Origin of the sequence: Kingella denitrificans ATCC 33394, from assembly GCF_000190695.1 — a bacterium.
In the GTDB taxonomy this organism is placed as follows: domain Bacteria; phylum Pseudomonadota; class Gammaproteobacteria; order Burkholderiales; family Neisseriaceae; genus Kingella_A; species Kingella_A denitrificans.
Genome location: NZ_GL870929.1, coordinates 709,976 through 767,646 on the forward strand (window position 1 = coordinate 709,976; position 57,671 = coordinate 767,646).

At 52.3% G+C, this 57,671-nt stretch carries 53 protein-coding genes (1 of these 53 cut by a window edge); 42 read left to right on the top strand and 11 right to left on the bottom strand.

Annotation, left to right across the window (positions count from 1 at the left end; genetic code table 11):
* Positions 1-160 precede the first annotated feature (160 nt).
* The 6 genes from gltX to HMPREF9098_RS03570 all read right to left on the bottom strand — a co-directional run bounded on the left by gltX (position 161) and on the right by HMPREF9098_RS03570 (position 6,232).
* On the bottom strand, positions 161-1,561 hold the full coding sequence (gene gltX / locus HMPREF9098_RS03545; protein WP_003782101.1) for a glutamate--tRNA ligase: 1,401 nt from the start codon (positions 1,559-1,561) through the stop codon (positions 161-163).
* Positions 1,562-1,718: 157 nt separating this feature from the next.
* Positions 1,719-2,357 (bottom strand): hypothetical protein, encoded by a 639-nt coding sequence (locus tag HMPREF9098_RS03550; protein WP_003782103.1) that lies wholly within the window; start codon positions 2,355-2,357, stop codon positions 1,719-1,721.
* A gap of 610 nt (positions 2,358-2,967) precedes the next feature.
* Positions 2,968-3,345 carry a hypothetical protein gene (locus HMPREF9098_RS03555; RefSeq protein ID WP_003782106.1) on the bottom strand — a complete coding sequence of 126 codons (378 nt, stop codon included), beginning with the start codon at positions 3,343-3,345 and terminating at the stop codon, positions 2,968-2,970.
* Between the two features lie 87 nt (positions 3,346-3,432).
* Positions 3,433-3,984, bottom strand: coding sequence for an SMI1/KNR4 family protein (locus tag HMPREF9098_RS03560; RefSeq protein ID WP_003782107.1), 552 nt, complete (start codon positions 3,982-3,984; stop codon positions 3,433-3,435).
* A gap of 256 nt (positions 3,985-4,240) precedes the next feature.
* A complete protein-coding gene (gene tgt / locus HMPREF9098_RS03565) occupies positions 4,241-5,356 on the bottom strand; it encodes a tRNA guanosine(34) transglycosylase Tgt (protein ID WP_003782108.1) in 1,116 nt (371 codons plus the stop codon).
* A gap of 129 nt (positions 5,357-5,485) precedes the next feature.
* Positions 5,486-6,232: a CPBP family intramembrane glutamic endopeptidase gene (locus HMPREF9098_RS03570; protein WP_003782109.1), complete on the bottom strand. Its 747-nt coding sequence runs from the start codon at positions 6,230-6,232 to the stop codon at positions 5,486-5,488.
* A 240-nt stretch (positions 6,233-6,472) separates the two neighbouring features.
* On the opposite strand from HMPREF9098_RS03570, the gene metG reads away from it, so the two are divergent.
* Complete coding sequence (gene metG, locus HMPREF9098_RS03575; RefSeq protein ID WP_003782110.1) at positions 6,473-8,527, top strand: methionine--tRNA ligase; 2,055 nt, start codon at positions 6,473-6,475, stop codon at positions 8,525-8,527.
* A gap of 178 nt (positions 8,528-8,705) precedes the next feature.
* Here metG and lgt read toward each other — a convergent pair whose 3' ends face one another.
* Positions 8,706-9,566, bottom strand: a complete 861-nt coding sequence (gene lgt / locus HMPREF9098_RS03580) for a prolipoprotein diacylglyceryl transferase (protein ID WP_040564671.1) — start codon at positions 9,564-9,566, stop codon at positions 8,706-8,708.
* A gap of 245 nt (positions 9,567-9,811) precedes the next feature.
* Between lgt and mgtE the strand changes: the two genes are divergently transcribed.
* The 29 genes from mgtE (at position 9,812) to HMPREF9098_RS11670 (ending at position 36,100) form a co-directional block, all read left to right on the top strand.
* The gene (gene mgtE / locus HMPREF9098_RS03585; RefSeq protein ID WP_003782115.1) at positions 9,812-11,239 is read left to right on the top strand and encodes a magnesium transporter; all 1,428 of its coding nucleotides are present in this window, start codon (positions 9,812-9,814) and stop codon (positions 11,237-11,239) included.
* 117 nt (positions 11,240-11,356) lie between these two features.
* Positions 11,357-12,250, top strand: coding sequence for a 50S ribosomal protein L11 methyltransferase (gene prmA / locus HMPREF9098_RS03590; protein WP_040564673.1), 894 nt, complete (start codon positions 11,357-11,359; stop codon positions 12,248-12,250).
* 29 nt (positions 12,251-12,279) lie between these two features.
* Positions 12,280-12,999: a zinc ribbon domain-containing protein gene (locus HMPREF9098_RS03595; RefSeq protein WP_003782118.1), complete on the top strand. Its 720-nt coding sequence runs from the start codon at positions 12,280-12,282 to the stop codon at positions 12,997-12,999.
* 84 nt (positions 13,000-13,083) lie between these two features.
* A complete protein-coding gene (argA, locus tag HMPREF9098_RS03600) occupies positions 13,084-14,397 on the top strand; it encodes an amino-acid N-acetyltransferase (protein ID WP_003782120.1) in 1,314 nt (437 codons plus the stop codon).
* A 36-nt stretch (positions 14,398-14,433) separates the two neighbouring features.
* Positions 14,434-18,147 carry an exodeoxyribonuclease V subunit beta gene (gene recB / locus HMPREF9098_RS03605; protein ID WP_003782121.1) on the top strand — a complete coding sequence of 1,238 codons (3,714 nt, stop codon included), beginning with the start codon at positions 14,434-14,436 and terminating at the stop codon, positions 18,145-18,147.
* Positions 18,144-19,109, top strand: coding sequence for a glycosyltransferase family 52 (locus HMPREF9098_RS03610; protein ID WP_003782123.1), 966 nt, complete (start codon positions 18,144-18,146; stop codon positions 19,107-19,109). The genes recB and HMPREF9098_RS03610 overlap by 4 nt, the downstream gene beginning before the upstream one ends.
* Positions 19,106-20,086: a glycosyltransferase family 2 protein gene (locus HMPREF9098_RS03615; protein ID WP_003782125.1), complete on the top strand. Its 981-nt coding sequence runs from the start codon at positions 19,106-19,108 to the stop codon at positions 20,084-20,086. The genes HMPREF9098_RS03610 and HMPREF9098_RS03615 overlap by 4 nt, the downstream gene beginning before the upstream one ends.
* A gap of 29 nt (positions 20,087-20,115) precedes the next feature.
* On the top strand, positions 20,116-20,664 hold the full coding sequence (gene orn / locus HMPREF9098_RS03620) for an oligoribonuclease (RefSeq protein ID WP_003782126.1): 549 nt from the start codon (positions 20,116-20,118) through the stop codon (positions 20,662-20,664).
* A gap of 369 nt (positions 20,665-21,033) precedes the next feature.
* On the top strand, positions 21,034-21,840 hold the full coding sequence (locus tag HMPREF9098_RS03625; RefSeq protein WP_003782128.1) for a lytic transglycosylase domain-containing protein: 807 nt from the start codon (positions 21,034-21,036) through the stop codon (positions 21,838-21,840).
* A 144-nt stretch (positions 21,841-21,984) separates the two neighbouring features.
* Entirely contained in the window at positions 21,985-22,305 is a 321-nt protein-coding gene (locus HMPREF9098_RS11145) for a TrbC/VirB2 family protein (RefSeq protein ID WP_147285396.1), read from the top strand.
* A 20-nt stretch (positions 22,306-22,325) separates the two neighbouring features.
* The gene (locus HMPREF9098_RS03635) at positions 22,326-22,754 is read left to right on the top strand and encodes a VirB3 family type IV secretion system protein (RefSeq protein ID WP_032133811.1); all 429 of its coding nucleotides are present in this window, start codon (positions 22,326-22,328) and stop codon (positions 22,752-22,754) included.
* Positions 22,666-25,221 (top strand): VirB4 family type IV secretion/conjugal transfer ATPase, encoded by a 2,556-nt coding sequence (locus HMPREF9098_RS03640; RefSeq protein WP_003782131.1) that lies wholly within the window; start codon positions 22,666-22,668, stop codon positions 25,219-25,221. Before HMPREF9098_RS03635 ends, HMPREF9098_RS03640 begins: the two co-directional genes overlap by 89 nt.
* 101 nt (positions 25,222-25,322) lie before the next feature.
* Positions 25,323-25,961, top strand: a complete 639-nt coding sequence (locus tag HMPREF9098_RS03645) for a TrbJ/VirB5 family protein (protein ID WP_003782132.1) — start codon at positions 25,323-25,325, stop codon at positions 25,959-25,961.
* 59 nt (positions 25,962-26,020) lie between these two features.
* Positions 26,021-26,983, top strand: coding sequence for a TrbL/VirB6 family protein (locus tag HMPREF9098_RS03650; RefSeq protein ID WP_040564680.1), 963 nt, complete (start codon positions 26,021-26,023; stop codon positions 26,981-26,983).
* Positions 26,984-27,029: 46 nt separating this feature from the next.
* A complete protein-coding gene (locus tag HMPREF9098_RS03655; RefSeq protein WP_040564681.1) occupies positions 27,030-27,494 on the top strand; it encodes a hypothetical protein in 465 nt (154 codons plus the stop codon).
* Positions 27,495-27,588: 94 nt separating this feature from the next.
* Positions 27,589-27,723, top strand: coding sequence for a lipoprotein (locus HMPREF9098_RS12435; RefSeq protein ID WP_003782137.1), 135 nt, complete (start codon positions 27,589-27,591; stop codon positions 27,721-27,723).
* Positions 27,713-28,456 (top strand): VirB8 family type IV secretion system protein, encoded by a 744-nt coding sequence (locus HMPREF9098_RS03660; protein WP_003782138.1) that lies wholly within the window; start codon positions 27,713-27,715, stop codon positions 28,454-28,456. Before HMPREF9098_RS12435 ends, HMPREF9098_RS03660 begins: the two co-directional genes overlap by 11 nt.
* A 12-nt stretch (positions 28,457-28,468) precedes the next feature.
* Complete coding sequence (locus HMPREF9098_RS03665; protein ID WP_003782140.1) at positions 28,469-29,308, top strand: TrbG/VirB9 family P-type conjugative transfer protein; 840 nt, start codon at positions 28,469-28,471, stop codon at positions 29,306-29,308.
* Positions 29,305-30,579: a type IV secretion system protein VirB10 gene (gene virB10, locus HMPREF9098_RS03670; RefSeq protein ID WP_003782141.1), complete on the top strand. Its 1,275-nt coding sequence runs from the start codon at positions 29,305-29,307 to the stop codon at positions 30,577-30,579. The genes HMPREF9098_RS03665 and virB10 overlap by 4 nt, the downstream gene beginning before the upstream one ends.
* A gap of 85 nt (positions 30,580-30,664) precedes the next feature.
* The gene (locus HMPREF9098_RS03675) at positions 30,665-31,759 is read left to right on the top strand and encodes an ATPase, T2SS/T4P/T4SS family (RefSeq protein WP_003782142.1); all 1,095 of its coding nucleotides are present in this window, start codon (positions 30,665-30,667) and stop codon (positions 31,757-31,759) included.
* 158 nt (positions 31,760-31,917) lie between these two features.
* Entirely contained in the window at positions 31,918-32,382 is a 465-nt protein-coding gene (locus HMPREF9098_RS03680) for a hypothetical protein (RefSeq protein WP_040564685.1), read from the top strand.
* 54 nt (positions 32,383-32,436) lie between these two features.
* On the top strand, positions 32,437-32,763 hold the full coding sequence (locus HMPREF9098_RS11930) for a hypothetical protein (protein ID WP_003782144.1): 327 nt from the start codon (positions 32,437-32,439) through the stop codon (positions 32,761-32,763).
* 14 nt (positions 32,764-32,777) lie between these two features.
* The gene (locus tag HMPREF9098_RS03690) at positions 32,778-33,446 is read left to right on the top strand and encodes a DUF2786 domain-containing protein (protein WP_040564232.1); all 669 of its coding nucleotides are present in this window, start codon (positions 32,778-32,780) and stop codon (positions 33,444-33,446) included.
* 126 nt (positions 33,447-33,572) lie between these two features.
* A complete protein-coding gene (locus tag HMPREF9098_RS11660; RefSeq protein ID WP_003782146.1) occupies positions 33,573-33,770 on the top strand; it encodes a hypothetical protein in 198 nt (65 codons plus the stop codon).
* Between the two features lie 10 nt (positions 33,771-33,780).
* Positions 33,781-34,272, top strand: a complete 492-nt coding sequence (locus tag HMPREF9098_RS03700) for a hypothetical protein (protein WP_003782147.1) — start codon at positions 33,781-33,783, stop codon at positions 34,270-34,272.
* A 2-nt stretch (positions 34,273-34,274) separates the two neighbouring features.
* Positions 34,275-34,439: a hypothetical protein gene (locus tag HMPREF9098_RS11665; protein ID WP_003782148.1), complete on the top strand. Its 165-nt coding sequence runs from the start codon at positions 34,275-34,277 to the stop codon at positions 34,437-34,439.
* Between the two features lie 130 nt (positions 34,440-34,569).
* Complete coding sequence (locus HMPREF9098_RS03705; protein ID WP_040564234.1) at positions 34,570-35,343, top strand: hypothetical protein; 774 nt, start codon at positions 34,570-34,572, stop codon at positions 35,341-35,343.
* Positions 35,340-35,705, top strand: coding sequence for a hypothetical protein (locus HMPREF9098_RS03710; RefSeq protein ID WP_040564235.1), 366 nt, complete (start codon positions 35,340-35,342; stop codon positions 35,703-35,705). Before HMPREF9098_RS03705 ends, HMPREF9098_RS03710 begins: the two co-directional genes overlap by 4 nt.
* Positions 35,706-35,836: 131 nt before the next feature.
* Complete coding sequence (locus HMPREF9098_RS11670; RefSeq protein ID WP_003782153.1) at positions 35,837-36,100, top strand: hypothetical protein; 264 nt, start codon at positions 35,837-35,839, stop codon at positions 36,098-36,100.
* Here HMPREF9098_RS11670 and HMPREF9098_RS03715 read toward each other — a convergent pair.
* Positions 36,057-36,398 carry a hypothetical protein gene (locus HMPREF9098_RS03715; RefSeq protein ID WP_003782154.1) on the bottom strand — a complete coding sequence of 114 codons (342 nt, stop codon included), beginning with the start codon at positions 36,396-36,398 and terminating at the stop codon, positions 36,057-36,059. The genes HMPREF9098_RS11670 and HMPREF9098_RS03715 overlap by 44 nt on opposite strands.
* Positions 36,399-36,442: 44 nt before the next feature.
* Between HMPREF9098_RS03715 and HMPREF9098_RS03720 the strand changes: the two genes are divergently transcribed.
* From HMPREF9098_RS03720 to HMPREF9098_RS03750, 7 genes are all read left to right on the top strand, one after another.
* Positions 36,443-36,856, top strand: coding sequence for a single-stranded DNA-binding protein (locus tag HMPREF9098_RS03720; RefSeq protein WP_003782158.1), 414 nt, complete (start codon positions 36,443-36,445; stop codon positions 36,854-36,856).
* Between the two features lie 94 nt (positions 36,857-36,950).
* Entirely contained in the window at positions 36,951-38,990 is a 2,040-nt protein-coding gene (locus tag HMPREF9098_RS03725; RefSeq protein ID WP_003782160.1) for a type IV secretory system conjugative DNA transfer family protein, read from the top strand.
* A 19-nt stretch (positions 38,991-39,009) separates the two neighbouring features.
* Positions 39,010-44,574, top strand: coding sequence for a MuF-C-terminal domain-containing protein (locus HMPREF9098_RS11150; RefSeq protein ID WP_003782161.1), 5,565 nt, complete (start codon positions 39,010-39,012; stop codon positions 44,572-44,574).
* 98 nt (positions 44,575-44,672) lie between these two features.
* Positions 44,673-45,791 (top strand): relaxase/mobilization nuclease domain-containing protein, encoded by a 1,119-nt coding sequence (locus tag HMPREF9098_RS03735; protein ID WP_003782162.1) that lies wholly within the window; start codon positions 44,673-44,675, stop codon positions 45,789-45,791.
* Between the two features lie 2 nt (positions 45,792-45,793).
* Positions 45,794-46,687 (top strand): recombination-associated protein RdgC, encoded by an 894-nt coding sequence (locus HMPREF9098_RS03740; RefSeq protein WP_040564236.1) that lies wholly within the window; start codon positions 45,794-45,796, stop codon positions 46,685-46,687.
* A 71-nt stretch (positions 46,688-46,758) separates the two neighbouring features.
* Positions 46,759-47,289: a plasmid mobilization relaxosome protein MobC gene (mobC, locus tag HMPREF9098_RS03745; protein ID WP_003782167.1), complete on the top strand. Its 531-nt coding sequence runs from the start codon at positions 46,759-46,761 to the stop codon at positions 47,287-47,289.
* Between the two features lie 502 nt (positions 47,290-47,791).
* Positions 47,792-48,169, top strand: coding sequence for a hypothetical protein (locus tag HMPREF9098_RS03750; protein WP_003782168.1), 378 nt, complete (start codon positions 47,792-47,794; stop codon positions 48,167-48,169).
* A 215-nt stretch (positions 48,170-48,384) separates the two neighbouring features.
* Here the strand turns inward: HMPREF9098_RS03750 and HMPREF9098_RS03755 are convergent, their stop codons facing one another.
* The gene (locus tag HMPREF9098_RS03755; protein ID WP_003782170.1) at positions 48,385-49,116 is read right to left on the bottom strand and encodes a hypothetical protein; all 732 of its coding nucleotides are present in this window, start codon (positions 49,114-49,116) and stop codon (positions 48,385-48,387) included.
* A 779-nt stretch (positions 49,117-49,895) separates the two neighbouring features.
* On the opposite strand from HMPREF9098_RS03755, the gene HMPREF9098_RS03765 reads away from it, so the two are divergent.
* The 4 genes from HMPREF9098_RS03765 to HMPREF9098_RS03780 all read left to right on the top strand — a co-directional run bounded on the left by HMPREF9098_RS03765 (position 49,896) and on the right by HMPREF9098_RS03780 (position 55,486).
* Positions 49,896-51,011: a DNA cytosine methyltransferase gene (locus tag HMPREF9098_RS03765; RefSeq protein ID WP_003782172.1), complete on the top strand. Its 1,116-nt coding sequence runs from the start codon at positions 49,896-49,898 to the stop codon at positions 51,009-51,011.
* A 5-nt stretch (positions 51,012-51,016) separates the two neighbouring features.
* Positions 51,017-52,768, top strand: a complete 1,752-nt coding sequence (locus tag HMPREF9098_RS03770) for an ATP-binding protein (protein ID WP_003782174.1) — start codon at positions 51,017-51,019, stop codon at positions 52,766-52,768.
* Between the two features lie 655 nt (positions 52,769-53,423).
* Positions 53,424-54,167 (top strand): DUF5131 family protein, encoded by a 744-nt coding sequence (locus HMPREF9098_RS03775; RefSeq protein WP_040564238.1) that lies wholly within the window; start codon positions 53,424-53,426, stop codon positions 54,165-54,167.
* A 38-nt stretch (positions 54,168-54,205) separates the two neighbouring features.
* Positions 54,206-55,486 (top strand): three-Cys-motif partner protein TcmP, encoded by a 1,281-nt coding sequence (locus HMPREF9098_RS03780; protein ID WP_040564239.1) that lies wholly within the window; start codon positions 54,206-54,208, stop codon positions 55,484-55,486.
* A 579-nt stretch (positions 55,487-56,065) separates the two neighbouring features.
* Here HMPREF9098_RS03780 and HMPREF9098_RS03785 read toward each other — a convergent pair.
* Both HMPREF9098_RS03785 and HMPREF9098_RS03790 read right to left on the bottom strand, forming a co-directional pair.
* On the bottom strand, positions 56,066-56,878 hold the full coding sequence (locus tag HMPREF9098_RS03785) for a phage replication initiator YdaU family protein (protein WP_003782186.1): 813 nt from the start codon (positions 56,876-56,878) through the stop codon (positions 56,066-56,068).
* A gap of 11 nt (positions 56,879-56,889) precedes the next feature.
* Entirely contained in the window at positions 56,890-57,111 is a 222-nt protein-coding gene (locus tag HMPREF9098_RS03790; protein ID WP_003782188.1) for a Cro/CI family transcriptional regulator, read from the bottom strand.
* 109 nt (positions 57,112-57,220) lie between these two features.
* Here HMPREF9098_RS03790 and HMPREF9098_RS03795 point away from each other — a divergent pair, with 109 nt between their 5' ends.
* On the top strand, positions 57,221-57,671 hold the 5' portion of the coding sequence (locus tag HMPREF9098_RS03795; RefSeq protein WP_003782190.1) for a helix-turn-helix domain-containing protein. The gene runs 203 nt beyond the window's last position; 451 of the gene's 654 nt are visible here — the first part of the coding sequence; the start codon lies at positions 57,221-57,223; its stop codon lies beyond the right edge, outside the window.

Below are 57,671 nucleotides of genomic sequence, written 5' to 3' on the forward strand. Positions count from 1 at the left end.
AGGGAAATAGCCGAAAACCTGTGTTTGGGTTCTGGCTGTCAGCGAAAAGGTGAAGAGAGGTATTTTGCAAAGGTCTCAGCCTGCACCCCATTTCCCAGAGTGCAGGCTGCTTTCCAATATACAGAGCCACTCCCAAAAAGCAGCCTGCACGTCCTATTTGTCATTGCGCCAAGCGTTTCAACACTTCTTCTTTGCCCATCAAAGCCAGCACGGCATCCACGCTGGGCGTTTTGGCGGTGCCGCACACCGCCAGCCGCAACGGCATACCCAGTTTGCCCATTTTGATGCCTTCGGCTTCGCAGAACGGGGCGAACAGGGCGTGGATGTTTTCCGCCGTCCAGTCCTGTTCGGGCAGCTCGGCCAATTTGGCGGCAAAACGCTGCATCCGCGCGGGGGCTTCTGCATCCCAATGTTTGGCGACGTCGGCTTCCGGCGGCACGGCTTTGCGGTAGAAATAGGCGCATTCAGCGGCCAGCGCGTTCAAATCGTGGGCGCGGTCTTTCACCAATGCCAGCACGTCTTCCAGTTGCAGGCTGCCTGAAACGGCAATACCTTGTTTTTCCAGGCGCGGCAGCACCAGTTTGGCCAGTTCGGCGTTGTCGGCGGCTTTGATGTGTTCGGCGTTAATCCACATCAGTTTTTTGCCGTCCATACGGCTGGGGCTGGCGGAAACGTGTTCCAAATCAAACCATTGCACAAACTGCGGCATGGTGAAAAATTCGTCGTCGCCGTGCGCCCAGCCCAAGCGGGCGAGGTAGTTCAGCAGGGCTTCGGGCAGGATACCCATGTCTTCGTATTCGGTAACCGCCACGGTGTCGCCGCTGCGTTTGGAGATTTTTTTGCCTTGCTCGTTCAGAATCATCGGCAGGTGGGCGTATTCGGGCAGAGTGGCGTCGAGGGCTTTTAAGATGTTGATTTGTTTGGGTGTATTGTTTACGTGGTCGTCGCCGCGAATCACGTGGGTGATGCCCATGTCCATGTCGTCCACCACCACGCAGAAGTTGTAGGTAGGCGTGCCGTCGGCGCGGGCGATGATGAGGTCGTCCAGCGCGGCGTTGGGAATGCTGATTTCGCCTTTCACCAAATCGTTCCAGCGGGTAACGCCGTCAATCGGCATTTTGAAGCGGACGACGGGTTCTACGCCGTCGGGGATTGGGGGCAGCGTTTTGCCGGTTTCCGGCCGCCAGCGGCGGTCGTATGTGGCCGTGCCTTCGCGCTCGGCTTTTTCGCGCATTTCTTCCAATTCTTCTTTGCTGCAATAGCAGTGGTAGGCGTGGCCTTCGTCCAGCAGTTGTTGGATGAGGGCTTTGTAGCGCGGGAAGTTTTTGGATTGGTACACGATGTTGTCGCGGTTGTCGGCGTGGAGGCCGACCCAGTCCATGCCCTGCAAGATGATGTCCACGGATTCTTGGGTGGAGCGTTCCAAATCGGTGTCTTCGATGCGCAGCAAAAATTCGCCACCGTGGTGCTTAGCAAACGCCCAGGAATACAGCGCGGTGCGCACGCCGCCGATGTGCAGGTAGCCCGTGGGGCTGGGGGCGAAACGGGTTTTAACGGTCATGATGTTGTCCTTTTATGCGGAAATGGAAAGGTGCAGGCTGCTTTTTGCCCCACCGAATCAAAGCGCGTATTTTAGCCAACATTGCCGCAAACGTCAGCCATTATCCTTGTGCGGCGGATGGGGCGTGTTTGGGGTGCAGGCTGCTTTTGGCGGCCGGTTATTTGCTCCGTCTGACCGGGCTTTCAATCCTGCGCAGGCTACTGTTCTGTATTTCCACGCTTTCCGTATTAGGCACCAATGGCTTGGTATCGCAACCACCGGCCACCCATTTTCGGTAAGACGGAGTTTGCACATAGCTGTTCACGCAAACCAGGAGTTTGTTGTCCGGCAGAAAATGTAGTTCGAGGTCGCTCGGGTCATACTGATAATGCGGCAGCACAAATTTGGCACGGTAATAACGCCCGCTGCTTTCATCTCTCCATTCAACCCGTATTAGGTAATCTTTGCTCCATCCTCTCGGAATATCGCGGTATATATGGTTGCTATTGCTATCTTTGATCCATGTCGGCACACGTTCGCCTTCTTTTGCCCGCAAGTAAAAATGATTCCCGTCGTTATCCGTATCATCCCTCACGCCTACAGTATAGGCGTTTGAGGTATGGTTGGACGCATAAACCGAAACACGTTTGGCAGTATGCCCCAATGTCTGGTTACGTTCGCGCTGCCATCTGGCCTTATTGTGGCTATCTTCAATACCCCAGATAGCGCCTAAAGTAAGGCTGGCACAACCTGTGAGCATGAGAACCGATGCCAACAAAAGGCTGCGGCGTGCAGTGGTGCGGATGATGTCTGTCATGATGATTTCCCTTCATAATGGACTGGAATGTGCAGGCTGCTTTTTACCGGCAACCAATTGGACAGCTTCTGTTGCAACTTGCGGAAAAAGCAGCCATCTTAAAGATAGCCTTGCCCAATGACAATAGGAACGAATCCAGCAAATGTTTAAAATAGGGAGGGATTAGATATTGAATACACTATGTAAATTAGCGTCTCGTTGAAATAATAGGCCAATCATCAGATTGAAAGAATGGAGTAGCAGATAGGGCAGGACTTGAACCTACATCATAACCGTGCAAACGCACACTTAACCGTTAGCCTAGCCGCAAGCGGCATTCCCTTGGAAACTGCTATCTGCTACTTGCGCGCATTCTAAATCCAATTTATTGGGGCCGCAAGATGATTAAAATGCAATCAAATTCTGGTGCATCGATTCTCGCCCGCACCATCCGTTTTTCCCGGCAAGGCATAGAAAACCGCAAAAAGGCACCAAACACACCAGCAAACGGCCTGAAATTTATCATTTTTACAATCAAAACATAGAAAAATCGTTATATTGCTTTGCCTTGTTCAATGTGCAGGCTGCTTTTGGCACGTTCAAAGCAGCCTGCACTTTTGCAATGCCACACTCAAAAACAGAGTGCCTTGCCGTTGATTGCCTTGTCCGTATCGTTGTAATGCGCCGTCCAGCGGATATTTTTGCCCTCTGCCTGCGGAATCAGCACCGCTTCCTGCCCGAAGCGCGGCGTACGCAGCAGAATCCAGCCGTCGCGGCTCACGGCCTGCACACCCGGATAGACCTGCCGAACGGTTTGCAGGCTGCTTTTGATGCCGCCGTCGGCCAATTCGGCAGCCAACTGCGCCTGCAACGGGGCAATCCTTTGGATTTCCTGCTTCATTTCGGCGGTGTGGCGGTAGTCGGAATATTGCGCGGACAGCAGGAACAGCGCGGCAACGGCGGTGATTGCGCCGAGGCAGAAGGCGGCGAAGGTTTGTTTGGAGAGCATGGCGGCATTCCGATGGTTGGGTGTTGAATGACGGCGTTGGTGTTTGCAGGCAGCCTGCACTGCCGGAAGGCTACCTGAAAGCGGGTTCTATTCCTCTTCGTCCTGATCTAAATCTAACTGATACAGCAGACTGGCAAAATCTTTGGCGAAATCTTGTACTTCGTCAGCATTTTCATGATCCCAAAGCACAACTGGGTAGTCATGATTTTCGGTGTTTCTATTTGTATCGAAACAGAGATAGCCCCAGTCGCTCCAATGGGCAAAGGGAAGGTAGCCCTTATCCAGCAAACATGGTTGTGTGTTCTCAGAAAAAACCACTTCGGCAAGACTTTCCTGCCAAGTATGAATAGGATGTTCGAAAAACGACGCCTCCGAAATCAGCAATTCATAAAAATGTTTGTGTTTTAAAAATGTTTGGTAACTTTGGGGAAGGGGATGTCCAATCCTATCTTCCCATTGGGCAATTTCATCATCACTCACTTTACTGGCAACGGGCAGCCAAAAAAACCAGTCTTCATCTTCACACACCTGATCCGATCTCATTTCAGAAGCAATGTTTCTAGGCAATGCATTTATCTGCCAACGAATGATTTTGTCTAAATGCTTATCAATAATGGCTGGTATGGTTGGTTTAATCATGTGGATAACACCAAATTACTTGTCAGCAATCGTTGCCTTGTTTACGCCACAGGTTGGGAATGAAGCCTGTACGGCCTCAAACGGCATACCGCTGTTTAAACTGCGGTACAACTTCACCGTGTGATAGAACTTAACCAAGCGGCACAGTTACTGTTGCCAACGTTTGGGCGGTCAAACGACTGTTTCTCATGCCACATCGCCATCATGGCGTTTGGCCTGCTTAATAAGTTCAAACAGTTTGCAGGCAGCCTGCACCCTAATCCGTCCCCCTCGCCCTGTTTTCATGAAACCGCGCCTGCCAGTCGGCGAATTTTCCTTGTTCGATGGCTTCGCGCATTTCCGCCATGATGACTTGATAAAAATGCAGGTTGTGGATGGTGCACAGTTGCGCGCCGAGGATTTCGCCGACTTTGTCCAGATGATGCAGGTAGCTGCGGCTGAAATGTTGGCAGGCGTAGCAGGTGCAGGATTCGTCCAGCGGGCGTTTGTCGTGGCGGTGTTTGGCATTGCGGATTTTGAGGTCGCCGAAGCGGGTGAACAGCCAGCCGTTGCGGGCATTGCGGGTGGGCATGACGCAGTCGAACATGTCCACGCCGTGCGCCACGCCGTACACCAAATCTTCGGGTGTGCCGACGCCCATCAGGTAATGCGGTTTGCGTTCAGGCAGCATGGGGGCAAGCGCGCGGAGCATGCGGTACATTTCGGGCTTGGGTTCGCCCACGGAAAGGCCGCCGATGGCGATGCCTTTGAAGCCGATGTCTTCCAGCCCGCGCAGGCTTTCTTCGCGCAAATCTTCGTACATCGCGCCTTGGATGATGCCGAACAGGGCGTTCGGGTTGTGCAGGTCTTCAAAGGCTTTTTTGCTGCGTTCGGCCCAGCGCAGGCTCATTTGCAGGGATTTTTTGGCCTGTTCGTGCGTGGCTTCGCCGGGCGTGCATTCGTCGAGCTGCATCACAATATCGGAATTGAGCACGGTTTGGATTTTCATGGAGATTTCGGGCGAAAGGAAGAGTTTGTCGCCGTTAATCGGGCTTTTGAAGGTGCAGCCGTCTTCGGTGAGTTTGCGCATATTGGACAGCGAAAACACTTGGAAGCCGCCGGAATCGGTGAGGATGGGTTTGTTCCAGCCGATGAAGTCATGCAGGCCGCCGAATTGTTCGATGACTTCGAGGCCGGGGCGCAGCCAGAGGTGATAGGTGTTGCCGAGGATGATTTGGGCGTTGATGTCGTGCAGGTTTTGCGGGGTCATGGCTTTGACCGAGCCGTAGGTGCCGACGGGCATGAATACGGGGGTTTCGATGCTGCCGTGGTTGAGTTCGAGCGTGCCGCGGCGGGCGTAGCCGTCTTTTTTGTGCAGGGTGAAGTTGAGCATTGTGTCTGTGTCTTTCCAAACAGGTTTCAGGCTGCCTGCAAGGATGGGGCAGCCTGAAAGGTTGAATCATAAGAGGGAATTATAACGGATTTGCAGTGTGCAGGCTGCTTTTGGGCGGCGCGGCTGCCTTTAGGTCACATAAACCAGCAGTGCAGGCAGAAATATGCCGAAATTCCACAGCGCGTGCAGCCATATCGACACCCACAGCGAGCCGCCGATGGTGCGCCCGCGCATAAAAATCCAGCCCAGCAGCGAACGTGCGACCAAAACAGTCAAACCGAATTCAAAATGCACCAATGCAAAACCGACATTGGTTACCCAGCCTGCCAGCTTGGGGTTTCGAGTGCTGTCTAGCAGGGCAGGATACAGAATGCCACGAAACACGATTTCCTCGGAAATCGGAGCCAAAACCACCGCGCCGAAAAAGCTGATCCAGCCGTATTCATTTAATTCTAAAAGCGAATCGTCATCTACGGGCAGCCATTCTATTAGGTTGGTTCGAATCCAACAAAACACCAGAAAAATCAACGTCCATTTAACGGCAAATTTCCAGTTGATATTGCTCCAACCAAACAGCCCCAAATACGAAACCAACGTTTCTTCGGTTTGCGTTTCGCGGCGTTTTTTCTGCACTTTGTCAATCAAAAACAATGTGCTGACCACTATGGAGAGTTGCACCAGCCAATATCCGGCAAGCGAACCCTCCGGCAGGTTTTCGCTACCCATAATACCGCGGGCAATGACAAATATCAGCGCAAAAAGCACTATCGTCAGAAATATCATGCCGACAAACACAAACAGCAAGCCCCACGCCTCACGCTGGGTAAACAGGGGCGGCATATAGCCGTCATCGGATTCGAAATCGTATTGGGACATCGTCGGCAGCCTGCAACAATAATACGCCCGATTATACATGAGAGTCTCGGTACAAAGCGGAAAACAGACGGTGATTTTGCCGCAGCAAAAAGCAGCCTGCACGGGAAATACACAGTGTGCAGGCTGCTTTCCATATATCGGAAGCGCGGTTAATCCGCTATAATCCAACCATTTTGGACAACACGCAGGCCGCCGCCCGAAGTGCAGGCTGCTTTTCATATTCAAATAAGGACTTGATTGATGACCCAACGCAAAATCCTCGTCACCTCCGCCCTGCCCTATGCCAACGGCAGCATCCACCTGGGGCACATGGTGGAACACATCCAAACCGACATCTGGGTGCGCTTCCAAAAACTGCGCGGCCACGAATGCTACTACTGCTGCGCCGACGACACGCACGGCACGCCCATCATGCTCGCCGCCGAAAAACAAGGCATCACGCCCGAAGAGATGATTGAGAAAACCCACGCCGAACACTTGGCCGACTTCACCGGCTTCGGCATCGGCTACGACAATTATTACTCCACCCATTCACCTGAAAACAAAAAATTTTCCGAGCAGATTTACCTGGCCCTGAAAGCCAACGGCAAAATCGTCGGCAAAACCATCAACCAGCTGTTCGACCCCGAAAAGCAAATGTTCCTGCCCGACCGCTTCGTGAAAGGCGAATGCCCCAAATGCCACGCGCAAGACCAATACGGCGACAACTGCGAAGTCTGCGGCACCACTTATTCGCCCACCGAGCTGATTAACCCGTATTCCGCCGTGTCCGGCGCCACGCCCGTGATGAAGCAAACCGAACATTTCTTCTTCAAACTAAGCGACTGCGCCGATTATCTGAAACAATGGACGGCCGGAGAAACCAATGGCCGCGCCCATTTGCAGCCCGAAGCCCTGAACAAAATGAACGAATGGCTCAAAGACGGCGAACTGTCCGACTGGGACATCAGCCGCGACGCGCCCTATTTCGGCTTCCAAATCCCCGACGAACCCGACAAATATTTCTATGTGTGGCTGGACGCGCCCGTGGGCTACATGGCAAGTTTCCAAAACCTGTGCGACAAAATCGGCTTGGATTTCAACGAATTTTTCGGCAAAGACAGCACCGCCGAAATGTACCACTTCATCGGCAAAGACATCCTGTATTTCCACGCCCTGTTCTGGACGGCCATGCTGGAATATTCGGGACACCGCGCCCCGACCGGTATTTTCGCGCACGGCTTTCTGACGGTGGACGGCCAGAAAATGTCCAAATCGCGCGGCACGTTCATCACCGCCAAATCTTATTTGGAACAAGGCCTGAACCCCGAATGGATGCGCTATTACATCGCCGCCAAGCTCAACAGCAAAATTGAAGACATCGATTTGAATCTGCAAGATTTTATCGCCCGCGTCAACAGCGATTTGGTCGGCAAATACATCAACATCGCCAGCCGTGCCAGCGGCTTCATCCACAAAAAATTTGCAGGCAGCCTGCACGCCGTTTCGGGCAGCGCGCTGATTGCACGGCTGACCGAAAAATCCGACAGCATCGCCGCCGATTACGAAAACCGCGAATACGCCAAAGCCCTGCGCGAAATCATGGCGCTGGCGGACATCGTGAACGAATATGTGGATGCCAACAAACCTTGGGAACTGGCCAAGCAAGAGGGCATGGAAGCGCGCCTGCACGAAGTGTGCAGCGAACTCATCAACGCCTTCAAAATCCTGACGGCCTACCTCGCACCCGTGTTGCCGAACGTGGCCGCGCAGGCTGCCGAGTTCCTGAACATGCCGCAACTGGACTGGTCGCACACCGCTTCCACGCTGCCGGCCAACCACGTCATCCACCAATATCAACATCTGATGCAACGAATTGAGGAAAAACAAGTGAACGATTTGATTGAAGCCAACAAACAATCCATCCAAGCGGCGGCCGAAAAACAGCCTGCACCTGCCGCCGCGGGCTACGAACCCGTTGCGCCGCAATGCAGCTTTGACGATTTTGTGAAAGTGGATATGCGCGTGGCGAAAGTGCTGAACTGCCAAGCCGTTGAAGGCAGCACCAAGCTTTTGAAATTCGATTTGGATTTCGGCTTCGAGCAACGCGTGATTTTCTCCGGCATCTCCGCCAGCTACCCGAATCCTGCCGAACTGAACGGCACAATGGTCATCGCCATTGCCAACTTCGCGCCGCGTAAAATGGCCAAATTCGGCGTGTCCGAAGGCATGATTCTGAGCGCGGCGGACGGCAAAGGCCAACTGAAACTGCTGACCGTGCACGAAGGCGCTAAACCGGGCGACAAAGTGGGTTGATATTGTCGATAAAAAGCAGCCTGCACTCTGAATCTTGGAGTGCAGGCTGCTTTTTATAGTGGATTAAAATAAAAATGAGACAAGGCGGCGAGCCGCAAGGCGTACAAATAGTACGTCAAGGCGAGCCAACGCCGTATCATTGCAATTTTAATCCACTATATTGCCCATTTAATCTGTTCTATGCCTTTGCCGCATGGCGGTTGCGTCTGCCGAAATAGACAAAGCCGATAACGCCCAAAACAATCATCGGCACGCTGAGCCACTGCCCGCGCGACAATCCCATAAACAAATCCAAGTGCGCATCGGGCTGGCGCGCATATTCGGCAATGAAGCGGAACAGGCCGTAGCCGCCCAAAAACACCATGGACACCTGCCCTTCGGGGCGCGGTTTGGCGGAGAACCACCACACGATGAAAAAGAGCGTCATGCCTTCAAGCGCGAATTGGTAAAGCTGCGACGGGTGGCGCGGCAATGCGCCGTATTGCAGCAGCCATTCGGCGTATTGCGGATTGGCGTGCGCCAGTGCGGTATCGGCGCTTTTGGCCTGCGGGAAGCCCATCGCCCAGAAATGGGCAGGGTCGGTAATCCGCCCCCACAGTTCGCCGTTAATGAAATTACCGATGCGACCGGATGCCAGCCCTGTCGGCACGAGCGGGGCAATGAAATCCATCACCTGCCAAAAGCGCAGGCCGCGTTTCTTGGCAAACAGGAACATGGCGAACAACACGCCCAAAAAGCCGCCGTGAAACGACATGCCGCCTTCCCACACTTTGAACATATCCAGCGGGTTGGCCAAATAGGCACTGAAATTGTAAAACAGGATATAACCGATGCGGCCGCCCAGAATCACGCCCAGCACGCCCCAAGTCAGCAAATCGTCCAGCATTTCGTTGGTGAACGGAGTGCCGCCTTTTTTGATGCGGCGGCGGCCGAGCCAGATAAATAGGATGAAGCCGACAATATAGCTCAGGGCATACCAGCGGATGGCAACGGGGCCGAAGGAAAATACGTTGGGGTTGAATTGTGGATGAATCAGCATAATGGCAGTCGGAAAATCGTCAATCAATCATTGGAAGGCGGCATTATAGCGTATTCGCAAAGTGCAGGCTGCTTTTCTGCCACCGAAAGGCGCATATCGTGTACAATACGCGCGTTTTTCACTACGCGCCCTCCCGTGGGCCCTGAATTTTATGGACGACCTTCCCAGTTGGTTCATCACACATCCCGCACCACACATCTAAACCCTGCCTGAATGCACCTCCTGCATAGGCAGGCGGAGTATTTATGGAACATCAACAACCGCTAGAAGAAGCCAAACGCACCAGCCTGCACATTGAGCAGATTCACAAACTCTCCACGCAGCTGCTGCCGTTTTACCACCTCATCACCCCCGAAAATACGCTGGAAGAGCCGCGAATCAACGCGCAACTGCAAATGCTGGTCGGCATCCTGCACGAACTGCACCCGGCAGACGTGGCCACCGTATTGGAAAACCTGCCGCCCAAAGAACGTGTTTTGGTGTGGAAACTCGCCATTCCCGAAGAAGACGGCGACGTATTGCTGGAAGTGTCCGATGCCGTGCGCGAAAGCCTTATCGAAAGCATGGACACGCAGGAACTCGTGGCGGCCGTGGAAGACATGGACGCGGACGATTTGGCGGATTTGGCGGACGATTTGCCGGCCAACGTGGTCAGCGAAGTGCTGAAAGACCGCGACGAAGAAGAGCGCGCCCAAGTGCAGGCTGCCATGTCGTACGACGACAACCAGGTCGGCGCCGTCATGGACTTTGAAACCGTCAGCATCCGCGCCGACGTCTCCTGTGAAGTCGTGCTGCGCTACCTGCGCCGCTTCGACAGGCTGCCCGACCACACTGACAAAATCTTCGTGGTGGACGAAAACGATGTTTTGCAAGGCGTGCTGCCCATCCGCAAACTGCTGGTTTCCGACCCCGAAGCCGAAGTGGGCAGCCTGATGGCGCGCGACATCGTCACCTTCCATCCGCACGACGATGTCGAAGATGCCGCCGGCGCGTTCGAGCGTTACGACTTGGTAACCGCGCCCGTGGTCGATGAAAACAACAAACTCATCGGCCGGCTGACGGTGGACGAAATGGTGGACGTGATCCGCGAAGAAAGCGAAGCCGACATGCGGAACATGGCCGGTTTGAGCGAAGAAGAAGACCTGTTCGCCCCCGTGTGGGATTCGGTGAAAAACCGCTGGATTTGGTTGGCCGTCAATTTGTTTACCGCCCTCGTGGCCAGCCGCGTCATCGGCGCGTTTGAATCCTCCATTTCCCAAATCGTCGCACTGGCCGCACTCATGCCGATTGTGGCGGGCATCGGCGGCAATTCGGGCAACCAAACCATCACCATGATTGTCCGCGCCATGGCCAATACGCAGATTTCCAAATTGCAGGCTTGGCGGCTGTTACGCAAAGAAATCGGCGTGGCGCTGATTAACGGCATTATCTGGGGCAGCGTGATGGGCGTGATTTCATGGCTGCTGTATCACAACGTCGGTATCGGGCTGGTGATGGTGGCCGCCATGACGCTCAACTTGCTGCTGGCCGCTGTTTTGGGCGTGCTGATTCCCGTGCTGATGGAAAAATTCGGCCGCGACCCCGCCTTGGGCAGTTCCGTGCTGATTACCGCGGTCACCGATTCCGGCGGCTTTCTGATTTTCCTGGGTTTGGCGACACTGTTTTTATTGTAGACATTGTAAATACGCGCCATTTTTGCGACACCTTGCCGCGCCATCGCCCATTTATGCGCCCGATGGTATGAAATAATGTTAGAATGCGGCGGATTAAATTCACTTCCCAACACCATTATGTCGTACCAACAAGCCAACATCCCCCTGCCCGAATCCCTTGCCGAAGCCTATTCGGACGCGCTGATGGAACACGGCGCGCTGTCTAGCGCCATTGAAGACGCGTTTGCCGGCACCGACGACGAGCAGCCGATTTTCGGCGAACCCGATATGCCGCTGCACCAAGTGTGGCAGCAAAGCCGCATCATCGCCCTGTTTGACGACAAAGCCGATGTGCAGGCTGCTTTGGAAGCCGCAGCCAAGGCAACAGGCATCGCCATGCCCGAATACACGGTGGAAATATTGGCGGAACAAGACTGGGTGCGGCTGACACAATCGCAGTTTGACCCGATTCAGATTTCCGAACGCCTGTGGATTACGCCCACATGGCACGAAGCGCCCGACGAAACCGCCATCAACCTGCGGCTCGACCCGGGCCTGGCATTCGGCACGGGCAGCCACCCCACCACGCATTTGTGCCTGCAATGGCTGGACCGGAATCTGCAACGCGGCGAAAGCGTGTTGGACTACGGCTGCGGCTCCGGCATCCTGACCATTGCCGCGCTGAAACTGGGCGCAGGCAGCGGCACGGGCGTGGACATCGACCCGCAGGCCATCAAATCCAGCTGCGACAATGCCGCACAAAACGAAGTGCAGGCTGCTTTTTACCTGCCCGAACAACTGCCCGCAGGACAATACGACGTCGTGGTGGCCAATATTCTGGCCAACCCGTTGCGCATGCTGGGCGAAATGCTGGCCGGCCGCACCAAAACGGGCGGACGCATCGTGCTGTCGGGCATTTTGGCCGAACAAGTAGAAGAAATGAGTGCGATTTACGCACAATGGTTTGAACTGTCGCCCGTGCAACTGGAGCAGGGCTGGGCATGTTTGAGCGGCGTGAGGAAAGCCGTGTAACCGCCGCAGAATCAAAGAGAACGTATCGTATGAGCCAAATCGAAGTCAACTGTCCGGAGTGCCACAAATTGGTCACGCTGGAAACGGAAATGCTGCAACAAAACGACGGGAAAGCCGTTTGTTCGCACTGTTTCCACATTTTCAAGCTGGTGAAGAAAACGCCGAAAAACGCCGCAGGCAAAAAGCAGCCTGCAAACGCAGCCGCCAAAGGCAAAAACGGCAAACCGGCCCAAGAGAGCAAAACCGCCGAACCGAAACTGGCCAAAACCGTGAAAGCCATGAGCGCGCAAACCCGCACGCAACGTCCGTTGAACTACCGCGAACCCAAAGCGGGCGGCGCAAAACCCATGTTTGCCGAAGTCCCGCAAAATCCAAGCCCCACCGTGTTCAACCTGCTGGATAGGGATTCGGTCAATGCGCAACTGCCGCAGATTTCGCTGCAACCCGGACTGGGCACCGCTTCGGCACGCACCGCCATGAACCACGACGCACAAAAAAACAACATCACCATCCACACCGACAGCCTGGTCTTCACGCTGGTGGGCGACAATAACACCGGCGCGCCCGCACCTGCCGCCGTATCGCAAGGCACACTGCCCGGCGCAGTTACCCCGGGCGGCGTACCCCCCGCACCCACCCTGCCGCTGGCCGTATCGGCGGAATACGAAATTAACTGGATTGTCGCCTCGCTCGCCGCCATGGCCGTGCTGATTATGCAGTTGTTTTACTGGATGCTGGTCGGCAATTAACCCCGATATCGAGCAAAACGCGGATTTATCCTATGTGGTCAAGCCGCGTTTTTTTATGACCGTCCCCGTGCAGGCTGCTTTTTCATGAACCCTTTCTTCACCCAAGCCTTCCGCGAAGCCGCACCCTATATCCACTACCTGCGCGGCAAAACGCTGGTCATCGGCCTTTCCTCCACCCTGCTCGCGCCCCAAGTGCTGCCCAATCTGGCCGCCGATTTGAACCTGATGGCCGCGCTGGGCATCCGTTTGGTGCTGGTGTACGATGCCGACGCGCAAATCGCCGCATTGTGCCGCCAATCAGGATATGAACCGCAATACCACAACGGCCGCGCCGTGTGCAGCGAAATCCTGTTGCGCCATGCCAAACAAGCCTGCGGAGAGATTCAGTTCGATGTGCAGGCTGCTTTGTCGCTGGGATTCGCGCATTCGCCGCAACGCACGCCGCGCCTGCACATCGGCTCGGGCAACTTCGTGTTCGCACAGCCGATGGGCGTTATCGGCGGCATCGACATGGCATACGCCGGCGTGGTGCGCAAAATGGACGGCGCCGCCATCGAACACGCGCTGGACAATGGCGCCGTGGTGCTGATTCCGCCGCTGGCCGTGTCCGCCGCCGGACAGGTGTACCAACTCTGCATGCAGGAAATCGCGCAGGCGGCCGCCCTGTCCGTGCGTGCCGAAAAACTCGTTTTCCTGATTGACGAAGACGGCATTGTCAATACGGAAGGCGTGCTGTTTTCCGAACTCACCGCCGAAGAAGCGCGCCGCCTGTGCCGCGACGGGCAAATCCCCGCCGCGCAGCAAACCCTGCTCGCCACCGCCATCGACACGGTCGAACAAGGCATATCGCGCGTGCAGATTTTGTCCGGCCGGCAAAACGGCGCACTGCTGGGCGAACTGTTCACCCGCAACGGCGCAGGCACCGCCATCGCCCAAACGCCGTTCGTCCGCATCCGCGCCGCACACACCGACGACATCGCCGATTTGGCCGCGCTCATCGAACCCTTGGCGGAACAAGGCATCCTGCTGCCGCGCAGCCGCGATTATTTCGCCCAACACGTCCACCGTTTTTACCTGCTGGAACACGACCGCCAGATTTACGGCTGCGCCGAACTGAAAACCTTTGACGATGCGCCGTCCGATGCCGAACTGGGCTGCCTTGCCGTATCGCCGAACGCTCGCGACGGCGGCTGCGGCGAACTGCTGCTGGCCCACTTGGTGTGCGAAGCCAAATCGCAAGGCAAAACACGCCTGTTCGCCCTTTCCACTCGCGCGGCGGATTGGTTCACGGAACGCGGCTTCCTGCCCGCCCAAGCCGCCGATTTGCCGCCCCAACGGCAGGCGCAATACCACCAACAGGCACGCCAATCCAAAATCTTCGTGCTGCCGCTGGATTGAAAAAGCAGCCTGCAACCCAAAACACACCCATCCGAAGTGCAGGCTGCTTTCAAACGCCCAAAGCAGCCTGCACCCGCCAACGGAATCCCCGCCATGCCCTCTTCTTTCTCACCGCTCCACATCCCCATTCAAGGCATCAACCTGATTGAAGCCAGCGCAGGCACGGGCAAAACCTGGAACATCGCCGCCCTGTTCGCGCGGCTGGTGCTGCTGGAGCAGATGCCGGTCGATAAAATCCTCGTCGTTACTTTCACCAAAGCCGCCACCGCCGAACTCAAAACACGGCTGCGCGCACGGCTGAACGATGCGCTGCGCGTATTGCAAAAATACGGAGACGGCCAGGACATTGCCGAACTCTGCCAAAAATACGCGCCCGATGCCGCCGCATTTCTGACCGAACTGCTGCAAAAAGCCATGACGAACGAATCGCCCGAACGATTGGTCATCCGCCTCAAAGCCGCCATCAGCCAGTTCGACCACGCCTCCATCTACACCATCCACGGCTTCTGCCAGCGCGTGTTGCAGGATTTCGCCTTTTATTGCCAAGTGCCGTTTTCGCTGGAAATGGACGAAGAACAGCACCGGCAGGATTATGTGGCCGCACAAGACTACTGGCGCGCCACCGTGGCCCACGACGACACATTGGCGCAACTGGTGTACCGCCACCGCCAAACGCCGCAACACCTGGCCGCGCGCGTGCAGTCGTTTTTGGCGCGGCCGTATCTGAAAACGCAGCCGGTCGGGAAAACCGCCGACTTCTTGCGCCAAGCCGAACAGGACTACCGCCGCGCATGGCAACACGCCGCCGCGCAATGGCCGCGAGTGCAGGCTGCTTTTTTGGGCGAAGTGCAGCCCAAACTCAACAAAAAGAGCTACGAGCCGCAAAAATACGCCGATTTCTGCGCCCTTCTGGCACAACACGCCCAAGAAGGCACAGAACCGCCCGCCAGCACCGTCGTCCAACACACCTTCGACTCAAAAGGCGACAACAAATTCCGCGCCGATTACCTGCTCTCCAAAATCGCCAAAGCACAGCAAGCCATGCAAAACCGCGAAACGCTGGCGTTTTTGGAAGACACGCTGGGCGGATTGGCCGAAACTGCACAGGCGGCGGAACAGGCAGAACAGAACGCGCTGATTGGGCTGACGCTCGCACTGCTAGACGACTGGCGCGTTCAGAACGAACGTGGCAAAGAGCAGCAAACCACGCGGCAGTTTGACGACCTGCTGCTGGACGTGTTCCACGCGTTGCAGGAAAACCGCACCCATGCCGCCGCCCTATCGCAGGCGATGGCGCGGCAATGGCGGGTGGCGCTGATTGACGAATTCCAAGACACCGACCCGTTGCAATACGACATTTTCCGCCGTGCCTTCGCCGCCGAATCCGACACGCAAAAAGCAGCCTGCACTCCGGCCTGGTTCATGGTGGGCGACCCGAAACAAGCCATTTACAGCTTCCGCGGCGCAGACATCTTCGCCTATTTGGCCGCCGCTGAAAAAGCGGAACACCGCTACACGCTCACCACCAACCACCGCAGCCACGCACGGCTCATCAACAGCATCGGCGCACTGTTCGCGCGCGACAAACCGTTCGCGCTGGACCACCTGCCCTACGAACCCGTGTCCGCCGGACGCAAAGAAAAACGCCTGCCCGAACACGAACCGTCGGTGCGCCTGCGCTGGCTAAACGATTTGCACGAATGCGGCGACACCGCCGAAGCCGCCGACACCCTGCGCCACCGCGCCGCCGACTGGTGCGCCCGCGAAATCGCCCGTTCGCTGCATTTGTCGGCACAAGGGCAGTTCCATATCGGCAGCCTGCCTTTGGAGGCGGGGCAGATTGCCGTACTCGTCCGCAGCCACAAAGACGGCGGGCTTATGCAGCGCACGCTGAAAAAATACGGCATCCAAAGCGTGCTGATGAGCCGCGAAAACCTGTTCGCGCAGGAAGAAGCCACCGCCGTGTGCGCGCTGCTGGAATTCTGGCTCAAACCGCAGAAAACCGAATTGCTGGTTTATGTGCTTGCAGGCTGCCTGTTCGGTTACACGGCGGCCGACGTGCAGGCGCTGCTGGCCGATGACGCGCAGTTGGCGTATTGGACGGAATCTGCGTTACAGGCGCAGCAGGATTGGCAGCAATGGGGCGTGTATGCCGCCATGCAGCGTTTTTTGCAGCAAAACGGCGTGATAACGCGGTTGTTGGCGCAAGGCAGTGAGCGTATGCTGACCAATATCGGCCAAATCATGGAACTTTTGGCGGCGGAAGACGAACAGGGGCGCAATGAAACGGCGTTGCAGCAATGGCTGGCACAGGAAATCGCCCAAAGCACCCAAAGCGGCGGCGCGGAAAGCAGGCTGCTGCGTTTGGAAAGCGACGAGCATTTGGTCAAAATCGTTACCATGCACGCGGCCAAAGGGTTGCAGTATCCGATTGTGTATTGTCCGTTTGTGTGGGCCGGCGGCAAGGATTCGACAGACGAATGGCAGGTGGTGCAGCGCGGCGGCGAAAACTGGCTGCTGCACAAAACCCAGTTGGAAGACGGAGACAGGGAAAGTATGGCGCAGGCGCAGCTGTCGGAAGATTTGCGGCTGCTGTATGTGGCGCTGACGCGTTCCGAAGAGCAGTTGAATGTGTATATGGCGGCCGGCAGAAACACGCACCGCAGCGATTTTTACTATCTGCTGGATACCCCGCCGCAAGAATCGGATAAGAAAACCGTCTCGCCCTTGGCATACCGCCAATGCTGGCAGGAATTCATTGCGCGGCAGGATGCGCAGAACACCGATTTCGTGCTGACGGACGAACCGCCGCCACCGTTTGCCGCACCCGAACGGACGGCCACCGCCGAACATAGCGGACAGCCGCTATACCGTGCCGTGCACCTGCCGCCGCGCCGCTATGCCGTTACCCGCCACACCAGCTTCACGGCATTGACGCGCAACGTGCCGCGCCAGTCCGACACCGTGGCGGCTGAAGAACTGTTGCAGCCTGCATTGGACAGCGCGGAGCAACGCCTGCTGCCGGCCGCATCGACCGCGCAGGCACAGGAACGTTCGATGGCGAATTTCCCTGCCGGCACGGGTGTGGGCGTTTGCCTGCATTCGCTGCTGGAATATTTTCGCTTCCAGCAGGCAGCCTGCACCCAGTCGGCGCGGACGGAGCGCGTGTTGGCGCAATACAGTATCGATGCCGATATGTGGCTGGACACGGTGAACGATATGCTGGACAAAGTGCGCCAAACGCCGCTGATTGGCGGCAAGGCATTGTGCGACTTCCTGCCCGAGCAGCGTTTGGCGGAACTGGATTTCCTATTTCCGGTTCAGCAGTTTGATTTGGCCGCGCTGCCGCATTGGTTGGCGGAGTCGGGTTTGGACGGGGACATTGTGCAGGCTGCTTCTTCATTGACCGCGCAACAGGTCAGCGGCTTTTTGAACGGCGCCATCGACCTCCTGCTGTGGCACGAACCCGACACCATCGTGGTGGCCGACTACAAATCCAACCGTCTGCCCGATTACGCGCCCGAATCCCTAACCCGCGCCATTGCCGAGCACCATTATTACCTGCAAGCCCTGATTTACGCGATTGCCGCCGCGCGCTATTGCCAAAGCCGAAAGATTGCCGTGCGGCACATTGCCGTGCGCTACCTGTTCCTGCGCGGCATGGACGGCGAAAGCGGCGCAGGCGTGTGGTCGTGGGACATTCCGGTTGAGCGCCTGCAACCCTGGCTGATTCACGGGGACGACGCATGACACTGCCCGATTTGTATATCTGCCTCACGCCGCTGCAAGCCTTGATTGCCGCACAGCTAATCCGTCAAACGCAGCCGCAGCCTTCCGAACTGCTGATGATTTGCTACGCAGGCGCAGACAACGAAAAATTCCGCCATTATTTCCGGCAAACCCAAGCACTGTGCCGCCGCAGCGATTATACCGTCATCGAACACGGCCGCTGGATGCCGCCGCGCCTACGCCGCAATATCGGCAGGCATTACCGCACCGTGCGGCTGGCCAGCGTGGACAACGACGCGGTGCAATATGTCGTCAGCCACCTGCGTTTCGAGCGGCTGGAAACATTTGACGACGGCACGGCCAACCTCTATACCGACAGCATCCTGTACCGCAATCCGCCCATGAGCGCGTTCCGCAAACTGCGCCGCGCCCTACAAGGCATCCGCTACCAAACCGAAGACTTGCGCCGCCTGTCGCAATGCCACTATACGCTGTATCCCGAACGGCCGAACATTGCCGCGCCTACCGTGCCGCTGGCTTTATGGCAGGACAATACGCCCCGCCGCGCCGGTACTGATATAAACGAAGTAAACGAAAGCAGCCTGCACCCCTTCAAAATCCTGCTCGGCCAGCCTCTGTTCGACCGCGCCGAAGACAATATCGCCCTATTTGCCCGTTTGCAGCGGCACGTCCGCGCCGACGCCTATTTCCCGCACCCGCGCGAACATTACACCCTGCCCGATATCGCCTATCTGCACAGCGATTTGATTTTTGAAGACTATCTGGCGCAGCAACTGCAAAAGCAGCCTGCACGCGAATTTCACATTTACCATTTGGGCAGCAGCGCCGCGTTCAACGTCCACGCATTCGACCGCGTCCGCGTCCACGCGCTGCGCCCCGAAGAACCGCTGTTCGCCAACCCGACCTGGACGCAGCTTTACCACATCCAATCGCAACTGAACATTCCCGTTGAAACCGTATGAAACCGCTGATTTCCCTGATTATCCCCTGCTACAACGTGCAAAACTATGTGCAGGCTGCCTTGCAGTCTGTCGCCGACAGCCTGTCGCCCGAACACCGCGGCCAAGTCGAATGGCTGATTGTCGATGACGGCGCCACCGACCAAACGCCCGACATCATCGCCCGATTTGCCGAACACGTGTTGCAGCCGCAGCAAATTCCCCACCGCATCATCCGCCAGAGCAATGCCGGCCTTTCTGCCGCCCGCAACACCGGCCTGGCGCACGCGCAGGGCGAATACGTTTTGTTTTTGGATAGCGACGATATTTTCGTGCAGGCTGCTTTGGACAAAATCCTGGCCGTGTTGGCGCAGCAGCAGCCCGACATCATCGAATTTGACGCGCAAATGTTCGTGCAGCCGTCCGACTTGTTGCCGCAAAACCCCACGCTATACGGGCAATATTTCCGCGACACGGCAGGACAAGACCACCAAAGCAGCCTGCAACGCGCCTTCGAAGAAAACCGCTGGTACGTCTGGTCGCGCTGCTACCGCCGCAGCCTGCTGGAACGCCACCCGTTCATCGTCGGCAAACTGTTTGAAGACATGATGTTCACGCCCTATGTCTATTTGGACGCGCACACCGTGTACCGCCTGCCCGAATTGCTACTGGGCTACCGCCAAAATGCAGGCAGCATCACCGCCAATGTCAATATGCGCCACATCAACGACTTATATTTCGCGCTGGAAACCGCATTTCAGCAAGCCGCCGCGCTGCCGCAACACGCGCCATGCCTCGCCATCTTGCAGCGCAAAACTTGGCGGCTCATCGTGGCCTACTGCGTCAAGCTGTTCCTGAAAACGCGCGACGTGCAATATTTGCGGCAGGTGCAACAGTTCCGCGCACAAACCCGCGCCAAATTCGGCTGCGATTTGGGCTGGCAATGGGGCTATTTCGCCGGCTCGCTGCTGAAACGCCTGCCGAAAAAATTTGGGTTATAATTTTGACTTTTTGCCGATAGGACAATGCAATGCAAGACCAAAACAACCTGTGCTGGCTCGATATGGAAATGACGGGGCTGAACCCGGACAGCGATAAAATCATCGAAATCGCCATGATTATTACCGACAAAGATTTGAACGTATTGGCACAGTCGCCCGTATATGCCATCCACCAAAGCGACGAAATCCTAAACGGCATGGATGCCTGGTGCACCGCCACGCATGCGCGCACGGGGCTGACCGAACGCGTACGCGCCTCCACCCACACCGAAGCCGAAGTGGAAGAAGCGCTGCTGGCATGGATGCAGGAATGGATTCCCGCCAAAACCACGCCCATGTGCGGCAACACCATCCACCAAGACCGCCGCTTCATGGTGCGCTATATGCCGCGTTTGGAAGCGTATTTCCATTACCGCAATCTGGACGTGTCCACACTGAAAGAGCTGGCGCGCCGCTGGAATCCGGCCGTGTATAAAGGCGTGGTGAAAAAAGGTTCGCATCAGGCTTTGGACGATATTTTGGAAAGCATTGAAGAATTGCGCCATTACCGCGCCACGTTTTTGCGTCTGGCGGAATAACGGTTTGCCGGAAAACAAAGTGCAGGCTGCTTTTATATCATTCAAAAGCAGCCTGCACTTTTTGTTGCGTTGAAATAGGCAAAGAAAAAGCCATCCGAAAATATCCGGATGGCTTTAAATATGGCTCCCCGAGCTGGGCTCGAACCAGCGACCTGCGGATTAACAGTCTTTGGCTACAAATATAACTAATTGATAAACAATAGGTTGATGCCTGCACGATACAGCCTAATAAAGCCAAAAACAGCCTAGTACAGGCACAAATCGGACACACATAAAAACCATATTCAAAGCAGTTTTGACAAACTGTTTTCAATATGGCTTTTGGCGTTTGTAAATTCAGTTTTTAACTCAAATGGTGAAGTATCGCAGATGAAACAGACAATGACCCTTTTTTTAATGGCAGCCTTATCGATGCCTACCTATTCTTTTGCCACTCCACAACCCCTTGTCTATACCAGACAAGGGGTTTCTTTTAACCAACTTGCAGCTGAGTGCGGGCGAGATGTTCACCCCGATACCCTGCAAGCTGTTGCTAGGGTGGAGAGCCGGTTTAATCCCTACGCTATCGGCGTGGTGCGCGGGGCCCTGAAAAGGCAGCCTAAAACCTACGAACAGGCTGTTGCCGCCGCCAAAATGCTGCACGCACAGGGACGCAATTTCAGCATGGGCTTGATGCAGGTTAACCGATACAACCTGAAAGCATACGGTTTGGACTACGAAACCGTGTTTCATCCCTGCAAGAACATTCAGGCGGGCGCGGCAATTTTGGCCGATTGTTTCAAACGTGCGGGAGGACGCTCGCAGGAACACCTGCAAAAAGCGTTTAGCTGTTATTACAGCGGTAACTTCCGCACCGGCTTTCGGGCGGACTTCAAAGGCCAGCCTCCGTATGTCGTCAAAATTCTGCACGCGGCGCGGGACAATACGTTAAACCAGCTTTTGGCCTATAACGTGCCTGCCGTAAATCCGAACCACACGGTGTCCGCCCCCTCTAAACCGGCGCCCCCTTCAAAACCCGCACCGGCGAGGGCGGTGTTGGTTTCGGGCAATCCGAAACCGCAAACCGTATCGGTCGGGACGGACAATGATGCACCGTTTCAAGCACAACCTGCTGTCGGACACGCGCCGCAACCCGAACGTAAGCGGGAAACGTGGGATGTATTTGGCGAGTTTTAAAGGAAACACACCCAGCAAGTGGAAATGTAGGGTGTGTTTCTATTTTTTCCGAACGTAGTCACGAAGAGCAGACTGTTTTCGGATATAGCCGTGCCGGTAGATTGTGCTGCCGGTTTTTTTGTTTCTTTTTTTGGAGATTTAATTATGACGTTAGTGATGAATGCCAATACCCGTTCATGGGTAAAAGCGTTTTTGATGTGTGCATTGCTGTTTGGTGCGCAGATGGCGATGGCTGCCGGTGGTTTGGGTTCGATTGAGTCCGGTATGAAAAACTGGTTTACCAGTTTTTACGGCATTGTAGCCATTATTGCAGGTTTCGCCCTGTTGGGGTGTGCCGCAATGGGTATGTTGAATATGAAAAGCTGGGGCGACTTAATTCCCGTAATGGGGTGGATTGTCGTTGCAGCGGCATCTTCGGCATTGGTCAAGGCTCTGTGGGATTGGGGCAAAAGCGCATCATTTTAATGTGAAAGGAAATGGCAATCATGGAGACGAACGAAGTCGATATAAATACCGAATACCTGACCTATGCAGGCATTAACCGTAGTGCGCTGATATTGGGTATGCCGATGATACCGATGGTTCTCATTATCATCTTTTTTGTTACGGCTGCCATGTTTGCCATGCCTGTATTAGAAAACCGGGCATGGGCAATCGTCCTATTGGCATTGCCCTGTCTTTGGTTTTTGCGTGAAGTAACCGCTAAGGATGATCAAGCCTTACGAATTTTAGGTTTGGAACTCTATTGGTTTTTTCAGCAGCGCAATATGAAATTGCACAATAACACTTTTGCCATTTACGCTACCAGATACGGAAGACAACATCATGAATATATCCGAATTATTGCGGCAGACGCTGATAAAGCAGCCCGCACAGCAGAACTATTTGCCCCGTGTCAGTCGCCACGTTGCTGAACACATCGTTCATTTAGAAGAGGGGTATTTTGCTTTCGTACTGCGGCTGGACGGCATCGCGTTTGAAGGCGTGAACGACAACCATCTGGTCAATGCCTTTATCCAACTTAAAACCCTGTTTAACACAGTTGGCAAACAATACGGTAATCGGTTGGGTTTGTGGACGACGCTACAACGCCAACGAATCGAACTTAAACGCCGCTACCGCTTTAAAGAGAATTTTTGCCAGCAGTTTGCCGACCATTATGTGCGGCAGTTTACGGCCAGTGATTACTACGAAAACCTGTTCTATATTTCAGGCTGCCTGAAATACGAAGACTTTGACGACGGTTTGCAGGAAGCCAAAGACTTGGTAGATATCATGGTGAAGTCTTTACAGATGTACGACCCGCATATTTTGGGGACGTACCAGATGGAAGACGATGAAAGTATCCCTGTTTTTTCCAAGCAGCCTGTGCAACCGAACCAAGAATCAGAAAACAACCGTGAATACCTCGATAAAGAAACGGACGATTTTTCAAGTAGTAGGAAACCCGAAAAAAGTTATTCCGCCGATGACGGCGTGGTCTATTCGGAAATCTACCAGTTTTTCGGTACGCTGATTAACGGCGGCTGCCGTGAACATATCCCGCTTACCCCAACCGCCGCCTATATCGCCATTCCCAGTGCCGATTTGTATTTTGGTTCAGATATTCTAGAAATCCGCCATCCGCAAGGACGCAAATTCGCTACGCTGTGGGATTTGAAAGACTTTGGCACAAGCAAGGTCAAGGTATTTGCCAATATCCTGACACTTCCCTGCGAATACACGCTCACACAAAGTTTTGTCTTTACCGACAATGCCGAAATGCAGCACGACATCAACAAAAAAGTCAGCGAATTGGAAGGCGGTTTGGATTTTGCTACAGACCAGCATGACGAATTGCGGTTGGGTAAGGGCGAGCTGGCGGCCGGACGCATGATGTTTGGCGACTATTCCGCTGCTTTGACGGTATACGGTAACAGCCCGAAACGGGCACAGCAAAACGGCACGGAAGTGTTTACTGCCTTTCTGACTTCTGGCGGATACCGCTTCGTGCAGGCACGCGGCAGCATGAAATCCACTTTTTTCAGCCAGTGGCCGGGTTACCGGCAACGGCCGCGCATCATTCCGAAAACCACCACGAATCTGGCCACCGTATTCGGTATGCACACCTATTCGCAGGGTAAAAGCTGGGGCAATCCGATTGGCGACGGTTCACCCGTCATGCCGCTCAAAACCCTGTCCAATACGCTGTTTAACCTCAGCCTGCATTACAGTAAGCTCGACCAAAACAACTTGGGCGAACAAATCGCCGGGCATACGCTGATTATGGGGGCGACTGGTACGGGTAAAACCACGCTGGAAACCGCCATTTTGGCGTTCATGATGCGTTTTGACCCGTATCTGTTCGCACTGGACTTGGACCGTGGTTTGGAAATTTTTATCCGTGCTGTGGGCGGAACGTATTTTACCGTCGCCGAAGGCGAACCAAGCGGACTCAATCCTTTCCAACTGCCCGATACGCCCGCCAACCGCATGTTCCTCTACAAACTGGTGGAGCAGTGCGCGGACGGTGCTACAGCAGACGAAATGCGACAAATCAAACTCGCGGTGGATACGCTGTTTTCCGTCGGTTTCGCCCAACGCAATTTCAGTGTGCTGCTGGAAAACATTCCTTATTCGGCTGATGCCGATTCCCTGCGGACACGTTTGGGCAGATGGTGCAGGAGCGAGGATGGCATTTATGCTTGGTGTCTGGACAATGACAGCAACCGCTTCGATCCCGATGAGTTTTACCGCATCGGTTTGGACGTAACCAGCATTCTTAAACCCGATTACGCCCCGACGGGACCAGTTTTGGCTTATCTGTTCTATCTGAAAGAAATGATGGCGGAGCGGGTTGCCGAGCAGGGTAGCCTGCTGGCAACGGTGGTAGCAGAATTCTGGTATGCCGCCAGTTATGAAGTAACGGCCGATTTGATGAAGAAAACCCTTAAAACGGGGCGGAAATTAGGTGAATATATGATTTTGGATACCCAGTCGCCAGAAGATGCGATTGCCTGTCCGATTTTCTCTGCCATCGTACAGCAGACCCCGACCAAAATCTTTTTGCCTAATCCCGATGCTGAATACGACGGCTACAAAAGCTGCGGGTTGAGCGATAAAGAGTTTGGCGAACTGGTTACCAAAGCGATTGAAAGCCGCACCTTTTTGGTCAAACAGTCCAAACAATCCGCCTTCTGTCTGTTAGATTTATACGGTTTTGACGACGAACTGGCCGTATTGTCCGGCACGATGGAAAACGTAGAAATCCTGCACCGCGTCATGGAAGAATGTGGTAGTGAAAACCCCGATGTCTGGTATCGGCCGTTTACCGAAGCCGTCGGACACAGCAAGCGGAAAAAACGCGAGCGTAAAACGGTAGCAGAAGAAGTCAAAATGTAATATCAATGTGCAGGCAGCCTGAAAATGACCACCCGATTGGTCTTACAGGCTGCCTGTTTTGTCCCTGTCGCATTAAGCGGCTTTTCTTTTGGAGTAAATATATGAAACACATGAAATTAACCAAGTTGGCAGCTGTTTTGATCTCAAGTAGCCTTGCGTTGGCAATGCCGACCACTGTCTCTGCCGAAGGAATTCCTACAGTAGACTGGGTGTCGGTTCGCAAAGCAACACAACAAATTAGTAACCAAATTCAGCAGATTGCCCAATTGAAAGCGCAAATCGATGCCCTGCGTTCACAAAACAATTGGCGCGATGTAGCACGTGAGACGCTTAAAGCCTCTCTGCCCGATGAATGGCGGTCGGTTTATCAGTCTTTCGAGCAAGCAGCACGCAGTTCCGATTTACTGACATCCAAAGGCTATAATGCCGATGCGGATAGGGACCGTTTGGTCAAACATCTGGATTTGTTGTTGCGCGGCGCAAAAGATTCGCAACGCGGATTGAAGGCTATCGAAACCTTGTACAACAAACTGAATGAAACTCAGGATATCAAATCGGCACAGGATTTGCAGAACCGTATTGCATTGGAACAGGCCAAAATCCAGCAAAGGCAGACCGAGTTGGATACGATGGAACGCATGATGAATTTACAGGAGAGAATCCAAATTCAAAAACAAAATGCGTATTTGGACTGCAAGCGGGAAAACATTATCCGTAGAACAAATAAGCCATGTAATTAATGCAACAAAACCGGCAAACTTCCCTACAGGTTTGCCGGTCTATCATTTCAGGGGATGTTATGTCTTTTTTTGCGGATTTGGCCAACACATTGGGGGCGCAATTAGGAGATAACCTGCTAGACAGGACTGGGCAATTTATTAATCAAATCGCTCCATTGTTTCAAGCAGGTTTTGGAATTTACGTATTGATGGTCATTTTGTCCTATTATGGCCAAAGTGGCACAGTCAGCTTGATTGATTTTGCCAAACGTTCGGCAGGTTGGATAGTATTGATTGCCTTAGCATTCTCGCCATCGGTGTATTCCAAGCTGGCACACACCATTTACGGTCTGCCAGATGAAATTTCCGCGCTGTTTACCAATGGAGCAAAATTCGATGTGGCGGCGATAGACCACAGCTATACTGAATTGGAAAATGCCATTATAAGAATCGGTGAGCTGCACAGTAAATACTCTTGGATGCAAATCGGCAACCACTTGGCACTGGTTGAAATCAGAATCGTCATCAGCCTTTGCGGCATGTTGTTAATAGGGGTAGCTTTCGCTTATTATACGATTGCCAAAATTTCATTGGCTCTGGTTTTGATGCTGGGTGCGTTTTTCATAGGTTGCCTGATTTTCCCAGCTACCCGCCAATACGGCATCAATTGGATCGGGCAGTGCCTGAACCACATCATTACCTGCACCATGTTTGTACTGTTGACCGTTGTTCAAATGGAAGTATTCCAAGGATTGGTCAACCAAATATCGAATGGGGATTGGACAAACCACATTTTTTTGGAGGCGCTTATCCCCGTCTTTATTTTGGATACCATTGTGTTTTTGGTAATCGCCTGGGGCATTCCCGGCGTAGCCTCGGCATTAACCGGAGGGGCTGCCGTACAGGGATTCGCACGTTCGCTGGCGATGAGTGGTGGAGCAATAGGCCGGGCAGGGGCAGCGGTACTGTCTTCTATGCGCCAGGCGGCAGCACGCCCTCATTCGGCAGGAGGTTCGATTGCCAAAGGTGTCCGCGCTTCGTAGAGCGTCGTCGTTTTGTTTTAACCAACTATGCATGAAGGATTTCGGTATGCAGGCTAAAGTTTCTTGGATTGGCTATCTCCGCTTTGTGATTATATTCCTGTTGATAGGTTTATTGGTAACCCAGTTCGCCTCCATTCCTTTGATTTGGGCAGGGGAAACCTTGTTTGGCGATATCGGGGTAACGGTAATGTCCGTTGCGGCATATATTGCCGCTCCTTTGCTGTGTCTGTTCTACTGTTTATACCGCCTATTCCACTTCCGTGCCTATACCGATGACGAAGGTGTATGGTTTTACAGCGGTTACTTTCCATGGTCGGAAGGCATACGCGGTGTCCGTTGGGAAAATTTTGACCAAGTGCTGTATCAGCCGAGCATGTTCAGCTGGTTCACTCGCTCTTACCGAATCTTTATTCAAGACCGGTACGGCAACCGCATTACCGTCAAAGATTTGTACAACGGCCATCGATGGGGCGGGAATGTCAATAACCTTTTTATCGCAAAACGCCATTGAAATATTACGGCAATTTTTCCATCATCATAGTTTTGTTTCAAGTGCCCGTTCGGTTTGAACGGGCGTTTTTTTATTTTATCAGCGAGTATCCCTCATGAAAAAATACCTGTTTTGGTTACCGGCTGTCTTGATTTTGGCAGCCTGTTCATCCGCGCCGCCGAAACCCTACGGCAAAGCATTCCCGATTAACGGCCATTATATACAGAAAGCAGAAGACCATGTTTTTTAAAAAGAAAATCAAAAATCAGCCTTTGACGGCAGAACAGAAGGAAGCCAAAAAGAAAAAATCTGATACCCGTGCCGCATGGCAGATGCTAAAAATGGGTGAAGCCTTCGATAAAACCGTCGTTGACATTGCATTGCAGTCGGCCAAAAGCTGGAAGCGTTTTGGCGTGGGTGCACTTATTGTTGCCGGGCTTGGAGTGGGTGCTGTTATGGGGTTGACTCCATTAAAAGAGGCCGTGCCTTATGTGGCACGTGTCAATGAAACCACAGGGCACACAGACATTATTACCACCATCAAAGACAAACAAATGCATTATGATGAAGTGATTAACAAATATTGGTTGGCGGAATATGTACGTTATCGTGAAAGTTATGACTGGAATACGATCCAGTCTACTTTTGATGCGACGAATTTATTGAGCGCTCCCGATGTACAGGCTGCCTTCAAAGAAATTTACAACAGCCCTGAAGCTCCGCATAAAATTTTGAGACAGCAGGCCAAAGTCGTAGCCAAAGTAACCAATATTTCCTTTGTTGGCGATATGGCACAGGTACGCTTTACAAAACAGATTATGCCGACATCGGGTGCAACTGATCAAACTCCGCCACCGCAAAAACTTATCGCTACCATCTCTTTTGAATTTAAAGCGACACCGATGGAGGAGTCCGATCGTCTTATAAATCCATTGGGCTTCCACGTTACCAGTTATCGGGTCGACCCCGAAACCGCGCCGTAAGGATGATACTGCATGAACATTGTGAAACCGATTTACTATGCTGCCTTTGGGGCAGCTTTTTTAATGCAGGCTGCCGTTGCCGAACAAACTCCGCGTGGGACGAAATATGATGCCCGCATCCAGTATACGGACTACAACACCGACAATGTCGTCAATATCCGTACGCGCGTAGGCGAAGTGAGTATGGTTCAGCTGGGTATGGGTGAAACCGTCACTAACGAAGGTGATTCCGGATTGGGCATGGGTGACGGCGCGGCATGGCATCTGAACGTGCGTGGCCGCAACATATTTTTTAAACCCAGGGCCGAGCAACCCGATACCAACCTAATTGTCGCCAGCACCAAAGGGCGGATTTACACATTTAAGCTGCATACTGCCAAGCAGGGCCAACCGACCACCTATGTGCTGCGCTTCCGTTATCCCGAAGAAGAAGCGGCGCAACGCCGCACAGAGCAGCGGAAAGCTGAACAGGCCGCGGCATTGCTGAACCGTTACGGCACAGAAGCATATGGAACAATCCGGCAAAACCGCGATTACTGGGGACAGGGAGACCGGGAATTGGCACCGGGAGAAATGTTCGACAACGGGCGCTTTACCTTCATGCGCTACAACAACAGTAAGGATTTGCCTGCCGTATTCCGAGTTAATACGGATGGCAGCGAAGCGGCGGTAAACAGCCATATCGATGGTGATACGCTGGTTATCCACGAAACGGCGCGCCGTTTCGTACTGCGGCTGGGTAAGAGCGTATTGGGCATAGAAAACCGGGGTTTCCAACCTGAAGGGCAGTTCAACAAACTCGGGACGACCGAAATAGGGACGGTACGTCTCAACAAGGGAGATACGCCATGAGCGACCAACACAACTACCAAGGCGGAGACCATCAATCGTCAGAAGATTTGGGTTACGGGCAACCGCTGGATTTAACAACCAAAAAGAAAAACCCATTGGCAAAAGTAGTGGTTTTGCTGGGGGCTTTGGCTGCGATGGGCGTTGTTGTCGGCGGCATGATGAATTTCTTTGGTAGCGGTAATGATGTCAAAAAACCGCCGAAAGAAGTCTTAGACAATACGGCAGGTGGAAAAAATTTCCAAAATGACAAAGATGAAATTTTGGAAGGTATGCGCGAAATCCCGCCCGCCGCATCGGAAATCGCTATTGGTGGCGATGATGAAAAAGATACCGACGACACGGAGACCGATGACACTGAGACCGACGAAGCTTCCGTACCCGGCGAACCGCCCGAGGATTTAATCCGCAAACGCAAGCTGGAAGGCGAAATCATGAAAGCAGCTGCCGAAACAGAAAACACTGAACAAACAGGTATGTCAGAACAGCAGCATGCTGCCGAAGCAGCCCCGGAAAGCGTATACGGCAGCGGAGATATTCCTCCTTCCAGCCTAATGCCTGCTGACAACGGGGGTACGGAAGGCGGCAATGTATTGGGAAACCGCCTTAAAAGTGGTGTATACAACCCGAGCAGAGCAGCCGCACAAGGTATGACAGATTACCAGCTGGCACGCGGCACAGCCATCCCCTGCGTACTGACGACCAAAATTGTTACCACCTTCCCCGGTCTGACGCGCTGTCAGGTAACACGCGATGTATATTCTGCCAACGGTAAAACGTTGCTAATTGAGCGCGGTTCGACCATTATTGGAGAGCAGACATCTGCATTAATGCAGGGGCAGGCACGTGTATTCGCACAATGGAGTGATTTACGTACGCCAGGCGGCGCCGTCGTGAAGCTGGACAGCTTGGGCGCAGATCCGCTTGGGGCTTCCGGCCATCCGGCACGGGTAAATTACCATTTTTGGCGGCGTTTCGGCGGAGCCATCCTTATCAGTATGATTGGTGATTTAGGGAATTATGCTGCCAACCGTAAAAACGGGAACGGCGACGGACAGACTTTCAATTTTGAAAGTACATCACAATCTGCACAGGATATGGCTACCGAAGCCTTAAAAAACAGCATCAATATTCCGCCAACCGGCTATGTTAACCAAGGAACGCAGATTACCGTGTTTGTGGCACGGGATGTGGATTTTAGCGATGTGTACGAAACCATCCAGCTGCAACCGCCAAGGAGAAGGCTGCCTATCCGCACGCGAATCAGACAATAACATCCGGTTTGAATCTGCAATAAAAACAGCCTGTACCGTGTTTCGAGGTACAGGCTGATTGAAAGTACAGCCAAAAGGCAAGCACATGACGCATTATGATAACTCCACTTCCGCCCGGTCCCTGCTTGACAGCATGGGTATCAGCGAATATCTGCAAAACCCCACCCTGACCGAAATCATGATAAACCGTCCGCAGGAAGTCTTTTTAGAAGACTCGGATGGCCGCCACCGCATAGAACGGCCCGACTGGACGCTGGCAAAATTGCAGCAGCTGGCCAATACCCTGTGTATCTACAACCGAAAAGACTTGGCCAAACATCCCATCCATTCCGTTACCCTGCCCGACGGCGAACGCGGCCATATCATGCTGCCGCCCAGCTGTGAAGACCGTACTGCCGTATTTGCCATCCGTAAACCCTCCACCAGCCGCTTCACGCTGGAAGACTATATCGACACCGGCCGTTTGCAGGGTTTTACCGATTATTCGCAATATGGCAATGCAGGCAGCCTGCAATCCGCCGAAACCGACCTTGACGGCCGCCACTACCGCGACGTATGCGACAAAATGAAACTACCGCACGACGTGCCCTTGGCCGACTGGCAGTACCAAATGCTCGAAGCCAAAGCCAACCGCGACTTAAACACCTTTTTTCAAATCGCCATCGCCCGCAAACTCAACATCTGCATGGTCGGCGGTACCGGTTCGGGCAAAACCACGTTCACCAAAGCCATGGTGGACATGATTCCGTACGACACACGGCTGATTACCATTGAAGATACGCACGAGTTGGATACACCGCACCACCTCAACCATGCCCACCTGTTCTACAAAGAACATATTACGGCCAAGCAGATTATCGCCGCCTGTATGCGGCTGAAACCCGACCGCATCCTGCTGACCGAGCTGCGCGGCGACGAAGCGTGGGACTACCTGTCCGCACTCAATACCGGCCATCCCGGCGGGCTGACTTCCGTCCACGCCAACGACGCGCGCAGCGTACATTACCGCATCGCCCAGCTCGCCATGGAATCCGCCGCAGGCAAATCCATGCCGTACGACTATATCCTCGCTACCGTCCGCACCACGATTGACGTCGTGTGCTTCTTTAACCGCACCTACATGACCGAACTGTACTTCGATCCGGTGGAAAAATACCTGGCACTGCGCGGGCGCGTGTGAATGTACCCGAAAATACAGGCAGCCTGCACAAACGTGTTGTAAATCCAACGTACAGGCTGCTTTTGAAAGCGATATAGCGTTAAATTCACTATACAAACCGCAGAAAACCCCTATACTGGCAGCAGGATATTTTTCCAATCCCAATCCGGAGTATGAAAATGAAGAAAATAGCTTTATCGGTTATGGTTTTAATGTTGGCCGCCTGCGGTGGAAAAAGTGCCGATGATTATGTCGGTACTTGGCAGCGTGATGAACATAAATGGCTGCAATTCATAGAAATTAAAAAAGATAACGGCAACTACACGATGACACAAAAGGGTAGCAGCGACGTTCAAACCCAAGTCCTTTCGGAAAAAGACGGGGAACTGTCATTAAATATCGGTATGGGCGATATGCCGCTTAAATTGTCCGATGACAAGAAGACCCTGCTCGTCAATCTGTATGCCGGCGGCAGCAACAGCTTCCGCAAAGTGGAAGACGAAAGCTGCAAAAACCTGCTGAACGAATACCAGTCCGGTTTGGAAAATATGCCGAGGGATATTTTCAGTGAAGACTATAAAACGGCAAGTGCCAACCTCAAATCGCTGCAAGAAAAATACCGCAGCCAGTGCGATAAAAAATAACCGATTTAACCGAAAACAGCCTGAAACGGAAATCCCGCTTTCAGGCTGTTTTTTATGCAACTCAAAATCATGAACCTGTTTAAAAGAATCTATCAAATATCCGGCATTACCGCCGTAGCCGCCATGCTTGTCTCCGTGCCGATAGTGATATGGGCCGTAGTGACCCAAACATCCGTTCCCGATTCTCCGGCAGCCATGCACATTCTCAATATTGCAGGCTGCCTGTTTTTCGTCTGCACCCCACTTTCCTTCTTGGCCGAAGCGGCAGACAAAACACTGCACAAACAGCCGTTGCCGTGGCTGACGTTGCTGAATCTGATTGCGGTTATGTTTGCGCTCGGCCTGATACTGGGTATGGGATGGGTGGTCAGCCTGAAATAAACAAAGGAATCGATATGGACAAATCCTCCGCATTGGAAAAAATCAAAAAATGCCTGGCATTGAGTCGTTCGGCTAACGAGCATGAAGCGGCTCAGGCACTGAAACACGCACAGGCACTGATGGCCAAATACGGTCTGACCGGTTGGGACGTAGAGCTCGCGGAAGTCTCCGAACAATACGGCAAAGCACCGAAGTCGGCACCGTCCTGGCATTGGCGGCTCGTACATTTGTGCGGCAGCGCATTCGGATGCGACCGCTGGCACGCCGCCGACCGTTCGGGCGGCCGTTTTGTATTTTGCGGTATCAACGGCCGTCCGGAACTGGCCGCGTATGCTTACGAAGTGCTGCTGCGCCAACTCAAAACCGCACGCCGGGAGTACATCAAAACCGCCCTGGCGCGCGTGCAGATTGTCCGCAACAAAACCGCGCGTGCCGACTTGTTTTGCGCGGGCTGGGTATCCAAAGTCGCCGATACCGTACAGGCATTTGCCCAAACCAAAGCAGAAATCGAATTGCTGGAACGTTACCGTACCGGAAAATATGGCGAATTCGGCAAAGCCAAAACGCGGGATGTGAAGGGCAGAACCGACGTATCCGACTATTGGGCGGGGCAGGATGCCGCCGCCGGAGTGCGGCTGGATACGCCGTTGGCACGGACTGAACAAAGACAACTGGGAGTATGAACATGGAAACCGTCCAAGAATACGAAAATCATCATCCGCCTGACGAAAGAGAACGGCCGCTACGGTGCGGTAGCCGAAACTGTCTCCGGCGGACTACTCGAATCCGTGCCGACGCTGTCGGCAGCCATGCACATTCTCAATATTGCAGGCTGCCTGTTTTTCGTCTGCACCCCACTTTCCTTCCTGGCCGAAGCGGCAGACAAAACACTGCACAAACAGCCGTTGCCATGGCTGACGTTGCTGAATCTGATTGCGGTTATGTTTGCGCTCGGCCTGATACTGGGTATGGGATGGGGAGCTAATCTTATTCGTCCACATCCGTAAAGGAAACATTATGATAAAAATTTTTTTTCAACAGCCGACTGGCTTCCTGTTTGAAATAACCGAGCAGGAGTTAGGTGCCATAAAAAAAGAAATCCGTCGCAGCCCGGAATATTGGCTGCACGGTGGTTTTCAAACAGCAAAATATCTAGTTTTTGCCTATATCAATGTGACATTCTTCACGCTGCTTTTATTTTTGCTGCTATTCCTTTTGTTCGATCATCCGCCAGAATATACGCTGCTCGATTTGACCAAACAGCTACAAGGAGCATTGTCATTCATTCCGATATTATTTGTAATAAAGGCGGTGGTTGATTGGGCAACCGGCAGATTGCATTTTTTCCGGCTATATGAGGACAGAAGATTGTTGGAAATACTGAAAGAACGTTATCCGGAAAGCAGCCTACAACCCTATCCGATACATCTGACGCAACAACCGCAGATTGTCGTTTTTTCCTTTAAATCCCTAGGGCATAAAGCCGTACGAAAACAGTCGGAGATATAAACATGGAAACCGTCCAAGAATACGAAATCATCATCCGTCTGACGAAAGAGAACGGCCGCTACGGTGCGGTAGCCGAAACTGTCTCCGGCGGACTGCTCGAATCCGTGCCGCCGCTTTCGGCAGCCGGTAACGATGCCCTGTACGCTCTGCTGCACGATTGGCACTGAAAAACAATTTTTCGGGTTGCATGAAAGAAGCGGAACGGCAGGAATCAGTAAAGAAAAATATGGAAGCTGAACGCGCAGGATGATCGACAGCATCTGTAAGCCGTTTGCTATAATCACAAGGAATTTGACCATGCATCCACATATTGACATGTCTATCCCCATCCTTCCTGCTACTACCCCCGCTTTTGGAGAATTGGCGCAACTGCTGCCGCCTTTTCGTGCCTTACTGCAAGGAGTGCAGCATCAGTTTGCGCAATTTACCCGATATATCCAAGACCCGGCGGCACGCGAAACGGCACACGCCCTTGCGGCCGCACAACAGCGTCAGGACGGTTTGGCCGAACAGCATTTCCGGCTGGCGGAACAATATGCGGATACCGCGCTGACCGTGCAGTGCTACCGCATATTTTACTGGTTGCAGACGGGGCAGTTCGCACAAATCAACCGGTTGCTGCAAACCGTGGATTTTACCCGCCACACGCATGAACAGGCAGCCCTGACCTATATGGCGCAGACCGCACTGAACTGCGGCCTGCTCGGCACCACCGGGCAGATTCTGCGCCTGTTGGACGGCGGTCAGGCGGCAACGGATATCGCCCACGCCGCAGGGATTTTAAGCTCGTTTTACTTTCCGGAGGAAGCTTGGACGGAACTATTCCTGGCGGCAAAAGCATATGTGCACCGACAGGCCGGTCCGCTGATTCAGTGCGGCGTTTTTTACAGCATAATTGACGATGCTCTGTTCAGCCTGATGCTGATAATTGACGAACCCGATATGGCCCGGCTGTCCGAAATCAACAACGGCTTTACCGAGTTCCTGTTGGATTACGAAGATGCGCACGGCTACCGCCTGCCGGCCGATATGGATATTGCCGTACACGGCATACAGGAATGGCAGCCATGAACGCACGGGATTTTTTAGACTACGCACAAAAGCAGACGGGGCAGTCCGAAGCTGCCGACCGGAGTGCCGCCAGCCGCGCCTATTATGCGGTATACCACGCATGTTTGGATTACGCGATGGTGCAAGGATTCGATTTCAGCCCGTTCCTGCATGGCGGCTACCACTCGCAACTGATTCGGTTTTACACCGAACACGGCAACCGGCAATACCGCGCTATCGGCAAAACGTTAAAACAAATGCGCGACTGCCGCGTTATGGCCGATTATGCCTTGGAAGCACCGTTTCCCGTCGCTCGGGCACATAACCAAATCCGTCAGGCCGTTGCATTGCTGGGAACGCTGGAAAAGCTTGCCGCCGGATAAACAACGTTTCCGAAAATAAAACCGTTTTCTCCGCCCCGTTTCGCAAGAAGCGGGGTTTTGTTTTCAGGCAGCCCGCCATTCAAAGTGCAGGCTGCCTTTCCTATTTGATTATTGTCTGAAAGGAGAATCCCATGGACACATCCATCTACCGTCAAGAATACGCACGTTTTACCGACTGGCTTGAAGAAAGCGGCAACGACGTCCTGCCGTCCGAAATCCAAGCCGCACTATGGCAGGGCTGGCTAGCGCGCGCCTCGCAGCAGGAGAAATATTTCAGACTGCCTGCCGCCTGCGGAAAACCCGAAACGCCGTCATCCACCCGCGTACATCATCTGATAGCGCGGGAACTGCTCAACCGTCTGCGTCAGGATAATACCGATTCACCCAATCTTTAAGCTGATTCCACGCTTCGTCGTCAAAAAAATCACCGTTTTGCCGATTCAGATCATCTGTCTGCTTCACCAGGGCCGCCATCGCCTCCCGGCGTTGCGGTTCGTCCAACAGGGCCAGCACGGGCGGCATCAGCAGCACCGTCTGTTCCGCAAATTTTGACAGTGCGCTCACCTGCCGCTGCAAGTCCGCCACCTGCGCCGCCAGTTCCTCGTTCTGCCGCTGCATTTCGTACACAAAGGCAAAACCCTTTTTCTGCAACGGCGTGAGTGTCTCCTGCCGTTCCTTTTTCTCTTTTTCCATATCAGGTTCCTTTATTTTTTAATCCAATTCAGAAAGGTTATACCATGCCGAGCGTAAACAAAATAGAACTGATGGGCAATTTGGGTCAAGACCCCGAAATCCGCTACTTCCCCGACGGCACGCCCGCCGCCAAAATCTCGCTGGCCGTGAGCGAGACGTGGACGGACAAAAACACCGGCCAAAAGCAGGAGCGCACCGAGTGGTTTACCGTGCTGTTCCGTAACAAGTTGGCCGAAACGGTCGGCCGCTACCTGCACAAGGGCGACACGCTTTTAGTGTGGGGCAGGATCCAGTCGCGCCAATTCACCGACAAAACGGATGCCGCGCGGACGGTCTGGGAAGTCCATGCCCATGAAATGCAAATTATCCGCACCAAAGATGCCGCCCCGCCTGCCGCCGTACCCAATGCCCATCCGTTTGACGATAATGGGGAAGATCCAGAATACGTCGGCATGTAACCCATATCCTTTCAAAACCGCAAAAGCAGCCTGCACTTTTCTACGGACGTGCAGACTGCTTTTTTTCTTATTCGCCGCACCATAAGGAATCCTGATGAAATCCAAAAAACTGCCCGCCGTTCTGTTTTTCCTGTTTGTTTGGACACCGCTATCGCTGGCTGCCGGGCTGTATGTCGGCGCGATCGTCTTTATCGGCAAAGCTTCGCTGAAAGCCGAACCCAGCCTGACCTTGTTACCGAAGGCATGGGCGGCAGCCAAACTCTCCGCCACGACCAAACAGGCTTTAATGATGGGGACGGCTGCCGCCGCACTGGCCGCACTGGTGCCGATAGTATTTTTTGCCGTTTTACTGCTGATGAAGCCCAAGCGCGAGCTGCACGGCTCGTCCCGCTTTGCCACAGCTGCCGAAATTGCCCAAGCAGGGCTGCTAATGCCACCGAAAAAATACCGCAAAGCCGAATATCCCGACATTTTGGTCGGCAAATTCAAGGGCAAATACCTGCGCTGGGCTTCCAACGAATTTATGTTCCTCGCCGCACGCACTCGTTCGGGCAAAGGCGTGAGCACCGTTGTGCCCAACTGCCTGCACTATGCGCACAGCATGGTGATTTACGACCCCAAGCTGGAAAACTATCTGATTAGTGCAGGTTTCCGTGCAACGATGCTGAAACAGAAAGTCTTTCTGTTCAACCCGTCCGGCAAAATGCCCGAACACGAAACCAATCCTACTCAGCCGCCGATGTCGCACCGCTGGAATCCGATGACCTACATCCGCCGCAACCCGCTCTATGCCTACAAGGATTTGAGCAATATGGCGAAAATCCTAATTCCCAAATCACCCAAAGACACGGGCACATCCAACTTCTTTACCGATAACGCACGCAAGCTGTTTGTCGGGCTGGGATTGTATCTGATTGAAACCGAAAGCGAGCGCGATTTGGCCGACTACCGGCAGCGCACTACGCTGACCAACCTGTTCAAGCTGACCGTTCCGCAAGACGGCAGCACGCTGTTTGAGTGGATTAAAAACGAACTGGACAGCCGCAACGAAGCCAGAAAGCCATTGAGCGAACAGGCACAGACACTGTTGCGTGCCTTTGCCAACAGCAATGCAAAATCGGGCAACGACGTACTCTCCACTATGACCACGCCGCTGGGCATCTTCCTTGACCCGGTGGTGGAAGCAGTTACCTCTGCCGATGATTTCCGTTTAGACAAAGTTCGCCAAGAGTTGATGACCATTTATGTAGGTGTGATTCCGACAGAAGCCGAAACGTTCAGCCGCCTGCTCAATCTGTTTTTCAGTCAGTTGGTGAACGTCAATGTGGAACAGGGACTGCCTGAAAACAACATCGTGCGCGGCAAGACCAAATTCCCCTACCAGTGCCTGCTGCTGATGGACGAATTTACCGCTCTGGGCGCAGTGCCCGCGATTAGCGAAGGCGTGTCCTACATCGCAGGCTACGGGCTTCGGCTGCTTATCATCATCCAAGCCCCAAGCCAAGTGGAAGCCGTGTACGGCCGCGACAATATGCGGACGTTTTTCACCAACTTCACCATGCGTGTCTTTTTCACGCCGCGTGAACAGTGGGAGGCGGAGGAATACAGCAAAATCATCGGTGATGAAACTTTCAAGGCCAAAAGCCGTTCCAGCAGCATGGGCAAAGGCAGCAGTACCAGCACTTCAGACCAACGGCGTGCGGTAATGAATCCGGACGAAATCAAACGGATGCCGATGGAAAACTGTGTCATAGACATGGCGGGCGTGCCTGCCGTGTATGCCGAAAAAATCGTCTATTGGCGCGACCCCGTATTCAAAGAACGTGCATTGATGCCGCCGCCGCAAATCCCCGTGCTGGAAGTGGTACTCAAACAGGGCAGACATAACAGTATTGCCCCTGCGCGCACCGAGGACATCCCCGCCGAAGAACTTCCCGCCACCGACCCGAAAACCATCGGTAATGCGGCGGAGATGGCCTTTTGCTTGGCCAAAGGCAATGTCCGCGCAGGCGACGGCCAAGATTTCATCATCCGGCAGGCGGAAATTGCCGCTGAAGCCTTTTTCGTGGACAGCCGTCCGCTGTTGGCAAGACTACTCGACCATGTCGGCAAACTGGAAAAGCAGGCTGCCTGAAACCCTTAAGGAATAAATCATGACGATAACCTACGAAACCGACTACGACGAAGTCCGTAACGCACTGACCTACCTTGACCCCAACGACCGGGAAACCTGGTGGAAAGTCGGGGCGGCACTCAAATCCGAATTTGACGAAGGCGGCCGGGGCCTTTGGGAAGATTGGAGCCGCAGCTACCCGAAATGGAACGAGCGCGAATCGAACGCGCAGTGGAAAAGTTTCAAGTACGGCCACATCCATATCGGCACGCTGTTCCATATGGCCAAGGCCAACGGCTTTACCTTTTCGCAAAGTTACCGCACCCCAACTGCCGAAGAAACAGCGCATAGGGAAGCCGAGTGGGCGGTCAAACGCGAAGTGCAGGATGCATGGGATAAAGTATCACGCGATCATGCGGCCAGAACGGCGAATATCGTTTGGGAAAATGCCAATACCCGCCCGGCCGATGCCGGATTTCCCTACCTGCGCGACAAAGGCATTGCCGACCCCGCTGTTTTGGCCAATGCCCGTATCAACCGCTTCAAAGACGAAGACCGTCTGGTCATTCCGATGTACGACCGCCCGAACCATATCGTCAACCGCCAGGCCATCGATGCAAACGGCGGCAAATTCTTCCTGCCAGGCGGAGAAGTGGGCGGCGCGTACGGCAAAATCGCCGCCCCGAACAGCGACTGGACGGGCGGCGTGTATTTGGCCGAAGGGTTTGCCACCGCCGCCAGCATCCATATGGCCACCGGCAAGCCCGTCGTCATTGCCTTTAATGCGGGCAACCTGCCCAAAGTCGCCGCCAAAATGGCCGCTATGCTGCCGGAAAACGCCCCCGTCTACATCGCCGCTGACAATGATGCCAGCCAAACGGGCATAAAAAAAGCCGCCGAAGCCGCACAGGTGCTCGGCAACCGCGCCCGGGTGGTGATGCCCGAATTTACCGGGGATGAGATTGCGCGTTTCCAACAAAAACACGGACAGGACAGTCGGCCCAGCGACTTCAACGATTTGCACGAGCTGCGAGGACTGGATGCCGTACAAAGTGCATTGAACCGGCCGCTTGCCCCAGAAACGTTGCCCGAAACGGCGGCGGTACGTCATGAAGAAGTGCGCGAACACAATAACGCGCAAGCCATCGCAGGGCTTGAACCGGCCGAAGCACAGCAGCTTTTTGAAGCCGAATTAGGCAAAATCAACAACGTCAAAATCCGCGATTCAGTGAAGCGCGAATTGGCGGCGCGCGATGTGGGTTTCAGGCTGCCGGAACGGCAAAAGCAGCCAGCACCGGCCCAAACGGCACTGCCCGGATCGTCCCAAGGTTTGAATGAAGGGCCGGATACGCCGTTTACCCGGGCGGTCGACGATGTGGTCAGCGGTAACGTATCCGCAGGCTACATCGCCCTCGGTACGACGCCCGACGTGCTGCAAATGCTGGGTGTCCCGCAGGGCAAAGTCCGTATTTCGGGCGGCACGATTGAAAAAGCGATGGCGAAATATATCGGACGTTCGCACAACTACGACCAAAACGACCATTGGGTCCGCCCGGGTGATTTAAAGCAGTTGCAAAGCCAAATGAACGATCCGATCGCTATATTCCAATCAGCCACCAATGCCCATTCCCTGGTTGTGCTGACGGAATTATACGAATACGAAGACAATAAAGAAAAGCCCATGATTGCAGCCTTGCATATCAATAAGGGCAAGGGCAAGCATGGTGCTGATTTGATTAACGTGAGCAGTGTTTACGGCAGATCAGATATGCAGCTCGTGCGAGCGTTCGACACAGATTTGCTTTATGCAAACGAAAAGAAAGTTCAAGATTTTTTGACTACCCATCCGCTTCAATTGCATTGGGATATTACGTCTAGCTCCGAACTTTCTATGCGTAATATTAAAACAGAAATGGATTTGGTGCAATGGCAAAATGCGCAAAAACAGCCAATTCAGCCAAATCCGCAACAATCCATCCCACGGGAACCGGTTCGGCGCGACGGATTGGTGCAGCCTGAAAAGCAGCCTGCACCCGAAAAATCCGCCGCACATTCCGAACGCGCGCCGTGGAATGACTTTCCTCCCCTAATCCGTAACGGCACATTGGAAGAACTCAAAAACAGCGAAAACTATCAGGCGGCCAAAGCTGGCGATAGCAAAGCAGCTTTGAGTTTGGTACAATCACTGCTCAATGAGCAAACCATTGCCGAAATTCAGGAAATGGCCGGCGGACGCGAGCCGGTGATTGTTGCGGTACGGGCAGAAGAATCTGCCGGGCGCAATAAGATTCCATTTATGATGGCGAGAGCATTATCCAGCCAAACAGGTTGGCAGGTGGACACAAAACTCTTTCAAGCCAACTTTGCGGGCCGCACAGGCACAGATGCCGTTTACCGTTTGGCCAATCCGCCAATATTCAGGGGCGACGTGCAGGCGGGACGCGATTATTTGATTGTGGACGACAATTCCACAATGGGCGGTACAATCGCATCATTGCGCGGTTATATTGAAAACCGCGGCGGACACGTTATCGGCGCGGCCGTGATGAGTGCGCGCGAAACCGGCCTGGATATTGTGCCGACACAAAAGCAATTGGACGACATTCAAAGAAAACATGGAGATGCACCCAATGATTACTGGACAAACACCTTCGGATACGGCATTGACCACCTCACAAGAGGCGAGGCAGGTACAATTCGCACATCCCCGTCTTTTGACCGACTCAGAAGTGGAATTGATGCTGCAAGACTTCAACGAAGCGAACGAATGGGCGATAGAGGAATTGCGCAGAAATCCGTGGACACCGCGCAAAGCCCCGAGCCAAAACACCTGAACCGCAACCCCAGAACAGCCGATGACAAACCGTTATCGGCTGTTTCTTTTGCCCAAAAGGAAAACATCATGACCGACCTGTCCCCCGAACAAATCCGCAGCTATGCGCAGCGCATTGCCAACATTACCGACGAAGCCGACCGCAACGCCGCCATCGACGAATTTGCCGAAAGTCACGGCACCAATATCCGCCGCCAAGTCGGCGAAATCCTGCAGGAGCAGGCAGCGCGGGTGGTTTCCGGGCAAACTGAAAACCTGACCGGAACGCAGCCGGATACCACACACACAGCCGCCGAACAAGCGGCTGTTTCCTTATCTGCAACGGACAAAACCACCCCGGTAGAAAAACACTATTCCGAGCAAATCATTGACCAGCTGACAGAACAGCACGGCTGGAAAAAGCAGGATGCCCTAACCGCCCAAAAAACCTTTCAAGGCATTAAGGAAGGCGGCATGCTCAACCCCGACGGCAACCATGTTATGTATGCCCGTTTCAATGAAACGGGGCGCTATCTTGCCTTAGAAAGCGGTTGGGACACCGTATTCGACATTGATGCACGCGATATCGCCCCTCCTGCCGCTGCCGAAGTGTTTGACCGTTATGCCGGACAATACGCACGCCAAAATACCGTGCCATCGTGGGACGAAATGTTTCGAGAGCTGCACAATAGCAGCAATCTGTATTGGGAACGTCAGGAAGCAGAACAATCGCCACAGCAACCGGACACTCCGAACATGGAGCAACAGCTCAAGACGGAACTTGAGAATACCGCCTTGCCCGAAAATATGTATTTTGAAACGGAAACATTGTCCAATGGCCGGGCTATCGCCCGTATCCAAATACAGGGCTACGACAATGAAATCATGCTGGATAAACTGGAGCAAGGCGGTTATATCGCTACGTTTAATGATTTCCATTTGGAGTTTAACCAGTTGTCTGCCCTTCGGGAAATGACTTCCCGATTAGAGCGTGAATACCGTGAATACATGGAATACATGGAGAATCAGGCCATGCGTGAAACCGCTGAAAATCCCACCCAAACAGCCGCCGAACAAGCGGCTGTTTCCGCATCCGACTCACCGGAACCGCAGGTTGCCACAGAACAGGCCGCCGATACGCAACCTGAATCTGCCGCCGAAACCGTGCCGGACGAAGAAAACGGCATCGAATTTGACGGTGAAGCGCAGGATTTGGAACAAGAAGCACCTGAAGCCGGACCCACTTTCAGGCAGCCTGAAAACCCCGCACCTGAACGGGAAACCATTACTGCCGAAGAAGTTCGGCAGAACCTGGCGCGTGCCAGGGCGGCGGAAGCACTTGAACGGCAGGATGGGCAAAAGCAGCCTGTACCCGAACGGCAGCCAGAAACCGTACCGCAGCAACAGGAAACCCGCCCTCAAACTGCACCGGAAGCCGACTTGGGCAGCCTGTTTGACGAAACCGCTCCGCAGCCTGCACGCGAACCTGCACCATCCGAAAATCCCTCCGTTCCGCAAAAACCCAAGCCTGTGCTGGATTTAGACTACGAAACCGCATCCGGTCTGAACCAACGCTATATTCGCATGGAAGGCAAATATCTCGATTTAAACAACCGCACCACGGTAATGTTTGAAGACCAGGGCGGAAAAATCAAAACGGCGGCAGCCGATCCACAGGTTATCCGCGATATGCTGGACACGGCGCAGGCGAAAAACTGGGGAAGTATCAAAATTTCGGGCAGCCGCGAGTTTAAACAGGCGATGTGGCTGGAAGCGGAACTGCGCGGCATCCCCAGCACCGGCTACAAACCGGGCAGGGAGGATTTGGCTTTGCGCGACCAGTTGTTGGCCGATCGGCAGCGCAATGGTATTGAGCAAATTCAGCCGCAACAGTCAAGGCAGCCTGAAAACAGCTCAGTGCAGAGTTCGTCTGCCGAACCCCATTCGCAAGACAGAAAAGTACAGGCAGCCGAATATCAAAAAGGCGTTATGTTGCTGGAACACGGCGCGGCTCCGTATCTGCATAATCCTGATAACCGTACGAACTATTTCGTGAAATACGAACAGGATGGTGAAATCCGGGAACGTTGGGGGGTGGAATTGGAGAGCGCGCTCACCGAAAGCGGTGCGCAGGCAGGCGACCGGATTGAAATTCATGACTTGGGTAGACAACCGGTAGTCGTGAACATACTCGTTCGGGATGAAAGCGGCAAAATCGTGCGTGATGAGCAGGGCAACAAAGTTTTTGAAGAAAAGGAAGTGGAAAAAAACCTGTTCAGGATAGAGGTACTGGAACGACAGCAGGACAGGCAGCCTGAAAACGTCCGTGTGCGGCAGAATGGCCCGCTGCCGGACCAAAGTGCCTTGGTGCATTCTGAAGCTGCCCAAGCAGCTGCAAAAGCAGATACGTCCAAAGAAAAAGTGCTCGCTGCCGAAATACAGCACCGTGCGGCACAATTTGCGAACGGACAGCAGCGTCCAACCGGCCAGGTTGCGGCAACGCCCAACCACGCTTTGGAGTCGGCACGCGCCCTGTACCAACAACAGTTGGGCAAAAGCCGCAAAGAGGTCAAGGCAACGGTGCAGTATCTGGAAAACATACAGCGCAAAATGACCGAAACCCTGGAACCCGCCCTGCGCGACAGGCAGATGCAGCGTTTTTACGAAAGCGTGACCGCCGATATGAAATCCGGCAACATCCCCACACCCAAGCGCACTGCCGGACAGAATCAAACCCATCGGAATGAAACGCGGCATCCGGCACATGAACAGGAAAACGAGCAGGAAATGTAGTGTGTTTCCCAAAGCAGCCTGCACCATAAAACACGGTGCAGGCTGCTTTTTTACGACCGTTTTCTGACCAATATAACAGATAGGAAAGGATAAAACCCATGTCAATCCACCGCCAGATAGACGATTGGTTTCTCGGTTACGCCACCCGTGCCGTCCGCAGTAAAGAAAACCCGCTGCCTCGTATGCGCGGTGGCAGAGGTAAAGGACTGAAAACCGGCTTCGGCCTGCGCAACCTGGTTGCCGCCGCCAAAAAACACCCCGAAGTAATGGTCAAAATTCCCAAACGGTTAAGCCAAAACTCCAAAGGGTTGCGCGGCATCCGCAATCATTTGGACTATGTTTCCCGCAACGGGGAGGTGGAGTTGGAAACACACACGGGCGAAAAATTGTACGGCAAAAAAGACGTAAAACGGCTGCTGCACCAATGGCAGAAATCCGGTATCCCCGAAGAAAGTCGCCACCGCGAAGCCATAAACATCGTGTTGTCTATGCCCGCAGGCACGCCGCCGGAAGCCGTCAAGAACGCCGCACGCGAGTTTGCCGCCGAACAGTTCCCGAACAACCAATATGCCTTTGCCTTGCATCACGAAGCCGAGCGGGAAGGCGAACCGCCGCATCCGCACGTCCACTTGTGTGTGCTGATGCAGAACGATATGGGTGAACGGCTCAACCCGCGCAAGAATGATTTGTTTGAGTGGCGCGTCCGCTTTGCCGAAAAACTGCGGGACGAAGGCGTGCAATGCGCCGCCACCAAACGGCCGCAGCGCGGCAAGACGCAGAAAGCGGAGAATAGCATTGTCCGAGCCGTAAAACAGCGTGGTGTACAGCCTGAACGGGTCAAGCAGTGGCAAATCGAATTGGCGGCCGCCATTAAAGAGCAGCGCGCACCGGTCCACCCTTATTTGGACAAAGCCGTCAAAACCCGGGACGAATTGGCGCAGGAATACGCACAAATCGCTCAAGCCCTGTACCGGCAGGGTTACAAGACAGAAGCACGGCTGATTGGCCAGCTGAAGCGGCAGCTTGATACGCAGGATTTCACGACCCGAATGCAGCAGAGCTACCGCACGGAAAATGCCAAAATTAGGTTCGGCCAAATGTCGCAACCTGAAAAGCAGCCTGCACCCGAAATCCCGAAAAAGCAGCCTGCACCCGAAAGGCAGCCTGCAAAACACCGTTCCGCCGAGACCGACCAAGACTACGAAAGCGAGCGTTGACCATGCCCTTCAAACAACTCACCTTCTACCGCATTGCCGACAGCCTTCCCGCGCCCGATATTGTTGCCGCCAAACTTGCAGAATATCCCTTCTCGCCCTGCCCGGGGTTGGATTGGTTTAGCGAAGGCTTCGCCCCCATCCTTCCCGACAGCGGCAGCCTGACCTGTATCGCGGGCAATACGTTAGGCTTCATTCTGCACCGCGAAGAAAAAGTGCTGCCGCCATCCCTAATCTCCGCCAAAGTTGATGAAACCGTCCAGCGCATCGCCCAAGCCGAACACCGGCCGGTCGGCAAGCGGGAACGGCACGAAATCCGCGAACGGGTGGTCGATGCACTGTTACCCCAAGCACTGGCCAAACCCTCACGGACTTACGCCGTAATTGATTATGCCCGCAGCCTGCTGCTGGTCAATGCCGCCCCGAAAGCTGCCGAGAACCTGCTGGCCAAACTGCGCGAAGCCCTAGGCGGTCTGGCCGTCAGGCTGCCCGAAACCCGAAGGCAGCCTGCACACGTCATGACCGAATGGCTTGCCGAAGGTGAAGCCGCCGAACCGTTTGAGCTGGGTGACAGCGGCACGTTCAAACACACGCAGTGCGGCGCAAAAATCACCGCCGCCAAAGAAAACCTGACCGACAGCCGCATCGCCGGGTTGCTGCAAGACGGTAAAACCGTCCGCGAACTCGGCCTTATCTGGCGCGAACAGGTTGCTTTTTCCCTAACCGATGAATTGACCCTGCGGCGGATAAAGTTCACCGACCAAATAACCGAAGAAGTAAAACGGCAGGGAGACGATGCCGATACGCTGTTTCGCGCCGAACAGCTCATCCAAGCGGAAACATTAACGGCACTGATTGGGGATTGGGCGGAGGTGGCAGGCGGGTGGATAGAAGGTTGAATAGTACAAAGTAAAATTTCAGGCAGCCTCAATCTTGCTTGAAAGCATGGATATTTTGAAAGGAAACAGCAATGGCAAAAATAGACGTACACGGATTGACCGAAGAGGAAAAAGAAACCCTGAAACAACTGGCATTGCAGCACACGGGCAAAGCCAATATTTCCGGCTTTGTAAAACAGTGGCTGCGTGCGCAACGAGACAAACCGGCAATCCCCAAGCTTTATCCGACGATACCGGCGGCCAGTACCCAGCAGAAAACAATGAGGCTGGAACTCAAACTGCCCCCCCATATTGCCGATTACCTGACACAAGGTGCGAAGATCGGCAAAATGTCGGCTAACCGCTATGCCCTAGCGATTTTAGCCGGCTATATAGACCAACACCCTATCCTAACCGACAACGAAGTAACCGCACTTTACCAATCCAACTACCAGCTCGTAAAAATCGGAAACAACCTCAACCAGATTGCCCGTAAACTCAATGCCGGAGAAACGGCTTCCCTGACTAGCCAAAATATTGCAGAGCTGGCAGCCTTTATTGACCAACATACCGACAAAGTCGGCGAACTCATACGGCAGTACCGCAAACGTACACAACGCTGACCGTTCAACTCGTCATAGAAGCCTACGGCCGCACCCGGAAAACGGAGTGCGGCCGTAGGCTTTTTTGCGTCGTTAGAAAAGCACCCCTTCCATCAATACAGCCGCAAAGCGGCGTTTCTGCCGGAAGGCGGAATAACAAAACGCAGCAGTTTTGTCGGCGGCTGCCTATCCTGCGTTCTAGCTTAAAAATTGTTCTACCTAGAAAGATTTGGGTTTTTGAATAGAAAGGTACACGGGATGCGGGAAATTTTTCGTTATACAAGGGAAAATGACGTTAAATTTGTCTATTTTATGTCCATATAATGTCTATATATATCTTAATATTGTCTTTATTTTTGTCTATTTGTGTCTATATTTGTCTTTTAATATCCATATATGGCTATTTTCGTCTTATTTTATCTACTATTTTGTCTCATTATTGGCTATAATTCGTCCGATATATTGGCGTAATATGTCTATTTATGGCTATTTTTGACCATGCTTAACTAATGGAATTGGAAATATGGATACGGATTTGAAAAACTTCATCGAAACAAACAGGGCGACGGGAAAATCACGGAAATTGGATCGGTTTTCCGAGCAGATTACAACACTGAAAGATTTGGGATTTAGTGACAGCGATGTTTTGCGTTTCCTATCCGAAAAAAAGGGGGTAGTTGTCAGCCAGCGTACGCTTACGCGCTTCATCAATCGGAACAAGACATTACCGAAGGAGCATCCGGCCGGACAACCTGCGGCAGAATCCGGCAGGCTGCCGAAATCCGAGGCTGTCCGCAGCATTCCGGTGCAGTCTGAAGCTTCCGAATCTGAAACGGTAGCGGGGACAAAGCCCTTTAACTGGGAAGAAGCCAAGAAGGAAGACTGGCATGATTTGATTTGACCATTCAATATTACGAAATCCGTTACGAAATTAACATCTAATTGTTTTCAAATAGATATTTGAGTTTCGTAACACAGTTTCGTAACGGTTTTATCACGCCCCGCATGAGTTTCGTAACGCGGTTTTGCCGTTTCGTAACACACTAAAAGCCCGAATCCGGAACAGGGAGGTCCTGTCCGGATTCGGGCTTTTTTTCGGTTTTTTGTTTCGGAATTTCAGGCGGCCCGCCTTGCGCGGTAGGCGGCCTGCCGCTCGGCGGCGGTGGCGTATTTTTTCGGCCGGCCGCCTTTGCGTGTATGGGGTTGGGCGCTGTCTTGCAACAGGCTGTTGCCAGCCTGTCGGATATGCCCGGATGGGATTTCGACAAAATCGGCATCAATAACGTCGTTGCCCTGCCAGCCGATCTGCGGAATACCGTCTGCGCGGTTGCTGCGTATCGGCGTCTGCGGTTTTGCGTCGCAATTTGACGGGTATCCGCGTTGTGCAACGGTCATATTACTTCTTTGCTCAAACGGCTGTCTGTGCGTATCTGCGGGGCGGCAATCGGCATATTCTGTTTCGCCACTCCATTCGTCCGCTTCATCAGCCCCGTCCTTACCGACAAAGTTTCCGGCGGTGATGTCGATGCCTTTTGATACTCGGCTCGGATCGTACATTTGAACCGTTATATGCCCGGCCTGCTTCGGGTGTGCGGTTTCGTTGCGCCGCACCAGTTCCCTGTCAATCATGAAATCCTGCATATCGGCACCGAAACGGTTCAACAGGCGCGGTATGAGCCGTTGCTCCAAACCGTGCAGGAAGCGGTTTTCATATTCGAGCATGGCGCATTCATGCTGCCAATATTCGGCTTCCCTGCGGTATTGGTCGCGCTGCAGTTGCCGTATACCCAGCCATGCCATCGTGCCTAAAAAACCCAGTACGCCGAAGCCTAAAACGCTATCAAGCATGACGCACCTCCGCTCTTTCGCATTGGCACATAGCAAAATACGGGGTTTTGTAACGCACCGATACCCTTTTTGAAAGGGTAGGGCCGGTTTGATGGTATTTCGTAACGGGTTTTGTAACGGATTTTGTTACGAAACCATGGGGTTTCGTCACAGGTTTCGTAACATGGCTTTTGTATTGTGCAACAGGTTGATTGGATTTCGTAACAGATCGGCCGGGAGAACGGCGGACGGATGGGCGGCAAAGCGCGCCGGTTTGATACAGTTGCTGCATGACAGACTGCCTTTCACAATGTTAAAAATAAAGCCGCATTGCGTTTCCACGCGCAAGGCGGCAGGTATGGGACGGGGGTGGAAAAACGGCCATTGTGAAACCGCCGGGCTTGCACCCACCCGACCCGCCTGCCATCGGCAGGAACAATGTTGTACAGCTTTCCACGGCTGCGGATACTATTGTAACAGTTTTCAAATTGCCCGGGCAATTCAAAGCAGCCCCTATGTCAGGTTTCCAGGGTGCAGGCTGCTTTTTGGCAACAATGTCCGAAGCCCGATAGTGTTTTCCGACAAGAAGCGTCTTTATTACGGCCTAAATTTTTCTGTTGGCCAAATCTGAAACACCCGTATGGGCAAGTAAAACCCGCCGCCGACAAATGCATCAACCAGTCACGCATTTTTTGCTCTTGATGCCTAATCTATTGTTTGGAAATGATTACTTCCGTACGGTCGACAAATTTGTTTTTTCAAAGTAGAATGCCGTGTAAGAAATACAAACGGTCGAAACGATGAATACAAAACCTGTTTTAGTAGATTTATTTTGCGGATGCGGCGGCTTCGGTTTGGGAGCCGAACTTGCGGGATTTCACACCATTGCGGCTATCGATATAGATCCCACTCTCCAATCCGCCTATAAAAATAATTTTCCTCATACAAAAGTACTGAATAAAGATTTATCCTTATTGGACGAAAACGGCTGGCGCCATATTTTAGGGCGGCAAAAAATCGACGGTGTGATAGGTGGGCCGCCATGCCAAGGATATTCGAGAATGGGGATTGGTGATGTTAATGATCCCAGGAGAAAACTGCTGGAAGATTTTTTCAGGCACGTCAATATACTGGACCCGAAATTTTTCGTGATGGAGAATGTTGAGGGTCTGATCGACAAACGCAATTTACCGCAACTGAATAAAGCACTTTCCATCGTAAATAAAAAGTACACATTAATCGGCCCCCTTATTGTCGATGCTTCCGACTGCGGCGCCCCCACTAAACGCCGGCGGGTGATTATTGTAGGTTACGATAAAGCACATTTTGATTCCTTATCTGAAAGCCATTTCAGATTTACTTTGCCTAAAGTCAATGTTGCCGATGCCATTAAAGACCTTCCGGCACCTATTCCCCATTCTGATTCGGGTTATGATTGGGGGTTTTCTGCCTACCCTGAAGCTTCCGAACTGTCTGAATATGCGCGGCAAATGAGAAGCCCCGCTCCAAAAGGATTAGGGTTGTCAGATGCAATAAAAAAACATGCGGCGGGAGAGGTATCGGGATTGTTTGCCACCGTTCATTCTCCGACGGTTGCCGAACGCTATAAAAAAACCAATCCCGGGGAGACGGATCCCGTCAGCCGTTCCAAAAAACTATCGTGGGACGGCTTATGCCCGACATTAAGGGCGGGGACCGGATCGGATAAAGGAAGTTTCCAATCCGTCCGGCCGCTTCATCCGGAAGAAGGCCGCGTTATTACGGTCAGAGAAGCGGCACGGCTACAAGGATTCCCGGATTGGTTTACATTCCATCCGACAAAATGGCATAGTTTCAGAATGATTGGGAATAGTGTTTCCCCCATTGTGTCGAAACAGATTTTAAGTGTCATCCATCAAAAACTGAATAAGAAATAACCGCCATGAAAAACAGCAATATGATTGAAATCAGTACAGGTCTCGAACCCAATTTCCTGCAGGATATTTTAACCAAAGATATTTCCACATTAGACGCACTCTATGATTTGGTTGACAATTCTATCGATGCGGCAAGAAACAGCATTATCCGAAATGGAAACTATGAAAAAGACGTGATGGGCCTGCCGAAATCATATGAAGGGTATAAAGTGCACATAGATATCTCGCCGGAATCCATCTGCATAGAAGACAACTGTTTTGGTATGCAGAAAGAAACATTGGCCAATGATGCTTTCTATATAGCAAGGCAATCCCGACATCAATACGGTATCGGCCAATACGGTATCGGTTTGAAACGGTCACTATTGAAAATGGGAGAGCAATACCATTTTTTTATTGACAATGGTCGGCAATGTTATGAATTTGATTTTTCCAAACACAGTTTTAACGGTTCGGAAAATAAAATTCTGGCGAAAGAAGAAGCATCCAGAGGCGATATTAAAACCAGATTTACAGTCACTCGGATATATAGTGAAATCCAAGGTGAAATCGGCAATAGGAGATGGCTGGAAAACGCCCTTAACGGCTTTAAGGACAGATATTCTCTTTATTTTTCGAAAGGATTTGAAATAACAATAAATTATAATGGGGAATCCTTGGGCGTCATCACTTCAAGTTTGCCCGGAATCAGAAGAAGCGGACCTGTCTCTCCGACTTACCGGGAAAAAAATATCGATGGCGTTAAAGTCATTATTCAATCCGGAATACACGAAAAATATTATCTTAAAAATGAAGAGAAGTATTCACTCTCGGTAAATAAAACCTTAACGAATGATTTTGGTATTTATTTCATTTGCAATGACCGGGTTATTGTGAAAGCGAGCACGTCCCATAATCACGGATGGAAAACGAAATGGCACTCTGAATATAATGGCTTCATATGCCTTGTGCACTTCATATCTGAAGAGCCCAACAAACTTCCTTGGAATACGGCTAAAAACGGTATGAGGGAAGACAGTATGCTTTTCCTGACCGTCATTGACGAAATACAGCCCATTGCAGACCAATATCGGTCAGATATTAAACACCGCTATTCTCCCAACCCAAAGGCTTCTGCAACCTCCAACCCATCCGGCGGCACCGTACCCAATCCACCCGATAATGCAGGTAATAACGATCCAAGTGCAAATGCTGATACCGATGGCGCAGAAAAGAGTATCTCAGCCCCTATCACAGATCATGGAACAGTGCCGCCGACAGGCAATGGCAAACCTGTCCCAAATCCAACGAACACAAAACATTTGATTAATTATGCCCTCAATATTCCGAGAAATCTGGGAAAAATACGTAATATCTATTTAGAATTAAAGAACAAACTGAATGTTCAAGAAACGCCTTACTCAACGGCCGCCCTACTGCGCTCGCTGATAGAGTTAAGTTGCGACTACTATATTTTGCACAATGGCGCCATAGTATTTAACGATGGAAGCACTACGGATCGGGTCTCAGAGGGTTCAAAATTGAGGGTGAAAATCTTGGGTGTCGCACAGGATATCCATCATAAGGATCCCGGGCTCATCAATCAAAAACAATTAGCCGCATTAAAGCTTGAATGCCCCAAACGGGGAAGCGGTACGGGCAGTTTGGATATATTGCATAGTACGCTGCATAATTATTCGCATGAGATTAGTCCGCAACAGATTATTGTTGCGCACAATAATTTTGAACCGCTCATCAGCGCCATATGGAGAAAATAAATTTGAAAACAATAAAGCGGATGTATGATAACGCCATATTACATCACGCCATCAAGTATTTCAGTCAGCCGTAGAGTATTTCATTTGTGGGTTTGTGTGACCGCCTGCTTCGCAAGTTCCGGCCTCGCGCTGCGGCGCAAATCCGACAGATGGCCGGTTTGGGAGTGTGTACGCCGAAACGCCGTACCATTCCCGTTTTTTTACATCCGTACCAATATTTTATTGAACGGCATAGTTTGGGCCGCCGTCGGCCCGGGCCGCATCACCATATTTGTCCGTCCCAAACGGGTTTCGGGACGGAAATGTATCTGTTTTAATCTTATCCAACAGATGTACGCACAAATTCCAACCGTCCCTCCGCCATCAATCCATATTTCCGTATCCCGGATCTTTCCCTTTTTCAAATTGTGTTTTACTGTCCTTCTTGGTCATCAACCTGGAGAACTGGTACTTTTAAAACATCTGTCTGAATGGCACAAAATATTTTCATTGTTAACAACAGTTTAATTGGAATTTAATCCAAATATATGTTTTCATAAAATATACGTAAAATAATAATGTACCCATACTATGAACAAACATTAAGCTTAAAATGCTAAAATGCCTGACGGTCGCATTAAGCCTATCCAAAATGACCGAAGCGGAGTAAATAAACATGGCAAATACAAGTAAAATTGAATGGACCGAAAGAACCTGGAATCCTGCCGTCGGTTGCACAAAAGTATCGCCGGGATGCAAGAACTGCTATGCCGAAACTATGGCCTGCCGCCTAAAAGCTATGGGGACGCCAGGGTATGAAGACGGTTTCAAACTAAAAATACTTCCTAACCGTTTGGACGAACCGCTCAAACGGAAAACACCGACAACCTATTTTGTAAATTCAATGTCAGACTTGTTCCATGAGGAAATACCTTTCAATTTCATAGAACAGGTTATTATGACCATTGAGAAGGCCGATTGGCATACTTTTCAAATTTTGACAAAGCGAGCAGAACGGATGGAACATTTTTTCCAGAACCGTCCTGTTCCTAAAAATGCTTGGCTCGGCGTGACGGTCGAGGATCGGAAATATGGAGTTCCCAGAATAGACAATTTGCGCCGTATAAAGGCCGACATCCGTTTTCTGTCGGTCGAACCATTGTTGGAAGATTTGGGACAAATTGATTTAACCGATATACATTGGGTTATCGTGGGCGGTGAGTCCGGTAGTCGTGCTAGACCCATGAGTGCGGATTGGGTTGAAAATATACGTTTGCAATGTAAAGAAACGGATGTGGCCTTTTTTTTCAAACAATGGGGCGGATGGGGGGCTGATGGTAAAAAACGTGCGAAAAAAGCAAACGGCCGCGTCTTGAATGGCCGTACATGGGATGAAATGCCAATAATAGAGGTTTCGTGACTCATAATCTAAAAAATAAGAAAATCACAAGGAACTCCATGACCATTCATCATTATAACTGGAAAAACGGACCGGCAGAACTCCAACAGCATAGCGTAGCGAAACTAGATGTTTTACGAGCTTACCTGATTCAGTATTTTAAAACATTGGCCAGCCTTCCTCAGCAGGACATATTTAGACTAACACTAGTGGACGGATTTGCCGGCGGAGGATTGTATCGGCATAAAGATAAACAAGAGCTTGTCCACGGCTCTCCGTTGGTTTGCCTAGAAGCAGTAAAAGAGGCAGAGTATCTTCTGAATCAGGAAAGAAAGAAACCTTTGCGTTTGGATGTTGACTATATTTTCGTTGAAGAAAATAAAGAAACGTTCAAGCATCTCGAGTTTGTTCTGAAAAATAAAGGGTATCTGTCCCCGACAACCAGCAAAATACAGATGCTTAACGGTTGCTTTCAGGATTATGCTCCGAAAATTATCGAATTTGTCCAAAAGAAAAGCCCGCGTAACGGACGCTCCATATTTATATTGGATCAATACGGCTATACTGATGTGCCCACGAATCTGATGAGGAATATTTTTCGGGAGCTGCCCCGTGCCGAAATCATACTCACATTCAATGTGGATTCTCTAATTAATTTTGCCGGTGCGGGAAAAACAACGGCAGATATACTGAACAAAATCGGTATAAAACTGCCGGAAGTGTTCAATTCTATCGATTTTCAAAAACTAAAGGAAAAAGATAAGAGCTGGCGTTTCTTTGTACAGAGCGTTCTTCATGAATCTTTGATAACAGCCTGTAATGCCGCATTTTTTACCCCTTTTTTTATCAGAAACTCAGGCGGACACGGCGACTATTGGCTGATTCACATGTCCCAGCACTACAAAGCCCGCGATGTAATGACAGAGGTTCACTGGCAGTATAGGAACAATTTTATCCACTACGGCGGTTCAGGATTAGACATGTTTAATCTGGTAGGATATGACCCCAACAGCGATGAGAATTTTCATGGACAATCAACATTAGGTTTCGAATTCGACGATATAGCCAGAGATTCCAGTATCCGGCAACTTACCGAGGAATTTCCCAAGTTAATTTATGCAAATGAACAAGAGATGAATTTTGAAGCCCTATTTTCAATGACTTGTAATAAAACGCCGGCTACAGCTGCTATTTACCGTGAAGTATTAAGTCAGTTAGTGGCGGGAAAAGAAATACAAATATTGGCGGTTGATGGACGTATTCGAAGAAACGGCAATAATATTCAACTGTCGGATCGGATTATTCCTCATACTCAAAGAAAACTCTTTGATATGTACTAGCAGCTATCTTGGGAAAAGTAAGGTATAAAAAAGCTGTCTGTAATTCATGCAGACAGCTTTTTCAATTTTTTCAAACAAATTTATTATAAAATTCCAACTATCTATCCACTATCAATCCATATTGCCGCGCATCCCGGATCTTTCTTCTTCAAAATCAAAAAAAAATCAAAAACCGCGAAGGCAGGCGCAGCCTGACAGGTATATGAAACGTATTGTATGTTTGTATTCTATGTTTCATTAGAGTGTTTGGATTCGTGCAGCATTGTTCTTCGGGTTTATGCGGCATTGTTCTTTGCGCTGTTCCTGCAAAGTGATGTTTTATTTCGGTTATTTAAAAAGAAAAAAGTAACCCGAACGGCACGGCGCGGCAATGTGCAGGCTGCTTTTTTGGCGTAAAACGGCGGCGGAAACGCCCGAAATTCCGGCGCGGCGGTTTTTTAGGTGTGCGGCAATGCCGTTTTACCGGTTTCAGGCTGCCTGAAACACAAAAACGCCCGATTCGGGCGTTATCGGGCGCGGTTTCGGGCGTTCGGGGCGGATTTTAGGCACGGGAAAAGCGGCAGGGGGTGTCTGCCGTTGTCAGTAAGGTTTTTTGCCTTTAAGCATCTGTAACATCTGTGTCGCCAAAGTATGGCTTTCCGACGGACTGATGGCGGGCGGCCGGGGTTTATCGGGCGGTTTGGCTTCGCGTTTGGCCGCCATCTGCCGTTCGTATTCGGCTTTTGCCGCCGCGTTACCGTTGTCCTGCGTTTGCGGTGCATTGGATGGGATCGGTTCGAAAAAGCCGAACCATGCTTTGTCAATGGAACGCTGCATCACCAGACGGATATCGAAACCTTTGTCGCGCAGGGCGGCCAGCTGCTCCACAAACTGCCGTTTGTCTTTGACGGTGCAGGTTTTGTGTTTTTGATACAGGGCTTTTTGGTGTTTTGTCCACAAATCCAAAGGGACAAATTCGGGCAGCCTGAAACCGTTGCGGTCGGTCTGTGCGTCCGCTTCGACAAACGGCTCGCCGTACACCTTCGTAATGAGCAGTTCGGTCAGACGTTTGATGTCCAGCTTCCAGGTCATCATGCCGTGCACGGCGTTTTCGCGGCGACATTGGGCAATGCCCAGCTCGCGCAGTTTGCGCCGTGCGCGTTCGTACAGGCTGCGCGTGAGCTTGATTTCATCAAACAGCTCCCTGCCGGACTTGCGTATCCAGCCGTCGCGCTCGGCGCGCTGTTCGGGCGTTTCGTTGCTGTCCGACCACCGCGTCCAACGGAACAGGCAGGCAAGCAGCTTGTCGGCTGCGAGTTCCGTGCCCAACAGTTGGGTAAAGTCTTCGTAGTCGATGGAAAAGCCGTTGCCGTGGCTGTCTATCAGGGTTGTCAGGGTGGCGGTGGTGTACATATATCAGCGATTTATTGGGGTTTTTCGGCAGCCTGAAAAGTGATTTCCATATCGTTTTGTTCGTACAAATCACGGTTTACACGCAATTGTCCCTTGGTAATTTTTTCCAAGCGATAGGCTTGTTTTTCTGGGATGATATCGTTCCATTGCGAAATAGCTGCCGAACTGATGCCGAGCGCACGAGCGGCTTTGGCAAAAGAACCGTAGTATTTTTTTACATCTGTTTTCAGCATAGGCCGCCCATTTGATAATTTAAGATTTCTTAAATTTTACACATAAAGGAAACTTAAAGCAACATCAGTTACTATCTTTGAGTTATTAATCAATTATTAGGCTGCGGTTGTGAACGAGACGATAGGGCAACGAATTAAGCAGATGCGGAAGGAGCGACATCTGACGCAGAATGATTTAGCCAAGAAAATTCAAGGAGTTTCCCACGCCGCAATTTCACAATGGGAAGCAGATTTGACGAAACCAAATGCGGATAATCTATATGATTTGTCTTTGGTATTCAATTGTGATTTTGCATGGCTCTTGCGCGGAGGGAGTGGGAACGTTACGCAACACGAACTATTGGATATTTCCAAAATTCCCGTTGTAAGCTACGATTATTTAAAAGAAATTCTAGAAAACAGCAATGATACTCGGATTATCAACTCCGATAAGGACGAGTACATTATGTCTGAAATCAAATATATGGGGCGGGTAATCGCCCTTCGTGTGACCGATGATTCAATGAAACCTGACTTTATGCCGGATGACATGGTTGTTTTTGACCTAAACCTTGCACCTG

Coding starts and splice junctions, on each gene's coding strand:
- gltX (WP_003782101.1), bottom strand. CDS start 1,561: ATGACCGTTAAAACCCGTTTCGCCCCCAGCCCCACGGGCTACCTGCAC.
- HMPREF9098_RS03550 (WP_003782103.1), bottom strand. CDS start 2,357: ATGACAGACATCATCCGCACCACTGCACGCCGCAGCCTTTTGTTGGCA.
- HMPREF9098_RS03555 (WP_003782106.1), bottom strand. CDS start 3,345: ATGCTCTCCAAACAAACCTTCGCCGCCTTCTGCCTCGGCGCAATCACC.
- HMPREF9098_RS03560 (WP_003782107.1), bottom strand. CDS start 3,984: ATGATTAAACCAACCATACCAGCCATTATTGATAAGCATTTAGACAAA.
- tgt (WP_003782108.1), bottom strand. CDS start 5,356: ATGCTCAACTTCACCCTGCACAAAAAAGACGGCTACGCCCGCCGCGGC.
- HMPREF9098_RS03570 (WP_003782109.1), bottom strand. CDS start 6,232: ATGTCCCAATACGATTTCGAATCCGATGACGGCTATATGCCGCCCCTG.
- metG (WP_003782110.1), top strand. CDS start 6,473: ATGACCCAACGCAAAATCCTCGTCACCTCCGCCCTGCCCTATGCCAAC.
- lgt (WP_040564671.1), bottom strand. CDS start 9,566: ATGCTGATTCATCCACAATTCAACCCCAACGTATTTTCCTTCGGCCCC.
- mgtE (WP_003782115.1), top strand. CDS start 9,812: ATGGAACATCAACAACCGCTAGAAGAAGCCAAACGCACCAGCCTGCAC.
- prmA (WP_040564673.1), top strand. CDS start 11,357: ATGTCGTACCAACAAGCCAACATCCCCCTGCCCGAATCCCTTGCCGAA.
- HMPREF9098_RS03595 (WP_003782118.1), top strand. CDS start 12,280: ATGAGCCAAATCGAAGTCAACTGTCCGGAGTGCCACAAATTGGTCACG.
- argA (WP_003782120.1), top strand. CDS start 13,084: ATGAACCCTTTCTTCACCCAAGCCTTCCGCGAAGCCGCACCCTATATC.
- HMPREF9098_RS03610 (WP_003782123.1), top strand. CDS start 18,144: ATGACACTGCCCGATTTGTATATCTGCCTCACGCCGCTGCAAGCCTTG.
- HMPREF9098_RS03615 (WP_003782125.1), top strand. CDS start 19,106: ATGAAACCGCTGATTTCCCTGATTATCCCCTGCTACAACGTGCAAAAC.
- orn (WP_003782126.1), top strand. CDS start 20,116: ATGCAAGACCAAAACAACCTGTGCTGGCTCGATATGGAAATGACGGGG.
- HMPREF9098_RS03625 (WP_003782128.1), top strand. CDS start 21,034: ATGAAACAGACAATGACCCTTTTTTTAATGGCAGCCTTATCGATGCCT.
- HMPREF9098_RS11145 (WP_147285396.1), top strand. CDS start 21,985: ATGACGTTAGTGATGAATGCCAATACCCGTTCATGGGTAAAAGCGTTT.
- HMPREF9098_RS03635 (WP_032133811.1), top strand. CDS start 22,326: ATGGAGACGAACGAAGTCGATATAAATACCGAATACCTGACCTATGCA.
- HMPREF9098_RS03640 (WP_003782131.1), top strand. CDS start 22,666: ATGAATATATCCGAATTATTGCGGCAGACGCTGATAAAGCAGCCCGCA.
- HMPREF9098_RS03645 (WP_003782132.1), top strand. CDS start 25,323: ATGAAACACATGAAATTAACCAAGTTGGCAGCTGTTTTGATCTCAAGT.
- HMPREF9098_RS03650 (WP_040564680.1), top strand. CDS start 26,021: ATGTCTTTTTTTGCGGATTTGGCCAACACATTGGGGGCGCAATTAGGA.
- HMPREF9098_RS03655 (WP_040564681.1), top strand. CDS start 27,030: ATGCAGGCTAAAGTTTCTTGGATTGGCTATCTCCGCTTTGTGATTATA.
- HMPREF9098_RS12435 (WP_003782137.1), top strand. CDS start 27,589: ATGAAAAAATACCTGTTTTGGTTACCGGCTGTCTTGATTTTGGCAGCC.
- HMPREF9098_RS03660 (WP_003782138.1), top strand. CDS start 27,713: ATGTTTTTTAAAAAGAAAATCAAAAATCAGCCTTTGACGGCAGAACAG.
- HMPREF9098_RS03665 (WP_003782140.1), top strand. CDS start 28,469: ATGAACATTGTGAAACCGATTTACTATGCTGCCTTTGGGGCAGCTTTT.
- virB10 (WP_003782141.1), top strand. CDS start 29,305: ATGAGCGACCAACACAACTACCAAGGCGGAGACCATCAATCGTCAGAA.
- HMPREF9098_RS03675 (WP_003782142.1), top strand. CDS start 30,665: ATGACGCATTATGATAACTCCACTTCCGCCCGGTCCCTGCTTGACAGC.
- HMPREF9098_RS03680 (WP_040564685.1), top strand. CDS start 31,918: ATGAAGAAAATAGCTTTATCGGTTATGGTTTTAATGTTGGCCGCCTGC.
- HMPREF9098_RS11930 (WP_003782144.1), top strand. CDS start 32,437: ATGCAACTCAAAATCATGAACCTGTTTAAAAGAATCTATCAAATATCC.
- HMPREF9098_RS03690 (WP_040564232.1), top strand. CDS start 32,778: ATGGACAAATCCTCCGCATTGGAAAAAATCAAAAAATGCCTGGCATTG.
- HMPREF9098_RS11660 (WP_003782146.1), top strand. CDS start 33,573: ATGCACATTCTCAATATTGCAGGCTGCCTGTTTTTCGTCTGCACCCCA.
- HMPREF9098_RS03700 (WP_003782147.1), top strand. CDS start 33,781: ATGATAAAAATTTTTTTTCAACAGCCGACTGGCTTCCTGTTTGAAATA.
- HMPREF9098_RS11665 (WP_003782148.1), top strand. CDS start 34,275: ATGGAAACCGTCCAAGAATACGAAATCATCATCCGTCTGACGAAAGAG.
- HMPREF9098_RS03705 (WP_040564234.1), top strand. CDS start 34,570: ATGCATCCACATATTGACATGTCTATCCCCATCCTTCCTGCTACTACC.
- HMPREF9098_RS03710 (WP_040564235.1), top strand. CDS start 35,340: ATGAACGCACGGGATTTTTTAGACTACGCACAAAAGCAGACGGGGCAG.
- HMPREF9098_RS11670 (WP_003782153.1), top strand. CDS start 35,837: ATGGACACATCCATCTACCGTCAAGAATACGCACGTTTTACCGACTGG.
- HMPREF9098_RS03715 (WP_003782154.1), bottom strand. CDS start 36,398: ATGGAAAAAGAGAAAAAGGAACGGCAGGAGACACTCACGCCGTTGCAG.
- HMPREF9098_RS03720 (WP_003782158.1), top strand. CDS start 36,443: ATGCCGAGCGTAAACAAAATAGAACTGATGGGCAATTTGGGTCAAGAC.
- HMPREF9098_RS03725 (WP_003782160.1), top strand. CDS start 36,951: ATGAAATCCAAAAAACTGCCCGCCGTTCTGTTTTTCCTGTTTGTTTGG.
- HMPREF9098_RS11150 (WP_003782161.1), top strand. CDS start 39,010: ATGACGATAACCTACGAAACCGACTACGACGAAGTCCGTAACGCACTG.
- HMPREF9098_RS03735 (WP_003782162.1), top strand. CDS start 44,673: ATGTCAATCCACCGCCAGATAGACGATTGGTTTCTCGGTTACGCCACC.
- HMPREF9098_RS03740 (WP_040564236.1), top strand. CDS start 45,794: ATGCCCTTCAAACAACTCACCTTCTACCGCATTGCCGACAGCCTTCCC.
- mobC (WP_003782167.1), top strand. CDS start 46,759: ATGGCAAAAATAGACGTACACGGATTGACCGAAGAGGAAAAAGAAACC.
- HMPREF9098_RS03750 (WP_003782168.1), top strand. CDS start 47,792: ATGGATACGGATTTGAAAAACTTCATCGAAACAAACAGGGCGACGGGA.
- HMPREF9098_RS03755 (WP_003782170.1), bottom strand. CDS start 49,116: ATGCTTGATAGCGTTTTAGGCTTCGGCGTACTGGGTTTTTTAGGCACG.
- HMPREF9098_RS03765 (WP_003782172.1), top strand. CDS start 49,896: ATGAATACAAAACCTGTTTTAGTAGATTTATTTTGCGGATGCGGCGGC.
- HMPREF9098_RS03770 (WP_003782174.1), top strand. CDS start 51,017: ATGAAAAACAGCAATATGATTGAAATCAGTACAGGTCTCGAACCCAAT.
- HMPREF9098_RS03775 (WP_040564238.1), top strand. CDS start 53,424: ATGGCAAATACAAGTAAAATTGAATGGACCGAAAGAACCTGGAATCCT.
- HMPREF9098_RS03780 (WP_040564239.1), top strand. CDS start 54,206: ATGACCATTCATCATTATAACTGGAAAAACGGACCGGCAGAACTCCAA.
- HMPREF9098_RS03785 (WP_003782186.1), bottom strand. CDS start 56,878: ATGTACACCACCGCCACCCTGACAACCCTGATAGACAGCCACGGCAAC.
- HMPREF9098_RS03790 (WP_003782188.1), bottom strand. CDS start 57,111: ATGCTGAAAACAGATGTAAAAAAATACTACGGTTCTTTTGCCAAAGCC.